At 58.9% G+C, this 53806-nt stretch carries 64 protein-coding genes and 2 pseudogenes (2 of these 66 cut by a window edge); 28 read left to right on the forward strand and 38 right to left on the reverse strand.

Annotated features, from left to right (window positions below; all coding sequences use genetic code 11):
• Positions 1-245, reverse strand: the 5' end (the start) of a protein-coding gene (locus tag AC1DMK_RS12225) for a LysR family transcriptional regulator (RefSeq protein ID WP_477859250.1). It extends 661 nt beyond the left edge of the window; 245 of the gene's 906 nt are visible here — the first part of the coding sequence; the start codon lies at positions 243-245; its stop codon lies beyond the left edge, outside the window.
• Between the two features lie 111 nt (positions 246-356).
• On the opposite strand from AC1DMK_RS12225, the gene AC1DMK_RS12230 reads away from it, so the two are divergent.
• A complete protein-coding gene (locus AC1DMK_RS12230; RefSeq protein ID WP_477859252.1) occupies positions 357-950 on the forward strand; it encodes an isochorismatase family protein in 594 nt (197 codons plus the stop codon).
• A 27-nt stretch (positions 951-977) separates the two neighbouring features.
• On the forward strand, positions 978-1742 hold the full coding sequence (locus tag AC1DMK_RS12235; protein ID WP_477859254.1) for a pirin family protein: 765 nt from the start codon (positions 978-980) through the stop codon (positions 1740-1742).
• A gap of 106 nt (positions 1743-1848) precedes the next feature.
• Here the strand turns inward: AC1DMK_RS12235 and AC1DMK_RS12240 are convergent, their stop codons facing one another.
• Complete coding sequence (locus tag AC1DMK_RS12240; RefSeq protein ID WP_477859256.1) at positions 1849-3237, reverse strand: enoyl ACP reductase FabMG family protein; 1389 nt, start codon at positions 3235-3237, stop codon at positions 1849-1851.
• 492 nt (positions 3238-3729) lie between these two features.
• Positions 3730-4494: pseudogene (locus AC1DMK_RS12245) on the reverse strand (ATP-binding cassette domain-containing protein); the annotation flags it as partial.
• A 206-nt stretch (positions 4495-4700) separates the two neighbouring features.
• On the opposite strand from AC1DMK_RS12245, the gene AC1DMK_RS12250 reads away from it, so the two are divergent.
• From AC1DMK_RS12250 to AC1DMK_RS12265, 4 genes are all read left to right on the forward strand, one after another.
• Positions 4701-5915, forward strand: coding sequence for an adenylate/guanylate cyclase domain-containing protein (locus AC1DMK_RS12250; RefSeq protein WP_477859258.1), 1215 nt, complete (start codon positions 4701-4703; stop codon positions 5913-5915).
• A gap of 145 nt (positions 5916-6060) precedes the next feature.
• Entirely contained in the window at positions 6061-6501 is a 441-nt protein-coding gene (locus tag AC1DMK_RS12255; RefSeq protein WP_477859261.1) for a SyrB-like regulator, read from the forward strand.
• A gap of 126 nt (positions 6502-6627) precedes the next feature.
• Positions 6628-7107: a hypothetical protein gene (locus AC1DMK_RS12260; RefSeq protein WP_477859262.1), complete on the forward strand. Its 480-nt coding sequence runs from the start codon at positions 6628-6630 to the stop codon at positions 7105-7107.
• A gap of 505 nt (positions 7108-7612) precedes the next feature.
• Positions 7613-8116 (forward strand): hypothetical protein, encoded by a 504-nt coding sequence (locus AC1DMK_RS12265; protein ID WP_477859264.1) that lies wholly within the window; start codon positions 7613-7615, stop codon positions 8114-8116.
• A gap of 328 nt (positions 8117-8444) precedes the next feature.
• On the opposite strand, the gene tnpC is transcribed toward AC1DMK_RS12265, so the two are convergent.
• The 6 genes from tnpC to AC1DMK_RS12295 all read right to left on the reverse strand — a co-directional run bounded on the left by tnpC (position 8445) and on the right by AC1DMK_RS12295 (position 12590).
• The gene (tnpC, locus tag AC1DMK_RS12270) at positions 8445-10040 is read right to left on the reverse strand and encodes an IS66 family transposase (RefSeq protein WP_477859266.1); all 1596 of its coding nucleotides are present in this window, start codon (positions 10038-10040) and stop codon (positions 8445-8447) included.
• 74 nt (positions 10041-10114) lie between these two features.
• Positions 10115-10459, reverse strand: coding sequence for an IS66 family insertion sequence element accessory protein TnpB (gene tnpB / locus AC1DMK_RS12275; protein WP_477859268.1), 345 nt, complete (start codon positions 10457-10459; stop codon positions 10115-10117).
• Positions 10456-10806: a transposase gene (locus tag AC1DMK_RS12280; RefSeq protein WP_477859270.1), complete on the reverse strand. Its 351-nt coding sequence runs from the start codon at positions 10804-10806 to the stop codon at positions 10456-10458. The genes tnpB and AC1DMK_RS12280 overlap by 4 nt, the downstream gene beginning before the upstream one ends.
• 92 nt (positions 10807-10898) lie before the next feature.
• Positions 10899-11204 (reverse strand): transposase, encoded by a 306-nt coding sequence (locus AC1DMK_RS12285; protein WP_477859272.1) that lies wholly within the window; start codon positions 11202-11204, stop codon positions 10899-10901.
• Positions 11205-11519: 315 nt separating this feature from the next.
• Positions 11520-11888: a hypothetical protein gene (locus AC1DMK_RS12290; RefSeq protein ID WP_477859273.1), complete on the reverse strand. Its 369-nt coding sequence runs from the start codon at positions 11886-11888 to the stop codon at positions 11520-11522.
• 408 nt (positions 11889-12296) lie between these two features.
• Complete coding sequence (locus AC1DMK_RS12295; RefSeq protein WP_477859274.1) at positions 12297-12590, reverse strand: hypothetical protein; 294 nt, start codon at positions 12588-12590, stop codon at positions 12297-12299.
• 91 nt (positions 12591-12681) lie between these two features.
• Here AC1DMK_RS12295 and AC1DMK_RS12300 point away from each other — a divergent pair, with 91 nt between their 5' ends.
• Entirely contained in the window at positions 12682-13515 is an 834-nt protein-coding gene (locus AC1DMK_RS12300) for an IS5 family transposase (RefSeq protein ID WP_477859276.1), read from the forward strand.
• Positions 13516-13638: 123 nt separating this feature from the next.
• Here the strand turns inward: AC1DMK_RS12300 and AC1DMK_RS12305 are convergent, their stop codons facing one another.
• The 4 genes from AC1DMK_RS12305 to AC1DMK_RS12320 all read right to left on the reverse strand — a co-directional run bounded on the left by AC1DMK_RS12305 (position 13639) and on the right by AC1DMK_RS12320 (position 15637).
• Positions 13639-13893 carry a hypothetical protein gene (locus AC1DMK_RS12305; RefSeq protein ID WP_037068989.1) on the reverse strand — a complete coding sequence of 85 codons (255 nt, stop codon included), beginning with the start codon at positions 13891-13893 and terminating at the stop codon, positions 13639-13641.
• Positions 13894-14424: 531 nt separating this feature from the next.
• Positions 14425-14586, reverse strand: coding sequence for a CBS domain-containing protein (locus tag AC1DMK_RS12310; RefSeq protein WP_477859278.1), 162 nt, complete (start codon positions 14584-14586; stop codon positions 14425-14427).
• Positions 14587-14665: 79 nt separating this feature from the next.
• Positions 14666-15034 (reverse strand): ArsR/SmtB family transcription factor, encoded by a 369-nt coding sequence (locus tag AC1DMK_RS12315; protein WP_477859280.1) that lies wholly within the window; start codon positions 15032-15034, stop codon positions 14666-14668.
• Between the two features lie 45 nt (positions 15035-15079).
• Positions 15080-15637, reverse strand: a complete 558-nt coding sequence (locus AC1DMK_RS12320) for a threonine transporter RhtB (protein WP_477859282.1) — start codon at positions 15635-15637, stop codon at positions 15080-15082.
• 129 nt (positions 15638-15766) lie between these two features.
• Between AC1DMK_RS12320 and AC1DMK_RS12325 the strand changes: the two genes are divergently transcribed.
• The gene (locus AC1DMK_RS12325; protein WP_477859284.1) at positions 15767-15988 is read left to right on the forward strand and encodes a hypothetical protein; all 222 of its coding nucleotides are present in this window, start codon (positions 15767-15769) and stop codon (positions 15986-15988) included.
• A 289-nt stretch (positions 15989-16277) separates the two neighbouring features.
• Positions 16278-16508, forward strand: a complete 231-nt coding sequence (locus AC1DMK_RS12330) for a hypothetical protein (protein ID WP_477859286.1) — start codon at positions 16278-16280, stop codon at positions 16506-16508.
• 634 nt (positions 16509-17142) lie between these two features.
• Here AC1DMK_RS12330 and AC1DMK_RS12335 read toward each other — a convergent pair.
• From AC1DMK_RS12335 to ubiT, 4 genes are read right to left on the reverse strand one after another with little or no spacing between them, the layout of a single operon-like run.
• Positions 17143-17562: a hypothetical protein gene (locus AC1DMK_RS12335; RefSeq protein WP_477859288.1), complete on the reverse strand. Its 420-nt coding sequence runs from the start codon at positions 17560-17562 to the stop codon at positions 17143-17145.
• Entirely contained in the window at positions 17559-18488 is a 930-nt protein-coding gene (ubiV, locus tag AC1DMK_RS12340; protein ID WP_477859415.1) for a ubiquinone anaerobic biosynthesis protein UbiV, read from the reverse strand. The genes AC1DMK_RS12335 and ubiV overlap by 4 nt, the downstream gene beginning before the upstream one ends.
• 4 nt (positions 18489-18492) lie before the next feature.
• Positions 18493-19470: a ubiquinone anaerobic biosynthesis protein UbiU gene (gene ubiU / locus AC1DMK_RS12345; protein WP_477859290.1), complete on the reverse strand. Its 978-nt coding sequence runs from the start codon at positions 19468-19470 to the stop codon at positions 18493-18495.
• Complete coding sequence (ubiT, locus tag AC1DMK_RS12350; RefSeq protein WP_477859292.1) at positions 19461-19967, reverse strand: ubiquinone anaerobic biosynthesis accessory factor UbiT; 507 nt, start codon at positions 19965-19967, stop codon at positions 19461-19463. Before ubiT ends, ubiU begins: the two co-directional genes overlap by 10 nt.
• A gap of 102 nt (positions 19968-20069) precedes the next feature.
• On the opposite strand from ubiT, the gene AC1DMK_RS12355 reads away from it, so the two are divergent.
• Together AC1DMK_RS12355 and AC1DMK_RS12360 are read left to right on the forward strand one after the other, a co-directional pair.
• Positions 20070-21578, forward strand: a complete 1509-nt coding sequence (locus AC1DMK_RS12355; RefSeq protein WP_477859294.1) for a UbiD family decarboxylase — start codon at positions 20070-20072, stop codon at positions 21576-21578.
• Positions 21562-22200 carry a UbiX family flavin prenyltransferase gene (locus tag AC1DMK_RS12360; RefSeq protein ID WP_477859296.1) on the forward strand — a complete coding sequence of 213 codons (639 nt, stop codon included), beginning with the start codon at positions 21562-21564 and terminating at the stop codon, positions 22198-22200. The genes AC1DMK_RS12355 and AC1DMK_RS12360 overlap by 17 nt, the downstream gene beginning before the upstream one ends.
• Here the strand turns inward: AC1DMK_RS12360 and AC1DMK_RS12365 are convergent.
• A complete protein-coding gene (locus tag AC1DMK_RS12365) occupies positions 22155-22835 on the reverse strand; it encodes an NnrU family protein (protein WP_477859417.1) in 681 nt (226 codons plus the stop codon). The two genes, AC1DMK_RS12360 and AC1DMK_RS12365, sit on opposite strands and share 46 nt — an antisense overlap.
• 223 nt (positions 22836-23058) lie before the next feature.
• Between AC1DMK_RS12365 and AC1DMK_RS12370 the strand changes: the two genes are divergently transcribed.
• The 4 genes from AC1DMK_RS12370 (at position 23059) to AC1DMK_RS12385 (ending at position 26184) form a co-directional block, all read left to right on the forward strand.
• Complete coding sequence (locus AC1DMK_RS12370; RefSeq protein ID WP_477859419.1) at positions 23059-23610, forward strand: iron transporter; 552 nt, start codon at positions 23059-23061, stop codon at positions 23608-23610.
• A complete protein-coding gene (locus tag AC1DMK_RS12375; protein WP_477859298.1) occupies positions 23610-23957 on the forward strand; it encodes a cupredoxin domain-containing protein in 348 nt (115 codons plus the stop codon). Before AC1DMK_RS12370 ends, AC1DMK_RS12375 begins: the two co-directional genes overlap by 1 nt.
• On the forward strand, positions 23954-24808 hold the full coding sequence (locus AC1DMK_RS12380) for an FTR1 family iron permease (RefSeq protein WP_477859300.1): 855 nt from the start codon (positions 23954-23956) through the stop codon (positions 24806-24808). The genes AC1DMK_RS12375 and AC1DMK_RS12380 overlap by 4 nt, the downstream gene beginning before the upstream one ends.
• A gap of 89 nt (positions 24809-24897) precedes the next feature.
• Positions 24898-26184 carry a 4Fe-4S binding protein gene (locus tag AC1DMK_RS12385; RefSeq protein ID WP_477859302.1) on the forward strand — a complete coding sequence of 429 codons (1287 nt, stop codon included), beginning with the start codon at positions 24898-24900 and terminating at the stop codon, positions 26182-26184.
• A gap of 54 nt (positions 26185-26238) precedes the next feature.
• Here AC1DMK_RS12385 and AC1DMK_RS12390 read toward each other — a convergent pair whose 3' ends face one another.
• The 6 genes from AC1DMK_RS12390 to nirK form a co-directional block, all read right to left on the reverse strand.
• Complete coding sequence (locus tag AC1DMK_RS12390; RefSeq protein WP_477859421.1) at positions 26239-26439, reverse strand: HD domain-containing phosphohydrolase; 201 nt, start codon at positions 26437-26439, stop codon at positions 26239-26241.
• 33 nt (positions 26440-26472) lie between these two features.
• Complete coding sequence (locus AC1DMK_RS12395) at positions 26473-26826, reverse strand: YbaN family protein (protein WP_477859304.1); 354 nt, start codon at positions 26824-26826, stop codon at positions 26473-26475.
• A 479-nt stretch (positions 26827-27305) separates the two neighbouring features.
• Positions 27306-27692: an RrF2 family transcriptional regulator gene (locus AC1DMK_RS12400; RefSeq protein WP_477859306.1), complete on the reverse strand. Its 387-nt coding sequence runs from the start codon at positions 27690-27692 to the stop codon at positions 27306-27308.
• Between the two features lie 6 nt (positions 27693-27698).
• Entirely contained in the window at positions 27699-28394 is a 696-nt protein-coding gene (locus tag AC1DMK_RS12405; RefSeq protein WP_477859308.1) for a Crp/Fnr family transcriptional regulator, read from the reverse strand.
• Complete coding sequence (locus AC1DMK_RS12410) at positions 28384-29346, reverse strand: SUMF1/EgtB/PvdO family nonheme iron enzyme (RefSeq protein WP_477859310.1); 963 nt, start codon at positions 29344-29346, stop codon at positions 28384-28386. Before AC1DMK_RS12410 ends, AC1DMK_RS12405 begins: the two co-directional genes overlap by 11 nt.
• Before the next feature lie 77 nt (positions 29347-29423).
• Positions 29424-30575, reverse strand: a complete 1152-nt coding sequence (nirK, locus tag AC1DMK_RS12415; RefSeq protein ID WP_477859312.1) for a copper-containing nitrite reductase — start codon at positions 30573-30575, stop codon at positions 29424-29426.
• Positions 30576-30776: 201 nt separating this feature from the next.
• Between nirK and AC1DMK_RS12420 the strand changes: the two genes are divergently transcribed.
• On the forward strand, positions 30777-31991 hold the full coding sequence (locus AC1DMK_RS12420) for an NnrS family protein (RefSeq protein WP_477859314.1): 1215 nt from the start codon (positions 30777-30779) through the stop codon (positions 31989-31991).
• Positions 31992-32299: 308 nt separating this feature from the next.
• Here the strand turns inward: AC1DMK_RS12420 and AC1DMK_RS12425 are convergent, their stop codons facing one another.
• The 6 genes from AC1DMK_RS12425 to AC1DMK_RS12450 all read right to left on the reverse strand — a co-directional run bounded on the left by AC1DMK_RS12425 (position 32300) and on the right by AC1DMK_RS12450 (position 36099).
• Positions 32300-32755, reverse strand: a complete 456-nt coding sequence (locus tag AC1DMK_RS12425; protein ID WP_477859315.1) for a universal stress protein — start codon at positions 32753-32755, stop codon at positions 32300-32302.
• Between the two features lie 548 nt (positions 32756-33303).
• Positions 33304-33579, reverse strand: a complete 276-nt coding sequence (locus AC1DMK_RS12430; protein ID WP_477859317.1) for a DUF6522 family protein — start codon at positions 33577-33579, stop codon at positions 33304-33306.
• 39 nt (positions 33580-33618) lie between these two features.
• The gene (locus AC1DMK_RS12435; RefSeq protein ID WP_477859319.1) at positions 33619-33924 is read right to left on the reverse strand and encodes a metal-sulfur cluster assembly factor; all 306 of its coding nucleotides are present in this window, start codon (positions 33922-33924) and stop codon (positions 33619-33621) included.
• Positions 33924-34439 (reverse strand): DUF2249 domain-containing protein, encoded by a 516-nt coding sequence (locus AC1DMK_RS12440; RefSeq protein ID WP_477859321.1) that lies wholly within the window; start codon positions 34437-34439, stop codon positions 33924-33926. Before AC1DMK_RS12440 ends, AC1DMK_RS12435 begins: the two co-directional genes overlap by 1 nt.
• Positions 34423-35451, reverse strand: coding sequence for a hypothetical protein (locus AC1DMK_RS12445; RefSeq protein WP_477859323.1), 1029 nt, complete (start codon positions 35449-35451; stop codon positions 34423-34425). Before AC1DMK_RS12445 ends, AC1DMK_RS12440 begins: the two co-directional genes overlap by 17 nt.
• 360 nt (positions 35452-35811) lie before the next feature.
• Complete coding sequence (locus tag AC1DMK_RS12450; protein WP_037066146.1) at positions 35812-36099, reverse strand: DUF2249 domain-containing protein; 288 nt, start codon at positions 36097-36099, stop codon at positions 35812-35814.
• A 212-nt stretch (positions 36100-36311) separates the two neighbouring features.
• Between AC1DMK_RS12450 and hemN the strand changes: the two genes are divergently transcribed.
• The 5 genes from hemN to AC1DMK_RS12475 all read left to right on the forward strand — a co-directional run bounded on the left by hemN (position 36312) and on the right by AC1DMK_RS12475 (position 39205).
• Positions 36312-37661: an oxygen-independent coproporphyrinogen III oxidase gene (hemN, locus tag AC1DMK_RS12455; RefSeq protein WP_477859325.1), complete on the forward strand. Its 1350-nt coding sequence runs from the start codon at positions 36312-36314 to the stop codon at positions 37659-37661.
• Positions 37662-37748: 87 nt separating this feature from the next.
• Complete coding sequence (locus AC1DMK_RS12460) at positions 37749-38027, forward strand: type II toxin-antitoxin system Phd/YefM family antitoxin (protein ID WP_477859326.1); 279 nt, start codon at positions 37749-37751, stop codon at positions 38025-38027.
• Positions 38014-38445, forward strand: a complete 432-nt coding sequence (locus AC1DMK_RS12465; protein ID WP_477859327.1) for a plasmid maintenance toxin (PemK-like) — start codon at positions 38014-38016, stop codon at positions 38443-38445. Before AC1DMK_RS12460 ends, AC1DMK_RS12465 begins: the two co-directional genes overlap by 14 nt.
• A gap of 166 nt (positions 38446-38611) precedes the next feature.
• Positions 38612-38968 (forward strand): hypothetical protein, encoded by a 357-nt coding sequence (locus AC1DMK_RS12470; protein WP_477859329.1) that lies wholly within the window; start codon positions 38612-38614, stop codon positions 38966-38968.
• A 36-nt stretch (positions 38969-39004) separates the two neighbouring features.
• Entirely contained in the window at positions 39005-39205 is a 201-nt protein-coding gene (locus AC1DMK_RS12475; RefSeq protein ID WP_037066109.1) for a hypothetical protein, read from the forward strand.
• A 53-nt stretch (positions 39206-39258) separates the two neighbouring features.
• Here the strand turns inward: AC1DMK_RS12475 and AC1DMK_RS12480 are convergent.
• Positions 39259-39366: pseudogene (locus AC1DMK_RS12480) on the reverse strand (cold-shock protein); the annotation flags it as partial.
• Between the two features lie 366 nt (positions 39367-39732).
• Between AC1DMK_RS12480 and AC1DMK_RS12485 the strand changes: the two are divergent.
• From AC1DMK_RS12485 to AC1DMK_RS12505, 5 genes are all read left to right on the forward strand, one after another.
• Entirely contained in the window at positions 39733-41319 is a 1587-nt protein-coding gene (locus tag AC1DMK_RS12485; protein ID WP_477859331.1) for an ABC transporter substrate-binding protein, read from the forward strand.
• A gap of 66 nt (positions 41320-41385) precedes the next feature.
• Positions 41386-42324 (forward strand): ABC transporter permease, encoded by a 939-nt coding sequence (locus tag AC1DMK_RS12490; protein ID WP_477859333.1) that lies wholly within the window; start codon positions 41386-41388, stop codon positions 42322-42324.
• Positions 42324-43172 carry an ABC transporter permease gene (locus tag AC1DMK_RS12495; protein WP_477859335.1) on the forward strand — a complete coding sequence of 283 codons (849 nt, stop codon included), beginning with the start codon at positions 42324-42326 and terminating at the stop codon, positions 43170-43172. The genes AC1DMK_RS12490 and AC1DMK_RS12495 overlap by 1 nt, the downstream gene beginning before the upstream one ends.
• Complete coding sequence (locus tag AC1DMK_RS12500; protein WP_477859337.1) at positions 43169-44167, forward strand: ABC transporter ATP-binding protein; 999 nt, start codon at positions 43169-43171, stop codon at positions 44165-44167. Before AC1DMK_RS12495 ends, AC1DMK_RS12500 begins: the two co-directional genes overlap by 4 nt.
• The gene (locus tag AC1DMK_RS12505; protein ID WP_477859338.1) at positions 44164-45159 is read left to right on the forward strand and encodes an ABC transporter ATP-binding protein; all 996 of its coding nucleotides are present in this window, start codon (positions 44164-44166) and stop codon (positions 45157-45159) included. Before AC1DMK_RS12500 ends, AC1DMK_RS12505 begins: the two co-directional genes overlap by 4 nt.
• A 119-nt stretch (positions 45160-45278) precedes the next feature.
• On the opposite strand, the gene AC1DMK_RS12510 is transcribed toward AC1DMK_RS12505, so the two are convergent.
• From AC1DMK_RS12510 to AC1DMK_RS12525, 4 genes are read right to left on the reverse strand one after another with little or no spacing between them, the layout of a single operon-like run.
• Positions 45279-45758, reverse strand: a complete 480-nt coding sequence (locus AC1DMK_RS12510; RefSeq protein ID WP_477859339.1) for a GNAT family N-acetyltransferase — start codon at positions 45756-45758, stop codon at positions 45279-45281.
• Positions 45755-46888, reverse strand: a complete 1134-nt coding sequence (locus AC1DMK_RS12515; protein ID WP_477859341.1) for an NAD(P)/FAD-dependent oxidoreductase — start codon at positions 46886-46888, stop codon at positions 45755-45757. The genes AC1DMK_RS12510 and AC1DMK_RS12515 overlap by 4 nt, the downstream gene beginning before the upstream one ends.
• Positions 46878-48278 carry an FAD/NAD(P)-dependent oxidoreductase gene (locus AC1DMK_RS12520; protein WP_477859343.1) on the reverse strand — a complete coding sequence of 467 codons (1401 nt, stop codon included), beginning with the start codon at positions 48276-48278 and terminating at the stop codon, positions 46878-46880. The genes AC1DMK_RS12515 and AC1DMK_RS12520 overlap by 11 nt, the downstream gene beginning before the upstream one ends.
• Positions 48257-48568: a (2Fe-2S)-binding protein gene (locus tag AC1DMK_RS12525; protein WP_477859344.1), complete on the reverse strand. Its 312-nt coding sequence runs from the start codon at positions 48566-48568 to the stop codon at positions 48257-48259. The genes AC1DMK_RS12520 and AC1DMK_RS12525 overlap by 22 nt, the downstream gene beginning before the upstream one ends.
• A gap of 145 nt (positions 48569-48713) precedes the next feature.
• On the opposite strand from AC1DMK_RS12525, the gene AC1DMK_RS12530 reads away from it, so the two are divergent.
• Positions 48714-49598: a LysR family transcriptional regulator gene (locus AC1DMK_RS12530; RefSeq protein WP_477859346.1), complete on the forward strand. Its 885-nt coding sequence runs from the start codon at positions 48714-48716 to the stop codon at positions 49596-49598.
• A 28-nt stretch (positions 49599-49626) separates the two neighbouring features.
• Here AC1DMK_RS12530 and AC1DMK_RS12535 read toward each other — a convergent pair whose 3' ends face one another.
• On the reverse strand, positions 49627-50952 hold the full coding sequence (locus AC1DMK_RS12535) for an NAD(P)/FAD-dependent oxidoreductase (RefSeq protein WP_477859347.1): 1326 nt from the start codon (positions 50950-50952) through the stop codon (positions 49627-49629).
• A gap of 235 nt (positions 50953-51187) precedes the next feature.
• Between AC1DMK_RS12535 and AC1DMK_RS12540 the strand changes: the two genes are divergently transcribed.
• On the forward strand, positions 51188-51664 hold the full coding sequence (locus AC1DMK_RS12540; RefSeq protein WP_037066140.1) for an Lrp/AsnC family transcriptional regulator: 477 nt from the start codon (positions 51188-51190) through the stop codon (positions 51662-51664).
• A gap of 56 nt (positions 51665-51720) precedes the next feature.
• Here AC1DMK_RS12540 and AC1DMK_RS12545 read toward each other — a convergent pair whose 3' ends face one another.
• Together AC1DMK_RS12545 and AC1DMK_RS12550 are read right to left on the reverse strand one after the other, a co-directional pair.
• Positions 51721-53376 (reverse strand): ABC transporter ATP-binding protein, encoded by a 1656-nt coding sequence (locus AC1DMK_RS12545; protein WP_477859350.1) that lies wholly within the window; start codon positions 53374-53376, stop codon positions 51721-51723.
• Positions 53376-53806: the 3' portion of an ABC transporter permease gene (locus AC1DMK_RS12550; RefSeq protein ID WP_477859352.1), read on the reverse strand. The gene runs 421 nt beyond the window's last position; the window shows 431 of its 852 coding nt (coding positions 422-852); its start codon lies off the right edge, out of view; its stop codon occupies positions 53376-53378. The genes AC1DMK_RS12545 and AC1DMK_RS12550 overlap by 1 nt, the downstream gene beginning before the upstream one ends.

The raw sequence follows: 53806 nt of genomic DNA on the forward strand, positions 1-53806 counted from the left end.
GCTTCCTCGGCTATCAGGAACGCCTCCCGGCTTCCGTCAAAGAGCTGCTGGCCGTGATCGGTCAGAACGATCCCCTTCTTCGTCCGCCGCATGAGGCGGACGTTCAAAGCATCCTCCAATGCCGTCAGCCGGCGCGAGAGCGTGGCCTTGGAAATGCCGGTCGAGCGTTCGGCGGCAGCCAGGCCTCCGGCTTCCGCTATTCGAATGAACAGCGCGAGGCCGTCGAAGTCTCCGAATGTCTTCATGTTTCATAAATGGAACATAGCCTCGGCATTTTTCAAGTCTCCCCAGCCTATCGTTCCAAGATTATCTTCACCGTCGAGCGATGACGCTCTTTTACTGAAGGAGATCACATCATGTCCAAGCTGTTCACACCCGAGAACTCCGCACTGCTCCTGATCGACCATCAGGTCGGCACCATGCAGTTGATCAAGAACATCGACGTCGAGCAGGCCAAGCGCATGTCGCTGGCGCTTGCCAAAGCGGCCAGCATCCTCGGCATTCCGACCGTGCTCACCTCCAGCCAGGAGGAACGCCTACAGGGTCCGCTTCTGCCCGAGCTGCAGGAAATCCTGCCTGACGCATTCGAAAAGCGCGTCAAGCGCGAAGGCATCGTCAACGCCTGGACCGACGCCAATTTCAAGAAGGCCGTTGAAGCGACGGGCCGCAAGAACCTGATCATGGCCGGCGTCACCACCGACGTATGCCTTGTGTTTCCTGCGATCGACGCCGTCGGCGAAGGCTACAACGTCCAGGCCGTGATGGATGCCTCCGGTTCTCCGTACGAACTGTCCGAAGACATGTCCCGCCGCCGGATGCAGGACGCGGGCGTCGTTCTTACCGCGACCAACACCATGATCGCCGAACTCGCCCAGAACTGGGGCACGGAGAACGGCCAGAAGCTCATCCAGTTGCTGTTCACCGACGTGCTGCCGCCGATCTCGGCCTGAGGAAACGCGCAAGAAAGGAATAGACAAATGTCCGCTGAAGTCAGACGCATCGAAGAAAACGTCGCGGTGCCGACCAGCACCCACCTGCTCAGAACGCGTGGCCCGTTCCAGGTGCGCCGCATCCGTCCAGGCGTGGCGCTGGGCCAGCCCGACGATCCCGGCTTTGGCGGACTTGGAACCATCGACCACGCGACGCTACAGCCCGGCGTCGTCGTCCGGATGCACGAGCATCGCAACGACGAGATCATCAGCTACATGCGGGCAGGCAACATGAAGCATACCGACTCCGCAGGACGGAGCGAGGTCATCTCCTCCGACCGGCTGATGGTGATGAACGCGGGGCATGGCTTCTCGCACGAGGAGGAGACGGTCGCAGACGAGCAGATCGAAATGCTGCAGATCTTCGTTCGACCTGATGTCGCCGAGCTTGATCCCGACGTCCAGTTCGTCGAACTGGACGCCAAGGAACGAGACGGCCGGTGGCGCCTGCTCACCGGGCCCGTTGGATCTGGGGCGCCTACATCCGTCCGCCAGGCGATTTACCTCTACGACGCGCACCTTTCGACGGGTTCGAGCATCGACCTCCCGCTCAAAGAGGGCTTCGACCGCTGGTTCTACGTGTTTGCCGGAGAGGTCGCAGTGGGCGGGCAGACGCTTGGGAAGTACGACGCCCTGATGGTCGGGGAGGGTCAGACCGTCACCGGCGTCACGGCCGTCAAGCAGTCGGACGTCGTCGTCTTTCTCGTCGACCGCAGCAACAAGTTTTCCCGCTCGGGGACAATGAGCGGCTGACCTCGACTGCTCCAAAAATGGAGCAGCGGTGTTCGGCGAGCTCTTCCCCGCCAATCCGGACCTTGCCTGTAAAGAAAGCCCGGCTCCTAATGAGCCAGGGAAACCGTCAAGCTAATTCTCTTTGGGATGACGGATCATTTGATGCCCGCCCCGTGACCGATCGCGCGGCAGTCTCTGGTTCCGCGTGAGAAGCGTTGAGGCGGCGTGCTACGATATCATGGTTGAGCCATTGAACAGGACCTGAAGGCGATGACGATTCGCCAAAAATCAGCTGCCCCGTCGCCTCCACCACGAGAGCGCTCAGATGGTCGCTGATAAGTGCCTTGCCGTCCCGATGCATCTGTGTGATCTCTTGGGAAGTGCCGATGGTCAGGTCCGACTGGGCTTGGCTGTTTGGCATCGGCCATGCCAAGAAATCATAAAACGGGATCATCACTTCGCTTGCCTGCAGGTCGGCAATCTTGCGGATGACATCGTCCACCGTGAATCCGTCAGCCAGAAGCTCCTCGCAAGCGCGCCACTGTTCGGCCGCCCACTCACTTCCGCCTTCTTTCCTCAATGCAAGCAGAAGGGGGATCAGCGGCAGCTCGATGCCCGTAAACACGTCTGAGGAATTGGTGCGGATTTCAGGGCAGTTGTAGACGGTCGCTTTGACGCCCACGGCCCATGCCTCTTCGGCGATGCCCTCGAGCCGCATCTTGGCGTAGCCCTGTGTGTAGTTGGTGTAGGTCTGCCAGCGGTAGTCCCCGTCGACAAGGATTCCCGTTCCGTGGTACCCATAGGCCGTATACCGGACCTGGCCGCCCGACGCCTCTATGCGCTCGCGGATCGCTGAGCTGAACTCGATCAGATGCCGGAAGGTGTTCGCTGAGACCTCGTCGAAATTCCGAAGGACCAGCTTACCCAAGTCGCTGTTGAGTAAAGCCCGCGACGACATATGGCGGGCCCCCGTTCCCTTGTAGATGCGGTTGGCGAGAACCAGGAATACCTTCGCCTTCGGGATGCCTCCCGCCATGGTGTGGGCGAAAAATACATTCCGACCGGACGGTACCATCCCGTCGAGAACGTCCATGACGTGCGCCATCGCTTCCGTGAACCGTTTGGTTCCGGCTTCCTGGCATTCCTCGATGTAGGCCCAGTCCAGTTTGTCGGCCTCCCAGCTTTCCAGCGTCATTTTCGTGAGGAGATCGGACGGGGTGGGGCCTCCCACAGGCGCATCGAGATCGAAGCCGGCCATGAGCGGAACATTGATGATCTTGCCACCCAGCCGTGCCTCGGCTGCCGAAAGCTCGTCGGCGTTCAACGGTCGCAGTAAATTGTTCTCATCGCGGCGCCCCACCGTGATTCCAACAATGTCCATGCCGGCCTTTCGGGCCTCTTCCAGCAATCCGGTCGCATAGCCGCGCCCGAACAGTTCGCCGAAGAGGACGAAGACGTCACCTTTCCGAAAAACGTTGTTTTCAGAAATTCGTTCTAAAGCGATCGGGTTCTTCATGTTGCATGTTCTTTTGATTGGGCCGTCACTGGCTCAGGTAGTCTCTGGTAGTCACTTGAACCAATCGGGTCGGAATAAGAAGTAATTTTGAGTGACAGACCATTTCACAAAGTGAAGCGCTGCGAGGTTGTTAGCTTTCAGCAAACGCATCTTCGGGCGGCACTGCGGTCTAACGACAATTGCGGAAGGATGAGAGCAGGCGACGGTCAGCAACGCTGTCTGTCTTTCGAGGCCTGCGGCTTGTCGGAAGCAGCTGTCTGCGCGAACCTCGTCTCACCGGCCTTCGACCTTGCGACCGTCCCGCAGGCTATTCTTAAGGCACGAGCCGATCGAACTGAGTGCCGCGCCCGACCTGAACGGAATGAGCAGTATCATCGCCGCTTCCGCCACCACCGTCCTCACGGGAGAGCGCTCGTTCCGCAGCACGGTGAAGAGAATTTCAGGAGCCGCCTATCGGGCGAGGGAAACCAGATGTCCGGAGCTGACTGAACGCTACCCTATGATCGGAGGCTGATAGTCTAAGGGACGAATGGGGCTATTTATCTCCTCATCTACAGTCTTTCGTTTTTCTGCGCGGCGATCAGGATCGGGAACCGGCACGGCCGCAATTAGGCGCTTGGTGTATGGGTGTTGGGGATTCTCGAAGATAGCCGATCTCGGGCCGATCTCTACGATTTCGCCGAGATACATCACCGCCACCCGATCACTGACCCGCTCGACTACAGCCATGTCGTGCGAAAGCAGCATCAGATTGATGACCTGCGCCTTGATGGAGACGTCCAGCGCCGAGACGCTCTCATCCGCAACGATTACCTTCGGCTCTAGCGCCAAGGCGTGGACGATGCATATACGCTGACGCTGGCCGCCGGAAAATTCATGCGGATAGCCCGTGACCGTTTCTGGTGAAAGACCAACCTTTGTCAGCAGGTCTGCCACAACATCCTTAGCCTGACGCGCCGTGCCCATCGAATGTTCCAGAAAGGGTTCGGCAATGGTGGCGTCTACCGTCATGCGCTGGCTGAGACTCGCGTAGGGGTCCTGGAAGATCATCTGCACGGATTTGCGCATTTCCCGCATGCTTCGTCTATCGAGCGACAATACGCACTTGCCTTCAACGACTACCGAGCCCTGGTTGGGTTCGATGAGGCGCATGATCGCTCGACCCGTGGTTGATTTTCCGCAACCTGATTCCCCGACAAGGGACAGCGTCTCACCGGCATGAAGGTCGAAGGAGACATTTTCCACGGCATGGACCCGACCGTTGGACTGACGCGGTGTTTGGCAAGACCATGCTGACGCGATCCGTGCGCTGTTGGTTGGGCGAAATGTTACTTTGTCGTTCGGCAAAACGTTAGTTAGACTAGCGGAAGAACGAGAATTGCAGCCATGGGCCTCTGTCCTTCGAATTCTCTTTCGGACGAGACATCAAGATCATAAAGTGCGATCCCGATAGGGGGATTCTCATGCATACAATTCCGCGTATTCCGCCGCTTGCAGGCGCGGGGGTTTGGCCAATTCAGCGAAGAGCGGTCCTTGATTGGTTGATGAATGAGACGAGTTCGCAGCGCTTCTTGGACAACTTATTGTTGGACCTATGCGAGCGGTTAATTGCCGACGAAGTCCCTGTTGCGAGATCGTCGCTCCACCTCAGAATTCAGCATCCGCAGTGGCAAGGCGCTCGAATACTCTGGCGCTCACGCATGGCTGAAGCTCACATCGATACCTTTGACTACGACGTCGACACTACAGAGCTTTTTCTGCGAAGGCCTGCCACTGAGATTTACAATGGCGCGTCCGAGATACGGCAAAATCTCGAAGCGGATGATCCCAACAACACCAAGTACCCGCTCTTCCGCGAACTCCGAGAAGAGGGGTTCACGGATTACGTGGCATGGCCGATTCAGCACACATGGGGGAGGCGCCATGTCGTGACCTTCGCAACGGAGCAGGTTGGCGGCTTCGACGAAGACGACATTGAGTATCTGAAGGATCTGCTGCCCGCGCTCGCGCTCACAACTGAAATCCGAATGAAGAACGCGATGGCGCGTACGCTCCTTGAAACCTATGTTGGTCCCCATGCGAGCGCGGAAATCCTGGCTGGTGCGACAACCCGTGGCAGCGGAAAGACGGTGAGCGCGGCTATAATGATCTGCGATCTCCGCGATTTTACAGCCCTGTCGGATCTATGGCCCCGCGACGATATCATCGAGCTCCTCAACGGCTACTTCGACGCGCTGTGTGATCCTGTGGAGGCCCGTGGCGGTGAGATCTTGAAGTTCATGGGCGACGGCCTCTTGGCTATTTTTCCCCTGAGTAAGGCTGGCGCATGCAGTGATTTGCTTAACGCAATCGAGGACGGTCGTAAACGAATTGACGCTTTGAATCTCCAGATTGCGGAGCAAGGCAAACCTGCGTTGCGCTACGGCGTCGGCGTTCACGTCGGTGATGTAATGTATGGCAATATAGGATCACGCAAACGTCTCGACTTCACGGCGATTGGACCGGCCGTCAATGTTGCTTCACGCTTGGAGGAACTCACCAAGGAAACAAAGCGACCGGTGCTTTTCTCCTCGGACTTCGTGGAAATTTCGGGAGGTCCGTTCGAGTTTGTCGATCTTGGTTCGCACGCACTACGGGGCCTTGAAAAGCCGGTGAATGTATTCGGACTCGTCGATTGACGCTTGGCATGCGCGATCAAAAAATCGCATACGTCCTGAAACGTAGGCAATAATATTAAAGAACGTCAGAAATACTGGTAATCCGAACGACTTGCTCACACCTCAAGCATTCGTTCGAAACGAATTTCCTACAAGGAGACCATTGATGGCTGACGAGAACACGAAGCACGCCCTTGCCACTGACGCGGGCGCCGAGACACCTGCAACGACGCCGAAACCGAGGAAGGTGCGCGGCCCTGGTCGAAAAAAGGTTGCCGTAGAAAGTGTTGCCGCGGCGGCGGAATCGACCGCAGCCAAGTCAACCCCAGTGAAGCGCGGAAAGCAAAGCAGGACGATGGCGGAAACCCTGTCTAAGGCATTGCCCCCCACTTCAAAGACGAACAAGGCCAAGGATGACTCCAAGACGACCGGCCGAAAGGTCACGGGTCGTTCCGTTCAGGAGAAGGCGCCCACAGCTTCCCCCGCAATTGCCGAAATGGCGGACCTCCTGCAGCTGGAAGAAGAGAACAAGGGCCTGCGCAAGGCCTTGGCTGATAAATTGCGCTCGGAAAATGCCGACCTGCGGAAGCGGCTCGGACAGAACTGAGTGCTCAGTTCGGGGGGCACCCGATACTGTCCTCGAAGGCACAAAAGTAACGTGTCGGGCTTTAATTAAGCCCGACCGCGACGACTCATGGTACCCTCCAGTAGTTGGTTGTGAGGGTAGATTACTATGAGCATTCCGTGGAAATTTCTGACAGGACTCACGTCACGTCGACGGCCAGAGAGAGATGATACCGCAAAAGAGAGTACCGCTCGTACCCACAGCATCGAAGAGATATCGCCTGCGTCCACCGTTGTAGACCCGGCGGTTGAGCGTCAAATCTTCCATGAGCAGCATCCTGATGAGCCCGGTGTGGCGGAGGGTGTTACCGAAACCCCTGTCGCCAAACCAACAGAGCTTTCATACAAACGGTCAATCCAAGAGCCGAAGGTTCAGCGTATACCTCGCCCCAAGCCGATCCGTGGTGTTCGACCCCTCGACGATCCAGCGAAAATCGATATTGGCCTTCGTCAACCGACTTTTGATGAGCAAGCCAGCGCCAAGACACTCGATGCAGAGATCCTTCAATTGAGAGATCAACTAGCGAAGAAGTTGCGGGTTCAGAACGCGCAGCTACGGCAGATGCTTGAGCGTTTTGAGGTCCAGTAGGAAAGCCGATCGCAATTCCAGCCAAGGTATGCACAAAGTTAGCGGCTTATTTCAGGCTGTTACGCTCAACATAGCCGACGGATTGGCCGTTTGGAGCTCGTCTGCGTCGCGCAAGGAAATCGCGACTTGAAACAGTGCTCCTTTCTCCACCGATTAAAGTTCGATCCGGCCGATACTCCAATTCGCACGTTGTCGTTGGGCGATCGCAGACGCCTCAGTCGACATGATTACTTACGACGCCATATTGTAAGCTCGTAGGTCACCCCACTTATCATTCGGGCTGCTGACGGGCGATCCAGAAAGATGAACGCCTCGGCAGAAGAGAAATACTACCATGACCACCAGTTGATCCTGCCGCGATCGGTCGACTGGCTTTTCAGAGCAAGTGAGGCGATCACAAGCGCCATCCGCCCGCTGGTCTGCGTCACCTGTCAATCGACCTTGACAAGCGCGTCCAAGTCGAGAGGCTATTGGCCTCGCAACGTCGTAGAAAAACGAGGATAGGATGAGGTTCAGCAGACCGGCAGTCGCAGGCGTGGCAGCGTGTGTGTTTGGTGCGTGCCTTGCGGCATCGCCTGCGCTCGCACAGGAAGTCGAGCCGCCCGCTCCATGGGTTAAGCTTACCGGTTCGCATGCCGGAGCGGTCGGTACATGCTCTATCGTTGATGCGAGCGACATCGAGGCTTGTTACATGGTCCGGTGCGACGCCAAGAACGGTCTCATCTTCGAGATTGGCGATGCCACTGTTGGTGAGAACGGCCTGCGATTGGCGCGCTTCGAGATTGGGAGGTACAGAGAGACGATCCGCCTCGACGGGAACAGTCCCGATCGGCGAACGATTGTTCTCTCAAAGCATCCGAAGCTGCTTGCCGCCCTCACATCTGGCGCTGATTTCGCCACTATGTTCGCCATCAAGGCCGGTGAGATAGATTATAGCACCGGCTTTGAACTCACGGGCGCGCGAGACCAGATATCTCGCCTGGCAAAGGGCTGCCCAACAAAGCCGTGACGACGGGCAAGGGTCCTGACCGACCATAACGCCCGATTGCCCAAATCTGCGTTTTGCGGTCGCGCATCCGATGATGCCGCAGGACTGTAATTGGCGTTGCGATCGCTTCGAGAAACACGACGCTCTTCGCCCGGACCCTGGCCGTAGAAACCGCATCTGAGATCGGCTGGTCCGGGTCTGCCGCGGTAGTCGTTGCTGCCCAAGCGTCCCGTGTTCGGCGATCACTGACTGTCGATTTATGTTGTCGCGCTGCCCAATGATGCAGCGGGTGCTTACCGTTTCAACGCGCGCGAACTTGATCTCCTTGGTAAGCGATGAACTGAGGCCGTTACTTCTGGAATTTCCAGGGCATGAGTGCATCGAGATCGCTGGCCGGCCAACCGGCCGCGATACGTTCAAGGGTCTGCGTTAGCCAAGCGAGCGGATCAACATCGTTCATTTTGGCGGACTGAATGAGGGTCGAGATAGTCGCCCAAGTCCGGCCACCGCCGGCGTTACCCGCGAATAGGCTATTTTTCCGAACGATTGCCTGGGGCCTGATTGCGCGCTCGACGATATTGGAGTCGATCTCGATGCGACCGTCGTGAAGGAACTGTTCGAAAGCTCCACGACGGTTGAGGGCATAGCGAATGGCCTCGGCGAGCTTGGACTTGCCGGAGATTCGAGGCAGGGTGTCCTGCCAGAGCTTGTAGAGATCGGCAACGATGGCAGCGGATGCCTGCTGGCGGGCGGCAACGCGGACATCCGGGCTTCGCCCACGCACCTTTTCCTCGATCGCCCAGAGGGTAGCCATCTTCTCGATCGTTGCAGTAGCTATCTTCGAACTGCCACTGGCGTGCAGCTCGTAGAACCGACGTCGACTGTGTGCCCAGCACCCCGCCAAAAGTGACCCCTCGTTTCCACCTTTGGAACGCGCAACGCGATTGTGGGCCGAATAGCCATCGATCTGCAGGATGCCGAGGTAGCCTTCGAGATGGCGAGCAACGCAATCACCGGACCGATTGTCTTCAAACCGATAAGCCACCATCGGCGGGCCACTGCCACCGAACGGYCGATCGTCCTTGGCATACGCCCACAGATACGCCGTCTTGGCAGACCCCAAGCCAGGGACAAGCGTCGGCAATGTCGTCTCATCGGCAAATATTCGTTCGCCTTCTTTGATCCGATCAAAGATGTAGTCCGCAAGGATCTGAAGTTCGAACCCGAGCTTGCCCATCCATCGCGCCATAAGACCGCGGTCGACTTCGACATCGTCGCGTAGAAAGATCGCCTCCTGCCGATAGAGCGGTAGGCCGTCGCCGTATTTGGATACCGCGATATAGGCGAGCAGCGCTTCCGTCGGGATGCCGCTTTCAACGATATGTGCCGGCGCCACGGCCTGAATGACACCGTCTTCGTTTTTGAAGGCATACTTCGGACGATGGGTGACGATCACCCTGAACTTCGGTGGAATGATATCGAGACGCTCGGAAGTATCTTCGCCAATCAGGATCTTCTGCTTGCCGGCATGCTCGGGAAGCTCGTCCGGTTCAATGACCACATGAATGCGTTCCAGATGCGGTGGGAAGCCCTTGCGCGGACGTGCACGTTTTGTAGCGTCTGGATTTCGGCCCTTTTCGACCAGCGCCTTGATGGCGGCAATGCCGGTCTCGATTTCCTCGAAGACAAACGCACCCTGCTCGTCGAGATCCGCGTCGATGTTTTTGCTCTGCTTTTCCGAGCGTCTGCCATATCGATATCGGTCGAAGGCTTTGAGGACCTGCTTCAACTTCGCGATCTGCTCGTCTGCGTCCGCATTGCGGGCCTTCAGATCCGCGACTTCGTTCTCCAGTGCGTCGGCGCGCGCAGCCTTCTCAGCCATCGCCAGGATCATGGCTTTCAGCGCATCAACGTCATCAGGGAGCTGCAAATCGGCTGGTATCATGCCCTCAAGTAGAGCATATTCGGCAAGGAATTTCCTGCAGTTTCAGCCGTCTGATTCACTCTGCCGCAGGGCTTTTACCCAACAAATTCCGGCCGTTTCACCGCAACCGAGCGGACACGCTTCCAGTCCATGCCGTCAACGAGAGCAAGGAGCTGCGCGTGATTGAGCTGTACACGGGCAGCTCCAATCTTCGGCCAAACGAACTGATTTTTTTCCAGCCGCTTCGAATAAAGGCAAACGCCTGAACCATCCCACCAGGCGATTTTAATTCTGTCTGCTCTTTTGGCGCGGAAGACATAAAGCGAGCCACTGAACGGATCATTCCCAGCGTCACGCACCAGCGACAGGAGGCTATCCGGACCCTTGCGGAAGTCTACGGGATGACTTGCCAAAAACACTTTCACACCCGACGGGATCATGCAGACCTCACCGCACGGATCACCCGAGCAAGATGAGCCTCATCGACCTCAGCTCGGGCGCGGATCACCGCATCGCCAATGACGATGTCAACTGTGGGATATTTGCGGGTCGTCTCCGCAGCCAGGGGAACCTCGCTGGCCGACGCCGGCACAGCCGCAGCTTTCAGCCGCGCATTGCGGCGCCACGTGAACAACTGCGACGGATCAACCCCAATGCTGCGCGCAATTGCCGAAACGCTTGCTCCCGGCTGCATGGCATCGGCCACCGCCTGCGCCTTGAATTCCTCCGACCAACGCCGAACCTGGCGCGGCGCACCCTCCAAAGGACGGGCGGTAGCCTCGATCATATGGAAGGTTCTATGTTCAGACATAGGTGTAGACATAGCACTTCACACCAGAGCTCATTCATTGCTCAGGCACGAATAGATCCTCGGCATAGTCATCGCCAGATGGGGTCCATGCATCGCTTACTCTCCTTGCCCGTTCCCTCCGTCAGGGGCGCAACAACGCCCGACGCCAGTGCCTTGCGACGCCACCCATATAGCCGAGAGGGATCCAAGCCTTCAGACCGGGCAACCGCCGAGACATTGGCCCCAGGCTGTAACGTCGCGGCGATGATCCGCGCGTTTTCGTCATCCGACCAGTCCCGCGGCTTGCGTCGTCTTCGCACGGGCTCCGCGGTCAAAATCTCAAAGGTTCGAGGCTGATTCACACTATCACTCATAGGACTCTCCGCATGACTCATGCAGAAAATCGCCGATCAGCAGTCCGAAAGATACGTGGGGTGGCCTTCGCGCCTACGCCATATTGCGTTGTTTCTGCTGCACAATTCAACTTGAATTGCTATTTTGATGAATATCGCAGGTTGCATTCAGGGTCATCATGCTCATAGACGTGGCAAAACTCGACCGTGCCCTTGACCGCACCTGGAGGCCGGTTGACCACACTTTTTGGCCCGAGATCCTCCAAGTCGATTTGTGAGGCCAGCAATGCGTTTGGCGCAAACATCTTTGCCCTGAAGGGCATCTCTCCAGGAGGATTCATCGGGTATCGACCCGTTTCATAAAAAGCCGGTGTGTTCTCCAAAAGGAACGTCTTCGTCAAGATTGCCGCTTCCGATCCGATCGCTTTCTCCCGAGAGCTTTTCTTCAGCAGACAATTCGCTCATTGGGGGTTCGGAAGAGCGCAAATGATGATCGGGGTGCCGATCGGACATGTCGCCTTCGTTGTCCTTCGCATCGTGGGGGTCGGGCTTGCCGGGCGTCACTCCCAAACGTTCATTCTCTCTGGCAAACAGGTTCGCGGTGATTTCTGACTGCCGTTCTGCGACCCAGGCGTTGTCGGGCTCAGATGTGATCGATGTGCTACGGTCCACGCGAGTAGGGCTAGGGTGAGCAGTGGCGGATACCGGGTCCACTTTATCGACCATTGGGAACGTTCCTTTTTTACGGCTTAGGTGGCAAAGACCACCGAAAGCGGCTTACACATCTGAATAGAAACTAATTTGTGTCCAAGTTTCCGCTATTAGTCCATGCCACCAATCAGCTCGCCTAACGTTTGATTTGCCGACGCAAATTCGATCTGACCATGTCTGCAAGACAGTTTGCGAACGTCATCGAAGAATTCCTTTGGAACAGCGCTACCTGCGGTGGGCGAGGCGGTTCCGCATTAACGGCAGCCCTGCCGAAAAGGCCGATGGCCATTGTCACTTCTGAGAGATTGATACAATCTGAACGCGACATCGGGAGCGCGCGCGGCGGCGCGGAGTCGGCGGGAATGCATCTTGGACCGAAATGGGCGCGCAACCGTTAAATAGGAGGTGGCGAGCTCGTCTGGATCAATCTACTTTCAGGGTCTTCATCTTGTTCGCTTTGACTTTTTCCGCGAGCTTCTGCCGCATTTCAAGAAAGAAGCCCTCTGGAACCATACCGTAGTCGCAACGGGTGTTGTCGTGAGGCAGCGGCACCAACCGATCTGACGGCCACTCAAACCGATTGACTTCAGATACGCGGACGTAATTGGCTTCTTGATCCAATCCGATGGCCTTACAGATGTCATCTGCGATTAGAATAGAATCGTCTTCCTCCCCGACTTCAGGGTATGAGTGGGTTATCGGAGCCACAGTAACCATGCCAGACTCCTTAGAGGCTGCTTCAAAAAGAGGTGGGTGATTTCAACAGGTTATGATTCCTTCGGATTTGCGAGATTCGATGGAGAACACAATGGCCTGGACCAAAATCACCCGCCGGCAATATGACCGGCGAACGGCACGCTACGCAAGCGATATGACGGATCGGGAATGGGGTCTCGTTCAGCCTTTCCTGCCGATGCCGCGCCGCTTGGGCCGTCCCCGGACCACGGATTTGCGCGAGGTCGTAAACGCCCTGCTTTACATCGCCACAACTGGTTGCCAATGGCGGATGCTGCCGAAGGATTTTCCACCCTGTTCAACCGTCCAGCGCTATTTCTATGAATGGAGGGCGATGGGACTTTGGCCACGCATCAACCATCATCTAGTTTTGGAAACGCGCGAGTTGGAGGGCAAGGACGCAAGCCCGACAGCCGGTGTGATCGATAGCCAGAGCGTCAAAACCACGGAAAGCGGCGGCATCCGGGGCTATGATGCAGGCAAGAAGACCAAAGGCCGCAAGCGCCATATCATCGTCGATACGCTCGGCCTGATGGTCGGTCTCATGGTGCACAGCGCCGACATCCAGGATCGCGACGGTGCTCCTGATCTCCTGAAATCCATCCGCCACAGGTGGCCATGGTTGCTGCATGTCTTTGCCGATGGTGGTTATGCGGGCGACAAGTTGAAGCGGCGACTGAAGAAGGTAGGGCGCTGGACGGTGGAGATCATCAAGCGCTCAGACAAGGCGAAAGGCTTCCAGGTTCTGCCGCGTCGATGGGTGGTCGAACGGACCTTCGCCTGGCTTGGCAGATGCCGCAGATTGGCCAAAGACGTCGAACGCACCGTTGCATCAGCCGAAGCGTGGATCATGATCGCCCACATCCGTCTCATTACCCGACGGCTAGCAAGGTATGGATATCGTTGAACGCTTTTCGAATCCGACTCTTAGAAGTCAGCACAATCGCGCAGGGCCGATCCTTCCTGAAACGATCTTTATGCCAAGTGTAGCCAAAACGGATCACGAGACCCGGAACAGGGTCCGGGAGCTTCACTTAGAGATCACGCCATACTGTGCGTTTTCGATCTCAGCCAAGAGATCATCATCAATCTCGCCAGCATGCAGAACCTGAACTTCCCGACTCTTCAATCTATTGAAGTGCTCGAGCTCCTTTGGGCTGATGTAGGCACCAACCACACGGTCATGCGACGTGACCTCAATTACACCGGCTTCGTAAACCTCTTCGCGAATTTTTCCAAATTGGCGGGAAAACGCACTGGCGGGAACTTGAAGTGCATTTGCCATAGCTAGTCTCCTTTAGTACGTAAAATACGTAATTTGCGCGAAATGTCAATAGGAGGTCGGCTCAGCGCTTTGGTTCCTCAACGAGCCGCAACTCGGTCGTTGACCTCTTCATATTGGTCTATCGCCTCCCGAGGAGCCTGCGATACGCCCATCCTGTTCGGCGACCTCACAGCAAAGGCCTCCTTTAGTTCGCGATCGACTTTCAGATTGGTGAGCACCGATTCAGACATCCGCTCTCGCATCTTTACCGGGTATGGTATGTACTCGGCAATTACCAAAATTTATTCTTGGCTACGACTCATGGCATCAGTCCTAGAAAGAATTTTCGAAAAGGAAAGGGAGTCGTAATGTAGTCCATGTCATAAAAGCAAAAAAGTCTTGGGTTTGCCGAAACCACTCGACGCTATCAAGTCTGTCCAGGGTTGCGATAGTTTCAAACGCTCATTTGAGGTGCGCGCGGCCCGATGGTTCTGGCGTTCTATCGCGACCCAGGCTGCCATGCGTCTGCGGAGACGATCCGTCAAGCGCTCGTCAGAGCACATCTTTGCTCTCGCTTTTCACGCCTACAGGTGCGCCGCCTCGATCAACGACCGGCAGTCCGCTTACTCGATGCATTCGCATCAGCTCGGCGGCGTCGACGACGGTCGCCGCTTCATCGATGGTGATGACCTCGTTTGTCATGACGTTGCTCACGCGCATTTTCCGATACCTCCAGAGGCGTCGAACGCGGTGAGATAGGCCTTGGGATTGTCACACTTGGCGCACGTTTAGTTCACGCGGCGTCCGATTCCAGTTCAGCAAATCCGAACATCGACATTTGAACGCCGTGCGGGAAAAGGATTCCATTGACGATCGACAACGCCTTTTCGCTCCTATGATTGGAAAGCGAATAAAAGATTGTCCGCGACTGACGCCGTGTCTTAACAAACTGATGGCGTCTGAGTACGGTTAGGTGTTGCGACAATGCGGATTGACCTAGGCCGATCTTGGCGGCGAGTTCTTTGACGCAGATCTCGCCATAGGCAAGCGTCCGAAGCACTGCGAGGCGGTTCACATTGGCCAGGGCGGAAAAGTAATTCGCCAATTCGCCGTCATCTGCGTTCATTGCGTCCCCCTGTTTAAACGCGATGAATTTAGCCATTTTTACGAATCGCTCATTGACGTAGCGCAAAGAAATTTCAGCGGATTAGAACGTGCTGACTGTGAACATTGCGGCAAACGCCATCAAGGCCGCCGACCCGCATCTTCTTGCGAGAACCGGCATCTGTGGTTGGCCTCCGAGAATAAGCCGACCCAGCGCCAGCCACGCGGACGACGTAGCAGCGGCCGCAATCAGAAACGCAACGATTGCGTCAGGCGCGAAAGCGCCTCGAGACGGAAGCATGGTAAGCCCGACAATGAGCCCTTTTGGATTGAGAAGGGTTGTAAGAAACAGTTGCCCGAAGCCCGGCCCGGACGCCTGTGCGGGGCCAATCAAGCCCCAAAGCTTCAGCGCCAGATACAGTACCCATGTCGCCGAAATCAATTTAACGCCTTGGAATACCGCCGGGTTATCGTGAAGGTAGGGCACCGCAAACGCAGAAACAGGCACGATGACAGACAGGTAGGCCGCGAGAACGGCAGCCAGAAGGGCGCCCATTCGAGCCGGTGCCAGACCTTGCGACGCCATCACCAACATTGCGTTCGTGGGGCCAGGCAAGATCAGAAGCGCAAAAGCGCTGATTGCGAACGCGACAAGGTCCATCTTAAATTCCCTCAAACCTAGGCCCGCTATTTGCATAGCTTGAGACGGTCGTATTTGACTTAGCTCATTTTGGCTCAGGAACGTTTTGCTCGGTGGCCCGTTTCGTTGCATTGAACCGGAGGTGCCACAATGCCTCGCTTGATCTGGTTTATCCTCACCCGTTTCAGCACGGGTTTTGCACTTGGTTGCATCACAGGCATGCTAGTCTGGCAGATTCAGATCAGCGGCGTGGGTTCGGGGATGGCTTTTCCGGATTCGTTGGTAGCGCAGGGCTTGTTCATGCATCTTTTCGCCAGCACCATCGGCATCGGTTACTTGGCAACCGCTCTGTGGATCGAAAACTCCGAATGAGCTGCGCTTGCCGCGACAAACTCCCGCGAGGTTGAGCTTCCTCAAAGAGCAACGCTCCGGAACAAGTCAGTAAGGATCTGCTCGGTGACGTTCCCTTTTTGCTTGCCATGGCATACCGAGCCTTGACCCGCCCTTGCCGCAGAGGACGGGCCAAGCCTCCCAAATCAAGCGCTCGAATATTGGCTACGAGGGATTCGTGACAACTTGGGCATGATCGGATTAGGCAGGGGCGGCAAAGTCGCTCGTTACCGAACTGATTTTGCTTTCACGACAACCAAGGGCGCGATAGATGATCGAACGCCAGCACCACGAAGCAGCACTTGTCCATCAAGTCTACAGCGCGATCGTCGGAGCATCGTGGTTCAACAGGAATACGGTGACGGAGCGCGAGCTGTTGAAGCTCGTTCTTCGGCGCCTTGGCTGCGAGAACGACGAGACGGAGCCTTCCACGAAATGTGAGAGCGAAGCGCGCGAACGATTCGCACGTCGAGAACGGCACGCGCGTCAGTCCAAGCCGTAGGTATCTCGCCGCGCTTCTGGTGGACGCAGTTTAGAGCAAGGCTCCTTGGGAGACGATCGCCGCATGCGGGGTGGCGCTTTGGTGAACGCTCACAAAATCTGGTACTGCGTACCTAACGACTCGACACGAGGATCAAATCGTCCTTGTCGTTCGAAACGGCAATACCGTGGCGCCGCCTCCAGCGCCTCACGTCCTCCGCGGTTACTTCCAGTGGACCGATTGAATCCTTCTTGGAAAGCTTCTCGCGCGCAATCGCACGGAAGACTTCGATGCTTTCAAGAAATCGGCTAGCCGTTGCGCGAGGCGGAGAGGCAACGTTCAGGATACCTCTCCGTGTCACCGTAACGGCGCACGGCGATCGGTCACCCGAGTGCACGAGGAACGATCCCGTTCTACCACGCGGGTCGAACTCGATCATGCCAGCGCCTTCTGTTGCAGATTCACTCATCGGCGAAGCGGTGGCCGTGCCGCGGCGCCGTGTGTCCAGTGGATCGGTTCTTGACAGGCGAGACGGTCCATGGATTTGCGTGGAGGAGAAATGCCTCCAATGTCGCCTGCGGTTCCCCGCCCATCGATCCGCCCGTGCTTATGAATTCGAGGACGTCGAGGCGCCTGCTCTGGTTTCTTTCCTCCATCACGAACTCGCACCCGTTGCAGGCAATTCGGGTCCTCTGGCAGCCTGGCGCAAGTTGGATCGATTGAACGAGAAAGCTCTCAAAAGCTGGGAACCAAGCCGCGCCTGCTCGGCCAAGTCGTCGAATATCATCGCAGCCTCCTCGATTTCGCCCCGGTCCGTCGCTGGGCCGAACTGGTCGAGCTCCATCAGAAGTTCCATCAGCGTGGTGACCTTGGTGCGCTGTCGCAGTGCGGACAGGAAGAGCTCGCCGACAACCGCCGCGCGTTCTTTTGGGGCGAGGTTCAACAACACCTCGCCGACGACGGACGAGCAGCCGCAGTCGAGGTCCGGTCTCTTGACGAAGGCCTTGATCTGGCGGAGCGCTGAACGCGCACGCGCACCGGCCGCCGGGCCGACTGATTCATGTCCTGTATTCATCGACCCAATCCTTCTGAGTTTCTGAGCCTTGCAATCCACTCTGCGCCAACCTGCCCATGGTGAAAGCCGTTGGAGAGCGGCACGTCCGGATAGACATTCCTGAGGAGCGACGCCGCTTCGGTGGGACAGATCGATCCATCCAATAGCTCGCGATACAATTTGGAAACGGCGGTCATGTCGCAGGTCTGGGGAGAAAGCCTCAGCGAGCTCACTCCCATCGACCGCGTTTCGTCAGGATCGTCGAGAAGCGCCTGGCAGGTGTGCGAGACCGTCTGCACGCCGTTGAGCGCAAGAAATGGCTGCCCCGACAGCGTATTTACTGGAAGTCCGTCAGGGTCCTCCTGGCAAATGAACTGGCAGTTGTCCTTGGTCCGTCCCTTCGAGCGAGCGTGCGCGCACCGAGCAGAGATCGCGAGGGGAATTCGGCCGAAAGCAAACAACTCGAATTTCACCTCCGGGCATGCCCTTGCGATGTCGGTGACAGACGTCGACGGCAGTTCCGGTGGTAGGCAGATCGCGGCAGCACCGTTTCGTGCCAAGACCTTGGCCGTCGCGCCGTTGTACACGTTCACGAACGGCCCTACGGCGTGAGGACGGTTCTTCAGCACTTGGAGCGCGGAAAGGTCGTTTGCTTCAATAAGACGGGCGTCATCGTCCGCGAGCGTTCGCTGGTAGTTCGCCTCTCGGTCCAGCGTCACCAGGGCTAAGGTAGAAAGCCTGACCTCCTTGCCAGCAGCTTCTAGCCGATCGATGGCGGCAGCTAGCTCCGGCTCCATGAAATGCAGCCGCTTCGAGCAGACGGTTTCCCCAATGACGACCACGTCGACCGGCGCCTCGTCTGCGATCCGAAAGTAGAAATCGCGCCAGCGGTCGGTTGGCCAGAGGTAGAGCAAGGGTCCAAGCGTGAGTTTTAAGGAAGACTTTATCACATTATCTCCAGCGTTTTTCATAGGCGCCGTGGGTCGTCTGCTGGCCCTCGCTCAGCGATTTTAGGCGCGCCATGAGGGCGGCGCGCTCGGAGGGCGCTGCGTTCAACGTTGCGCGTAAAGTGGACACGACTTCGGAGATGTACGCCTTGCCACGCTGACGGCCCTCGACCTTGAGGGCTTTGACGCCGGCAGCACGAAGCTCGTCGAGCTGATCCATGACGTCGAGCGAAACGGGATCTTCAAACGCGTAGGTCTTACTGTCGGCGATTTCGAAGCGTCCCTTGCACAGCGTCGGGTAGCCGGCAGGCTCGTTCGCCGAGAACCTGTTGATCGTGAAGCTGCCAAGGTCCGACATCATCTCTGTGCCGACCTCGCGGTACCTGACGTGGCTGGCGGGCGAACACACGCCGTTCATGTTGGGTGATTTCCCCGTCGCGTAGGAGGATAGCGAGCATCGCCCTTCGGCCATGACGCAGAGACCACCAAACACGAACACCTCGAGTTCGCAGCTTACCCGTCGGGAGATTCGCCCGATATCTGCGATCGTCAGCGTGCGCGGCAGCACGACACGTGCTGCGCCGAAATTCTCCACCAGGTACGAGAGGGCGTCTGGATTGGAAGCGGAGGCCTGGACGGAGATGTGGAGCCGCTGCTGCGGGTGATGCTCGGCGACATGCGCCATCAGTCCAAAGTCTGCAACGATCAACGCATCGGCGCCCGCTTCCGTCGCTTCTTGCGCTCTGCGATACCAGAGGTCCTCTTTCCCAGCCGTCATAAACGTGTTGAGCGCGACGAACGTCTTTACGCTGCGAGCATGCGCATAGGACACGGCTTGCCGAAGTTCAGACGGATCGAAGTTCAGTCCCGGAAAGTTGCGCGCGTTCGTTTCGTCGCGGAACCCGCAATAGACGGCGTCGGCGCCTGCATCGACAGCTTCACGGAAGGAGGAAGGGGTCCCCGCAGGGCAGATCAATTCCATGCGACACCATGCGATTCCAGCGCGCGACGTCGTATCGACGAGAGCACGCCAACCATTGAGCGGTTCAAGGGACCGGACAACGTGCCGATGGTCTTCACCATATCGATCTCACAGTCGTCGAGAGCGTTACGCAAAGCGAGCACGGCCTCCATATCCCCGCTAACGGCGAGCTTGCGCGCGAAGAAGATCGCATCGCCATCGACTCGTCCCTCCGCCAGCGCAAGCATTAGAAGCAGTGGGCCAGCGATACTCGCATCGGCTGCGATTACATCCCCTTTTCGAAAGGTACGAATGGTCCGTTCGCTGGGTTGAATGGAGAATGCAAAAGGGAGATCGGACGGAATGAAGCCGAAACGGGCTTTTCCATATTCTCCGAGACGGTCGAATAGCTTGGGATGGCTCTTGAGAACCTGCTGGAAAAGCAGAGATGCGACGCACGCAGCGACCGGCAACGGTACGATACGTGCTGTGGCCATCAGACGATGTGGGGCAAGCATTGAGGCCTCTCAGATTGAACGAGGCATCCTAGGTCTTATTGAGCCGCCGCTGTTTGATCTGCAACAAAGACATCGACTGTTTCCTCATTGATTGCATCGTCAATGCGAAACGATGATATTCGAACCCAACGACACACTGACCTTCAGGCTTTCTTGCGGGAGCTCGAACAGCGCCGCCTGCTGGTGACTGTTGACGAGCCGGTCTCTCTCGTTCACGAAATGACGGCCTTGCATCAGAGGGTTCTTAACGAGAACGGTCCGGCACTTCTCTTTAAATCGCCAATCGACGCGAAGGGCAGGCGCTCGCCTATCCCAGTCGTGGTCAACCTCTTCGGCACAAAGGAGCGCATTGAACTCGGCTTCGGTCTCGGCGAGGGCGGGCTACAACGTCTTGCGGGCGAGCTCGCGGAAATGCAGCACCCGGTTCCGCCAAAGTCGCTTGCCGACGCCTGGAGCAAACTGCCGCTGCTCAAGGCTGCGATCAGCATGCGGCCACGACATCGTCGGACGGCGCCCTGCCAGGAGGTCGTCTATAGAGGAACTGAAATCGATCTCGCACGTCTGCCCGTCCAATGGTGCTGGCCGGGCGAGCCTGCTCCCCTGGTTACTTGGCCGCTGGTGATCACACGCAGTCCTGATGATCCGAATGACGTGAATGTTGGAATCTACCGGATGCAAGTCCGAGACCCGACGTCGCTGATTGTCAGGTGGCTCGCCCACAGAGGCGGTGCAAAGCACTTCCAGGAGTGGCAACGCAAGGGATTGGACATGCCTATCGCCATTGCGATCGGAGCTGATCCTGCAACCTTGCTTGCGGGCGTCATTCCGCTTCCGGAGGGCATGAGTGAATTGAATTTCGCCGGCCTTCTCCGTGGATCACGAACGGACGTCAGCAAGGCGTTGACGGTTCCGCTTCATGTGCCATCAAACGCCGAGATCGTCCTGGAGGGCGTCGTGTCCGCTGACGAGACGGAGCCGGAGGGACCGTACGGCGATCACACCGGCTACTACAACTCGGTCGAATCCTTTCCCGTCGTACGGCTGTCAGCGATTACCACCCGGCGTTCAGCGGTCTATCTCTCGACCTACACCGGCCGCCCGCCCGACGAACCCTCGCGCCTTGGTGAGGCAATGACGGAGTTGTTCGTTCCAATTGCCAGGCGGCAATTTCCGGAGATACGCGATCTTTGGCTTCCGCCGGAGGCCTGTTCTTACCGCGCCGCGGTCGTTTCGATCGACAAACGATATCCTGGGCAGGCTCGTCGCATCATGATGGGCCTCTGGGCGATGCTTCCTCAGTTCAACTACACGAAACTGATAATCGTCGTCGACGCCGACATTTCCGTGAGGAACTGGGAAGACGTCATCTGGGCCGTTTCCACGCGGTTCGATGCGTCGAGAGATCTGGTCGTCATGGAAAACACCCCGATCGACTATTTGGACTTTGCGTCTCCCAAGGCGGGCCTTGGAACGAAGATGGGCATCGACGCCACCAACAAGATTGGGACGGAGACCGACAGGGAATGGGGTCGCGAGCTCCAAATGCCGGGTGAACTGACTGCACGAGCCGAACAACTTTGGGAAAGGATTCGAGATGACGCCGCCAAGTGAACAACTGAACGTGGTGCTGGCCGTAACGGGCGCGTCGGGTGCAGCGCTTGGCGTGGCCGTGTTGGACCAACTTGCCGCGCTTGATGTGCATGTGCACCTCGTCGTTTCAGACAGCGGAAAGCGAACTCTCGCACATGAGGTTGGGACTGAAGCTCACGGTAGAATGCTGATCAAGGCTCATCGTCATTACGACAACAGGAACATAGGCGCCGCAATTGCAAGCGGTTCCTTTCCGGTCGCCGGAATGATCGTTGCACCATGCTCGATGAAGAGTCTCGCAGCCATATCGACAGGCTTGTCAGACAGCTTGGTATCACGCGCTGCCGACGTTCAACTCAAGGAGCGGCGTCGCCTCGTTCTCATGACCCGTGAGACGCCGTTGCATCTGGGACACCTACGAAACATGACGGCCGTGACGGAAATGGGAGCAATCGTAATGCCGCCCGTCCCGGCATTCTACAACCGACCCCAGTCCGTCGGCGATATTGTTGATCATCTTGCACGTCGGGCGATCGATCTCCTGGGGCTTCCACTTCCGCATCTGTCGCGGGCATGGCTGGGCGAGTCCGGCTGGAATCATCCGAAAATCGCAATCGGGTCCGCCCCAAAGAGCAGGGCATGACCCCCGCCAAAGAGCAACCAGACACTTAATCCGGCCGCGACTGCAATGGAAATCGCCATCGGGATGTCCATCGCCAGCCCCTGACCTTTGAGGAGCGTTGCGAGCGGCAGCATGGAGGTCTTGGCAGACAAGGTTTGCCAGCGATCGCCTAAACGCCGCTTCGCGCGCTTCTCGATCATGGGAATGGCCGAGAGCGAGAAGATGGCAAACCCGCCGAAAAGAAGGACGGAACGAAGGTCTCCGTTTGCCGCGATGTGTCCTAACGCCCAGAACGCAAAGCCCCAAAGGACCGGATGTCTACAAATTCCGACGACGGCGCCGGGTTGGTCGGACGACTTGATGGCCACCGAGAGGGGGTTCGCGCTCGCGAGGCCGGCCAATACAAGGAATCCCCCGAATGGTGCGAGGACGAACGTAACAACGGCGTGCCAAGGCTTAAGATCCCACAGCGGAACGTAGTCGAGGGAAAGCGCGGCGGAAAAGAGCCACGCGAGGGCGACAATTGAGGCTGCGGAATAAGTCATGAAATATGTCGGCCTGCCTATGCGCGCAATGATCCCTGAGCGAACTGATGGGACCGCTGGAATCGAGTGAAGGATCAGGAAAACTGCAAAGGCGGCGAAGAATGGGATCATGGCGACCTCCCCTTTGGGAGGCATTGGTAACAGATCTGTGCCTTTCCATTTTTGATCAAAATCAAACAGCTTCGAAGTGTTCCCGCGTGGACGGAGCTGGTCGGCCACCTAAGACAGCGATTGCCAGCGTCCCACCTCGCGCCCCATTACCCGTCTTTGCGCCAGCGCAAAGATCCAACCCTTTCTCGTGATTAAAGGTGATGATATTAGTCATCTTTAAGGGATCGCCGTCATGTTTCGTGCCACCAGCCTTTGCTTGCTCCCAGGCCTTTTTGCGGCGATGCCGCTCGACCTGCACGCCGCCGAGTTCCCGATTGGAGCGCCTCAGGTCGCGGGAGGTATGGAGGTTGCGGCGGTCTATCTTCAGCCGATCGAAATGGACCCACCAGGCATGATGCTTCCGGCAGCTGAATCCGATGTCCATCTGGAGGCGGATATCCATGCGACCGAAGACAATTCCAACGGCTTCGCCGAAGGGGACTGGATGCCGAACCTGCATGTCGAATACAAGGCGAAGAACCTCGACACCGGCGTTGAGCAAAGCGGCGCCCTGGAGGCGATGGTGGCGAGCGACGGTCCGCACTATGGCGACAACGTGAAGCTATCGGGCGCCGGCCGGTATGCGCTCGAGCTAACCGTTCACCCAGGTGGACATGGAATGATGTCGTTCGGCCGACACGTCGACAAAGAGACCGGCGTTGCCGCATGGCCGGAAGCCTTCACACTGAACTACGAGTTCGTGTTTGCGGGCGTCGGGAAAAAAGGTGGCTACTGATGCACGCCTGCCGCAGGTCCATCTGCTTGTCGATCCTCGCCGCCGCATCCATTGCGGCGGAGCCTGCATATGCGGAGGAGGGGGATCCAGTTTTCCAGGTGCGCTTCAGCAACGGGGTGGTCTCCCCCTCGGTTATCGAGGTGCCAGCGAACAAGCGCTTCAAGCTCGAACTGCACAACGATGGGACGACTCCAATTGAATTTGAGAGCATTCCACTTCGCAAGGAAAAGGTTTTGGCCCCAGGCGCGTCGAGCTTCCTCGTGTTCCGCTCCCTTGACGCGGGCAACTACGCATTCTTCGATGACTTCCACCTCGATATGCCACCGGCGAAGCTGGTGGCACAATGAACGCCAGCCTCTTTCTCCAGTCTTTCGAGATTGCCGCAGTCGTCTGGCGCGAGTCGTTCGAGGCGCTGCTGATCGTCGGGACGCTTCTCGCATGGTCGATGCGGGAGCGAGCGGCTTCTCGGCGTACGGCAATCCAATGGATCGCCGGTGGCACGGCGGCGGGGCTAGGGCTTGCCATCGCGCTGGCGGCGCTGATGATGAGTGCTGGGGACTATCTGGATGGTGACGGCGCCGACATTCTCCAGCTTGTTTTAGCGGGCATTGCAGCGATCCTCATGGTCCGGATGGTCTTCTGGATGCGAGGCATCGACCGACGGCCCTCTGGAGAGCTTGGCGGCAGGGCGGCAACGCACGCAAGAGCGGGCAACTGGATGGGACTTGCGACGCTTTCGGCGATCGCGGTTGCCAGGGAAGGCGCAGAGACAGTCGTCTTCCTCTTCGGCCTGCTGTCCTCCTCGACAGGTTGGCACGCCGGCATGGTGGCTGCCTCGGGTGCTTTTGGACTTGGCCTTGCCGCCATGTGCTTCTGGGCGTTCAAGGCCGGCACGGCCGTGGCGTCTAAGAAGGTTCTGTCGCGCGTTAGTCAGATCCTGTTGTTGATCCTCGGGAGCGGTCTAATGATGATGGTCGTCGACAAGACGATATCGCTCGGGATTCTTTCACCAATGACAGGGCAGTTGTGGGATACGAGCTGGCTGCTCGACGACGCCAGCGGCGTTGGCGCGTTTATCGCTGGACTGGCTGGTTACAGATCGCATCCGGAGCTCCTACCGCTCATCGGTCTCGGCTCATATTGGCTGATCGCATCGCTGGCCTATGTGCCGCTTAGGGACAACAAGGTGCACGCGTGACGACAATGCAGTTGGTGCCCCGAGGATCCGTCGCAGCCTTTGGCGATATGTTGCTGCGACGGCAAACGCTTATTCGCCGCGCACAATGGGTGATAATCAGCGCGTATGTCTTCCTTCTGGCAGTGCCGCTGCTCCTACCGTTGCCGCGCAGCAGCGACTTCATATGGAACAACGTGTCGCGGTTCGCCCAGTTCGCCTTTTGGGGCGTGTGGTGGCCTTTCGTCGTGTTGGCGACCGCGCTCGTCGGGCGTTTCTGGTGCGGACTCCTCTGTCCCGAAGGCGCATTGTCCGAGTTCGCCAGCGAGAGGGGCGCCGGAAGGGCCATCCCGAGCTGGATGAAGTGGTCTGGATGGCCGGTTGTATCCTTCATCGCCACCACTGTTTATGGTCAGCTTACCAGCATTTACCAGTATCCAAAGCCCGCGGCGCTGCTGCTCGGCGGTTCGACCTTCGCCGCAATGATCGTCGGCGCACGCTACGGAAAGTCGAAGCGCGTCTGGTGCAGGTTTCTTTGCCCGGTAAGCGGAGTGTTCGGTCTCGTTTCAAAGATCGCACCACTTCATTTTCGGGTGGAACCGGAAGCGTGGCGCCGCTCTACAACGGCCGGCGCGGCTGCAGTGAACTGCGCGCCCCTGGTGCCCATCAAGACGATGCAGGCAGCGTCGGCATGCCACATGTGTGGCCGGTGCAGCGGCCATCGTGGTGCAATACGATTGGCATGGCGTAGGCCCGCGATGGACATCGTCTATGGCTCCGGGCGGATGGCGACCGCCTGGGAGACGATCTTGATCGTGCCGGTGCTCCTTGGCGTGGTGCCGGCCGCCCTTCACTGGTCGAGCAGCGCGATCTTCGGGGCTCTCAGGCAGTGGCTCGTCGAACTCTGTGTCGGCGCCCACTGGATCTGGCCGCTTTCGCTGCGGCTTCCCTGGTGGATGCTCACGAACTACCCCTCGGTAAACGACGTCATGACCGTAATCGACGGTCTTTGCCTCCTGGCGCTGATCTTGCTCGGATGCTTGTCTGCAACCGTTCTTTTCATTTGCCCGCTCGCAGCTAGCAGTCTCTTACTTCGGCGGCCCCTTACTATCCTCCACCACCTGGCTCAGGCTTTGATCCCCTTGGCGGCCGCGTCGCTGTTTGCCGGACTACTTTCACTCACGATAACGCAACTTCACGCAGATGGGGTCGTATTGCCACATGCGGACCAGACGAGGGCAGCGGCAATCCTAATGTCCGCTCTGTGGTCGCTCAGGATGTTCTTCAGCATCACCGGGATCTACAACAAGGCGATCTGGCGGAGGATAGCGGCGACGGCGATGGTATGCATCCCCATCACCCTGTTCTGTATAGCTTGGATCATAGCCTTCTTGTCGTAAGCTCATTGAGCGGCCCCCTGGCGATTCACTGGCACTGGGTGCGGAGATTTATCGTTAGCCCGCCATGCCCGCGTCAATACTTGAGGCGAATGCGACAAGACGCTTGCGATCGAAATGGCCCTCTCGCTCGAACATCCAACCAATCGCGTCGCGTAGCGCCCAGGACCTCTTGTATGGACGTATCGAAGTCAACGCGTCGAAAACGTCGCATATTGCTGCGATACGAGCAAAGACGCTCCGTGCGCTTCCACCGATCCGGTCTGGATAGCGCTTAAGGCCTTCCTGCCATTAGGCTGATGGCCGCGTGACTATGAAGGCTGCGCATAGACTCATGAGGGCGGCGACAATCGTGAGCGTCACCGCGCCAGGAGCGAGCCAAAACAGGAAGAGGAAGCTTGACGCCATCGCGGTGATCGCAGCGAGCTTCGCCCTGCGCGGGACCGCTTGCCGTTCCCGCCACGATCTGATCGGACCGCCCAGGGTGGGGTGTGACACCAGCCACCTCTCGAAGCGTGGCGACGTGCGCGCAAAGATGGCAGCAGACAGAATAAAAAATGGGGTGGTCGGCAGTAGGGGGAGGACGACGCCAACTATCCCAAGGGCAATGGAAGCCCAAGCCAAAGCGATCATCAAGCTGCGCATCAGTGTCCTCCAAGGTTCTTATCGTCTTTATGACCGATTAAGGTCATCCTCTTTGACATCCGTCAATGAAGCTGATGTCGGCTGTCAAACAACGAGACGGAGGAGAGCGCTCATGCTTCCCAGGTGTACGGCCTTTTTGAAATCGTCCGCGGAAACGGGCGTCGTTTGTGATGGAGCATGAAGGCGTGCATCGCGTGGTCGTTGTGGATCGAGAAGCACTGTGCAGTATGTACAGCCCGCCACCCGTGGTTGAAAGCCGTCGTCAGCAAAGTCTTGGAGCGATCTGCGAAATCGCCGCACTGAAGATCCTTCTCGACGGCGGCACTCCGTCGTCGTCGGTCCGGGTGTCAGGCGACATCGTCGCTTGGAAAAAAACGCCGAGACGGCTCAACGTCTACGTCAAGTCGATAGCCGCACTGCTAGGCGCCAGACAAGTTGGGCCTCCTGAACGCCCTTCTGGATGATCGGGGGCCCGAGCGTCAGCCTTCCATAACTGAATCTGATAAAAGATCGGCGAGAGTCCGCTTCTCCAAGTGGCGGACGTAGGAGCGCATGGCGTCCTTTTGGATTCTCCGCCACGTTACTAGCAGTTCGTCCCGTCGCTTGCCCGCGCGCCCCAAGCCCCTCATTGCGTCGGCGACATCCGCCAAACAGATCGCTTCGGGACATCTTGCCAACTGCAGACCTCCGAACCGCCCTCTCGTGCTTGTTAGAAATCCGCCTCGAACGAGCCGGTTGGCGGCTTTGGCGACATGGGCGTGCGATGCGTTGCAAGCATCGGCGGTCTGAGCAATAGTGATCAGTGACGGTGACTTGGTGGCCGCCAAAACGAGGAGCCGGAGGCCGTTATCGAGCAACACCGGCACGTCCCGCTACTCCCGATTGCCGTCGGCTAGCTTTAGAAGTCGTGCGGTGTCCGTCACCGTGAGCTTCTGCCGTCCGCCTTCCACGATGCCCTTTGATTCCCAGGCGCTCAGGATACGCGACACCGTGTGAAGCGTCGTCCCTGTCATTTCGGCGATGTCCTGCCTTGAAATCGGAAAGTCGATGCGGATTCCCTCCTTGACGGCGCGTCCTGCCTGTTTTGACAGGCGCAGTACCGCATGAGCCACTCGCTTCTCGACCTCCTCGGTGGACATCTCGCGGATCCTAGTATGCGCCTCCTCTAGTCGCTGCCCGATCGTCTGCATCGCCGTCATAGCGAGACGCGGGTTCTGCTCGACGAAGCGAGACCACATCTCTGTCGGCCAGCCGATGATAAGGCTCTCGGCCGCAGCTCGCGCCGTACCCGGATAATCCGACCGCCGGAGAGCCATGGCAAAACCGAACAGATCTCCCGGATGCACCATCCGAACGATAATTTGTTGTCCATCCTGGGTGACCTGGGTGACCTTTAGCCTCCCATGAAGCAACAGGAAAAATGATTTCGCCTGAGCGCCTTGCTCGAAGACGGCATCGCCCTGAGCGACGCGGCGCGGCACGGCATGCTCTAGCATCGAATCCAGGTCAGCATCCGTCATTCGCTCGAAGAGCGGCAACGACTTCAAAATTGTTCGATCAACCTTCATCGTTACTCCGATCCTTTGGGCCACTTGCAAATGTGCCAAAGATGCCTGCTGCTGCTTTGCGCGCGAAAAATTCGGCACTCTCAAGGATAGAGTGTCTTCGGACCAAGCGAAAGCCGAGATTATCGGGAGGGCTCCCGACCGAACAGCCGCCGCCCTTCGGATTTCGGACAAAGCTGCTCATGGGGGCGCGATGCTTGCCGGCCGCGATCATGATGCCGCAGTCCTTGGGATCAGGTTCCGCGGCCCTCGATGGGCTTCCAACGTCGATGCGCTTGTTGCAGGTCGTCGTCCACTCCCAGACATTGCCGGCGAAATCGACGAGGCCCGTTTCACTGATTCCAAACGACCCTCTCGCCTGTGGTCTCGGGTCGGTCGCCGCTGCTCGGCGCGCCTCGCGCTCGTAGTCCGCCAACCATCGCGTGGCGGGGTTCTTGTCGTCAATGTCGATGCCAAGTGCGTCGTCGGGAAAGCGGTCGGCCGCAGCATAGGCGAGTTCGAAATCGGTCGGCAGGTGCCACTCCTGTCCCGTATGCTTCGACAACCACGCAGCATACTGCACGGCGTCGTCGTAACTGACGCCTGTGACAGGAACGTCTTCCTGCGACAGGCTGTCTCTTCCCTCCGCGGCCGAGCAGACACCATCCGCTACGCAGCGGTTGTATTCGGCGAGCGTGGTTTGGAACTTCATGATCACGAGTGGCGTCCTTATCGCGACATCGCGTTTGGGGGCGTCGATTGCAAGGCCGTTTCGAAAATATTCGGCCGCTTCCCGATAAGCGAAGGCGCGAGGCGCTACGGTCACGAGCTCGGGCGAGGCGACTGTCGGTATCGGCTTGCCCACGGCAACGAACCCGGATTCCACCGCAACTGCTCCCGAAAATATTGCAAGAAGAGCAAAAGGGATCACGATGGATATGCCTGAAACTGCATCAGTTGCAGCGTTGCGAGCCATGGTTCTTAACGCACGTGGCGCCTTTCTAAAAAATGGTGCGCGGGCCACCCCAGCCCGCGCACCTCCCCGCCGCCTGATCAACTTGCCGATGGGGCTCTGACCGACGTCATGAGGTCGTCGTTCCACTCGCCGGTGACCTTGAAGTGGGCCGCGGCCCCCAGTTCGAACGCCTCGATGAGGTTGTGGTTCACGTAGGCGTATATGCCCGGCTGAGCGAAGGTGTAGACCGCCGCGCCTGCCGTACCGCCCGGTATGAACCAGGTTTCCTGATCGATGTCCGGCACGTTCTGGAACTTGCCGGTCGCCCATACGTATTCGCCGTGGCCGCCGATAAGGTGCGGGCGTGTGTCGCGGTTAGCCTGCGAATGGATGATCAGGACAGTTTCGCCGACCTTGGCGGTCATTGCATTCTCGCCGGTCAGCGCCCCGACAGCGCCATTGAAGACGATGTGCGTCGGGGTCAGCGTCTTCATCACGGCGACGGTATCCTCGTAGGCTTCGCCGGGGCTCTCGTACTTCTTGAATTTGCCGGTTTCGTCCCGCGGAATGTAGAAGTCCTGCTCGCCGACGTAGTAGACCTTGTCGTAGACAATCGGCTTCCCATGGCCATCGGCGAGTCCCTCGCGCGGCAGCACCATGATCGCGCCGTTCATGCCCGAGGTGACGTGCCACGGCACCATTCCGGGAGGTGCGCAGTGGTAGACGAAAACGCCTGCCTTGGTCGCCTTGAAGCGAAGAACGGTGCTCTCACCTGGGTTGACGACGGTCAGGGCGCCGCCGCCAAGTCCGCCGGTCGCAGCATGGAAGTCGATGTTGTGCTGCATGGTATTGGTTTCGGGATTCACGAGCGTAAGCTCCACGTAGTCGTCCTGGTGTACGACCATCAGCGGGCCTGGCACCGAACCGTCGAACGTCATCGCGTTAACTTCGGTCCCTTCCTTGTCGAGCACCATCTTTTTCTCTTGGATGGTGAGCGTGAATTCCTTGATTTTGGGACCGCCCTTGGCTATCTGATCGTGCGCGTGCACGAAAGGCGGCTTCACAAGCTCAACCTTCTCGCGCGGGAGATTCGTAACGTCGACGGCGGTCTTACGAGCCTTGAGGGCTTCCATCGAATGCGCGTCGTCAGCCTTCGCTGCATTGGTTGCTACGATGATTGGCGTTAGTGCTCCGGCGACAGCAGCGCCGGTCAGCATCGTGCGCCGGGTCATTTGCATGTTGTTGGTCATTTCCACTCTCCTGAAGTCGAAGACGGAGCGAACGCCGCCCGGTCGAAGTGAAAATTAGTAGAACCCCGGCGGAACTCTTTGATTTGGCGCAAACTGACAATTTGTGGCAGCGCAAAGTTCAAAGGTGTTTCTTTGCGTAATCTCAACGACTGTTGTCTTGAAACCAGGCATTGCCGTGTGATCAAATTGGAGACACTGATCATGCAGAAGACAATGGGAAAGGACGAACGCGTTCCGCGAGGAATGTCRCGCTCCGGGCTTGTCCTCTTTTCCTACGGGTTCCGTCCTTTCTTTCTGGCGTCGGCATTGTGGGCGATCGTCAGCATCGATTTATGGGCCGCCTTCCTTAGATTTGGGATTCCGCTCGCAACCGAATACGGGACGCTTTACTGGCATGCCCATGAGATGATCTTCGGCTTTGCCCCTGCGATCCTGGCCGGCTTCCTGCTCACGGCAATTCCAAACTGGACCGGCAGGCTGCCGATTTCGGGACGCCCACTTGCGGTTCTCTTTTCTATATGGTGCGCGGGCAGAGTAGCGATGCTGGCAAGCACGTCGATCGGGGTAATCCCGGCTGTCGCAATCGACTGCCTCTTTCTGCCGGCGATGCTCGTCCTGTGTACACGGGAGGTCGTCGCTGGCAAGAAATGGAAAGACTTGAAAGTGATCGCGGGGCTCGTGGTTCTATCGAGCGCAAACGTGATCTTTCATATCGAGGTGATCGCGGGGCAGAACCCCGAACTGCCCATCCGTCTCGGTCTCGGTGCTTATGTGCTCCTGGTGACGATCGTGGGGGGACGAATCCTTCCAAGTTTCACGCGGAACTGGCTGAACCAGTTCGGCCGAACAGAATTTCCGGTTCCCTACAACCACTACGATGCCGCTACAATCATCGTCGGCGCCATTGCGTTAGCCGCATGGGCCATCGCCCCGGAAGCGGTTCTGACCGGTCTTTGCGCAGCTATTGCAGCGGTGATGAACGGGATCAGACTCTATCGTTGGCGCGGGTGGAACGTCTGGCAAGAACCGATCCTTTTCGTGCTCCATGCCGCCTTCGCTTTCGTGCCTCTCGGATTCGTCGCCGTGAGCCTGGGCACAATAGGAATGCCCCAGGTGGCCGTTCTTCACGTATTTGCCATCGGAGCAATCTCCCTCATGATGCTAGCCGTCATGACGAGGGCCACGCGCGGACATACAGGCCGGAAAGTAAAGTCGAGCCGATTCACTAACTCTTCCTATATCGTGTTGGGCGCAGTCGCACTACTCCGGCCGACCGCCGAGCTGTTGCCGTCGCTCAGCACCGAGATACTGATGGCATCGGCGATCGGCTGGACAGTGGCATTCTGTGTGTTCGCGCATGAGCACGCGCCGTTCCTATGCCGGGAACGGAAACCACTAGGTCCCAAGGGACATTGAATTCCGAGCAGGTCTGGAGTTCTTCGCGATCTCTTGCTTGAAGGTGGCATCTTCGACGTAGGCGGACGACCGCATGCCCGCAGGGCGTCGCCGTCCCGTGGACACCGGAGCCCCGAGCGACCTGCCGAATTTCGGGGTGCGGGCAGCGGCGGCGTACGGGGTCTGTGGGAAGGTCAAAGCGCCACCTTTTTCAACGGATTCTTAGCTTGGGAGCCATCTCGATCCGCTACTTGGTCCGGTTGCGGTTTTCGAAGTCTGTGTCGTTGGCCGAGAACAGCGGGGCGAGCCTCGGCAGGGCCCCTTTCCCGTCAACGGACCACAAGGACTGGCACGGAGCTAGTCGTGAGTACCTCTGAGGTCTGGCTCCCTAGCAGAAGCCTTCCAAGGCCACGACGGCCATTCGATGCCATCACGATTAGATCGCACTCGTAGGTCTTCGCTGCTTGGACAATGGCCTCGGCCGGTTCCGCTTCGGAGATATGAACGGTTTTGACCTCGGTTCCGAGATTTGCGGCCGATTCTTTCACTTTTGCCAATATCCTCTCGGCCGCTTCCGTCTGGGCTGCAGCAAAAGCCTCGAATTCACTTGGTCCAATGGCCGTCCATCCTCCTGTCAGGCCGGGCGAGGGGTAAATCGGATAGCGCTCTGTCACAAAAACGGCCGTCGCTCTCGTCCCCAAACATTTTGAAAGTGCAAGACCATGATCGACTCCCTTTTGTGAAAGTTCAGAGCCATCCGTGCAAATCAAGATATGAGAATACATGGCGATTCCTTGTCACATGAGTCACGACAATTCAGTTCCAACGGTCGCCCGCGCTTCAGCAGCGCTACCATCTCGGCTCGCTGTCGCTTGAGATTGGCAGAGATTGGCAGACATCGCAAATCCAAGAGAATAGGGACGGCATCCTCGCTCCCTTAGTAGAGGGCGTCGCGAGCGCTGCCCCCATGGACAGTCTGTCGATGTACGATCAAGTCTCGACGGCCGCGGCCTCTTTTTCATGAAATCGAGAGCATGGCGGGCGAGTTCGCAAATCAGTGAATTTACCTCTTCTACGATTTCCTTTTCGAACACTTTTTATACGAGCTTCGATGCAAAATCTGACACGACTGTAGATGTCTGATGTCAGAAAGGTGCGCCAGTTAGAGGATTATAGGAGGCCGGTGACTATGCTGCAGGTCTGCGACCACGTCGGCGCCACAGGATCGTCGAGAGATTCACCTGGCGCTGTCTCTGGTCGCCTTCCACCGGGTAGACAGCGCCACTTCCGTCCTACGATGGCTCTGCGCCAAGCCTTCACGGTCGGGCGTGTTTCAGTCTGTTCTGGACGAGCTGGCGAGTGCCGGCGAGGCGACGAACCTAGTCTCCTCACTCAAAACATTGCCATCAGCGCCCACGATGGCGATCCACATTCGGTTGCCGATCCGGACAGTCAGGCGGGATCTTCCGCTATCTTCGCCGTTGCCGACTTCGACTCTGCTTCGGACAAGGCCTTGCGTCATGAACTTGCGTAACGTTTCAGCGGGGAGGTCGAAACGCGTGGCCAGGTACGCCGCATCGACGGTCGGGGCTTTGAGATCTATTCTCACGATTTATCCTTCCAACAGACCGTTGGTCGATCCAAGTTATCACGAGGGTTCCATGGTGAATAGCGCCGCCATATCCGGAGACCACGGAGGATCATACACGAGGTCAACGGCTACGTGACTGACGGAGTCCATCTGTTCGATCCGTGTTCTGACGGCGTCCACAATGAATGCAGAGACCGGACAGAACCGCGTCGTAGTCGTCATCTGTACTTTGACAAACCCGGTCTCATCGATGTCGATTCCGTACACCAGGCCGAGGTCGACGATCCCCGTCCCGACCTCGGGGTCCTCGATTTCACGGAGTGCGTCAAGGACGGCGTCGCGGGTCAGCTTAAGCTCGCACATCAGCTAACCTCCGACGGTGTAGCCCTGATCATGATCCGGTACACCTTTCCCGTTTCATCAAAATTCCCAACCCATTCGTGCCCGCGTTCCTTCAATTCGTTAAACAGAAAAACAGGCTCCCTGTTCAGGAGAGCAAAGAGGACTTCGCCGCTCTTCATGCTCTCCAGCCTGGAAAGAATTCGTTCCATCGGTTCCGGTGGGGCGAGATCGGTAAGGTCAAGGTTCCAGGTTGGATCTGGCCATATTGCCTCCGACTGCGTCACGGCGTCGGGGGTCTTCTGCGGCAGCTCATGTGGAACGAAATCGATTTCCCAGTCGTCGGCGGCAAGGCGTCTGGAAACGTGCGCAAAGCCACGTTGTTCGAGCTGTTTGATCAGAGGAACTGGCTCGAATATCACGTGCAGCCGCAGGCCTTCACCCGGATCAAGACTTGAGAAGGTATCCATAATCAATTGAAAGGGCATCCCGCCGTCACGCAGGATCTGTCGAACATCAAGTTCACGAAGCTGAACCATTGGCGTTACCTCTATGGTTGGCGGCGACGAATAGCGCCGGCTGTTGAAATGGTGCTCTCTTGGTGGCTGCCTCCACATTTACAAGAGAGCGTGCTAGCACGAGTTCGACGGCGAGGGCAGCCGTGGCAAACGTCTGAACAATGGCCGCGACTTGAAATCCGAAATCGGATTTGAAGGCGATCGCAGCCGACGCGGCGATGACCGCGAAGTAGAAGGCGCCGAGCCAGACGGCCGCACGGCGCCCTTTTATCAAGTCGCCTAGCCGAGGCGTCGGCCTGCGGCCCAGAAGAGGGCCAAACGCTTCGATCCAGGTCAAGAACGGAACGATTTTGAGGAGCTGAGCCAGGCCCAGGCCAGTTAACCAGCCGAAGACAAACAGATACGTTATAGCCGTCACGACTTCAGTTCCGGCATGAACAAGGAGGGCGATCGCAAACATCGGAACGGAGACGGCCAAGTAGGCGAAGGCCGGCAGGGATCCAGACGTGTTCAGCTCCAGCCCTTTACGGCGCCGGGAACGATAGGTCTTGGATAGCTCTACCAGATATGTGGCGACCGTGAACTGGAACGCCAGTGCGCCCAACAAAAGAACCTTATGACCTATCGTTGGCTCGAACGTGGTGCAGACGGCCGCGACCGCCAGCATCGAAACCCCGATCCATCCTGTTTGACGGATAAGCGGCGAATTGTTCATGTCGTTAGACAGCAGGAACATTGGCAGCAATTTGTAGCTCACTCCAATTGCCGCGAACGTCATCCATCCAAAGAGGCCAAAGCTGGCATGATAGGGGACGGCATTGGCTACGAATTCAACGACGCTGGACGCCTCAACCAGACCGGAGATCGTAATTGCAAAGAGCGTTCCGAAGGCAGCGGTAATGAAGAGGCACGCAATTCCGATCAGGACGAGTGGCGAGGCCGCGTGAATCGCTCTCCCACGCCAAAGGACTGAAAAGAGCACAAGACCGATCGACAAGATTGAAGCTGCCAAGGTCACCGATGCCGCGATCATCGTCGGACCGGCTGCGCCGGATCCGGCGTCGATCGATCGGAAGCCGAAGAGAAGTAGCCCTATTCCGGCGACGAGCCCTGCGAGGCTGGGCATATCGAGCCGACTGGTCGGCAGGCTCAGGCCCGTTAAAACCGGCGCGAACTGGAGGAGCGCGCCGATCATTAGAAGAGCGAGCCAGCCAAGGGTTATCGAATGCACGATGATGAGTGCATAGGGCTCGGCCACGTTCGACGATGGCACCCATGTTCCTGCCGAAAGCAAGCTTTCAGCGAAGAGCAGAAAGAAGAGCGCCGCGCCGAAATACGACATTGTCCAACGCGACAAAGTTGTGCCCACGGGCATCATCGCGCTTCTCCGAGGTTAGTTGCTGCCGCAGCAGCAGTCGCAGCCGGAGTCCAGCCGGGTAATTTCCACGCGCCAGACCTCAGGACCCTGTTCGAGATACTCCCAGGCAAACTTCCCAGGGAACGCCGTCTCAAGCTGGTAATGCAGCGGGCGGGGCTCGTGGTCGCTTGTAATAAAGAGAGCGCCGCCCGGCGTCAGGGTGCCGAGGGTTCCAAAGATGCGGGCGTGACGTTCGGCGTGAGGGAGAATCCGGACATCGATATGTGGGGCTTCGGCGGGGGTCGTCGTTGGCGCGTCAGTCATGTTGAGTTGGTTCCTTTTGCCGCGAGCTTGAAAACTGACAGGACCGCGGCTCGTCCACATGTCAATGAGCCTACGATAGGCGGCATCGATTGGCCCGACTTTGACGACGAGCAAATATCAATGAATTCGCGCGGGCCCGTAATTGATTTAGGACAAGGAACCTCGATCGGATCACGCCCATAAGACATCATGACTTTATAAAGGATGCCAAGATGTCAGATTTGGTTGCCAAGTACGGCGACGCGCGCCTTCCGCGCTACACTAGCTACCCAACTGCACCTGCCTTCGCAGCGACGGTCGGACCTGACGACTACGCCAACGGCCTTGCGACTGCGGCTCAATCCGGGCCTGTCTCCCTCTATCTTCACGTTCCCTTCTGCCGCTCCATGTGCTGGTACTGCGGCTGTCACACCACCATCACCCGGCAGGATGCGCCTGTACTGGACTACCTGGAGGTAATGAACCAGGAGATAGAGCTTGTGTCGTTCGCCGCGGGAAACACCCTGCCGGTGAAGAACGTCCATTTCGGGGGTGGCACGCCCACCATCATGAAGCCAGAGGAATTCTCTGCGCTGATGCGAAAGCTCCGGAGCGCGTTTCAGTTCGAGGACGACGCGAGTGTGGCCGTCGAAATCGATCCGCGAACACTGTTGCCCGCAATGATCGAGGCGCTAGGAGAAAATGGTGTCGATCGCGCGAGCCTCGGCGTGCAGAGCTTCGATCCAGTCGTCCAGCGGGCGATCAACCGGATACAAACCTTCGAGCAAACCAAGGCGGCGGTCGCCGGGCTGCGGGCCTACGGCGCGTCGAGCATCAACTTTGATCTGATCTACGGGCTTCCGCACCAGACCGTCGAATCCTGCATATCGACCGTCAGGCTCGCCACGGAACTGAGACCTGAACGATTTGCGGTGTTTGGATATGCGCACATCCCGGCCTTCAAGAAACACCAACGCCTGATCGACGAGTCCGCGCTTCCGGACGCCCGCGAGCGCAACGAGCAAGCAGAGGCTATCGCCGAAGAGCTCGTAGCAGCGGGCTACGTCCGAATTGGCCTCGATCACTTCGCTCTTCCTGGCGATCAGCTCGCGGTCGCTTCCCACTCCGGCATACTTCGCAGAAACTTCCAAGGCTATACGACTGACGAGTGCGATACGTTGATCGGCCTCGGCGCCTCGGCGATCGGTCGTTTGCCCTCCGGATACTACCAGAACCATGTGGCCATCGGTCGGTATGCAGAGATGGTTACGTCGGGAGTTCTTCCCACCGCGAAGGGATACGCTCTCACCGACGAAGACAAGCTTCGGGCCAAGGTCATCGAACGTCTCATGTGCGATTTCGAGGTTAACCTGTCAAAACTAAGCGAAGAGGCAGGCCATGACGTCCGCTACCTGCTGGAAAGGAACGAGCGGCTTAAGGAACTGGTCGCCGACGGCGTTGCAACCATCGTCGAGGGTCGGGTAACTGTGTCCCAGGACTCCCGGTTCATGGTTCGTGCAGTTGCCGCTGCGTTCGACGCCTACCTCGGTTCCTCAGGTAGAACTCACAGCAAGGCCGCGTAAACGGACGATACCGGGGAGCACCATTTCCGACGTGCGTTTGCAAATGTTACGGAAATCCCGTATATTCCGGAATAAAGGAGTCCTACCATGACATCGACTGTTACCGCTGCGGCAGTTTCGAAGAATTTCGGGGCCTATCAAGATGCGGCCATTCGAGAGCCGGTGATTATCACCAAGAACGGCCGGCCGCGTACGGTTTTGATCGCTTATGAGGATTATCTCCGTCTGGCGAAACGGGATCGTCGGGTGGAACTGTCGGTGGCGCTCGGCGATGAGGAACTTGCCACCATCGAAGCGTCGAACATGGAGCCTGGCCTTGACCATCTCGATGCCGAACTGCTGAAGGGCAAGCATGCTGCCGACTGAACCGAAGGTCGGTTGGGTCTTCCGATATTCCTATCTTTGGCATTGGCAGCATCTCGAAGGCCGGGTGGAGGGTGATAAGGATCGCCCGGCACTCGTGTTGGCGATCGTAGCAACGTTGGAAGATGGGACGCCTGCCGTGCGGGTTCTGCCGGTCACCCATTCGCCACCCTCTGACCCAGGAGACGCGATCGAGATCCCTCCAGCAACGAAACGGCGTCTCGGACTGGACGACGAGCGGTCGTGGATTGTTTTGACGGAAAGCAACCGATTTGTCTGGCTAGGGCCGGATGTACGGCCCATCGACACCGAGAGCGGCTACCTCGGTCCCTTGCCACCGGCGCTGTTCGAGGAGATCAAACGCCGCTTTGTCGAGCTGGCGCGAGGACAACGTCATCGAGTGACGTCACGCAGTGAATAGGTGCGATGATGCCTATTTCGACGGTCGGGGGAGGGCCGGGAGTTCGTGCCGCCAGCGCAAGATCCCATTGGCAGACCGCGCTTGACTCCGATCAGGGCTGGAACATAATAAGAACATGCGGCGAGATTGTCTCGCAAATTCACTTTGAAGCAAAAGGACGACGGCCATGTACGCTGCGCCGGTCGATAACCTGTGGGAGGATGACCCGTCGGGGACATGCTGGACACCGCACCAGCGCGTGAACGTGGCGGAGATTAGCCCGATCCTCTTGGCAAAGGTGCTATTGGTCGCTGATCGCCAGCGCGTTTCGATCTACAGCGCCACTGCCTTCGACATGGAGAGCGGTGGTCCGATCGGCCAGTTCGAAGTGGCAGTCGACCAGCAAACAAACCGGGCGTTTGGCGTGTTCGACCACTGCAGTCACGATACGCAAGCGCCGAAGGTGTTTGCATTTTGTAGAGATGGCGATGCTGCGATCGGGGCCTTCTACGCGAATGCACAGACTGAAGGCTACGTCTTGTAGCGCTGTTCATCGCTGGTTCGATCTTGGAAAATTCAGATGAGTGATATTGATAGACCATCTCTCCAGCGTGCACCGAAACTGGTCGCCAGAAAGTGCGACTGCGGCGATTGGGCCGGGTTTGGTTTCGGGAAGGGCGCTGCCGTGAATTGGTGGTACTGGAAGCACTATCCCTACAAGACATCGGCGCGTCTGGAGGCTGCGCAAATTGCGGAGAGCCTGGCGATCAAGGTCGCATAGTATGTCGAACCCGCGTGAGTTTATGCGCGGACCCGACCTGTCTGTGTTCCGGATCAGAGAACGGAGACGTTTTCTGCCTTGGACTTTCCGGTCTTTCGATCCTGGCCAACCTCAAAGCTGACCTTGTCGCCTTCTCTCAGCGAGCCACCACGCTCGAGCGCTATCCCAGCACCCACCTAACTTAGCGCTACCTTGCTATCGCCGCGCGGGAAGCGGTCGATGCGTGTCTGTGAATCATGGTTCCTGACGTCTGCAGAACATCCACAGTCAAGTCTGGTTTAGCCAAAGGCGTGCAAACCTCTGATCCCTTTCTGAAGAAAAGGAACATAACCTTCAGTTATGTCCAATGCGTATATTGGAATTGTTGCATCGCGAAAACCTGTGGCTAGTTTGTAAAAAAAGGGAACGAGAAATAGCTGGGATCAAAGCCTACCGGCCGCTCTGACGCGCTGGAAGCCTCCTTTTCTCGCACATGCAAAAGCAGTTTTGCCAGCTCACAACCAGCGCGCGCAACAGGAGAATGACGAATGAACAGCAGAAGATGGATAATCGGCGTAGCATTTTCGGCGCTTCTGGCCGCCGGAATGGGGCAGGGAGCGCATGCGGCCGAAAAGGGCGGTGTCCTCAATTACGGTCGTTATGCCGATAGCCAGTTCCTGGATCCGGTCCAGACCGAACAGAACGTTGATATTTGGATCCTTACCAATCTCTACGATACGCTCTTGCAACCGGCGGCGGACGGAAAGAGCGTCGATTTCGGTCTCGCTTCCGCAAAGTCCTGGTCGGATGACCATCTGGCCCTGACGCTGACGCTTCGTGCGGGACTCAAGTTCTCGGATGGCTCGCCGATCACGGTCGATGACGTCAAGTGGTCGCTGGAGCGCGCCAGCAAGCAAGACAATGGCACATGGTCTTTCCTACTGGCCTCGATCGCCAAGGTTGAGGTCGACGGTGCCGACAAGGTCAAGATCACGCTGAAGAACTACGATCCTGCCTTTGAGGCGGCGCTTGCCACTTTCAATGCGGCGATCCTGCCGATGAAAGCCTTCGAGGCGTCGCCAGGTGCGACCGAGGTCGAAAAGGCTCGCGCCTTCTCTGAGCACCCGATCACCTCCGGCCCGTTCACGCTTGCGAGCTGGAAGCGCGGTTCCGACATGGTGTTGAAGGCCAACCCCTATTACTGGGGCAAGGACGAAACCGGTATTCAGCTTCCCTATCTCGACGAGATTCATTTTCAGGTCATTCCCGATGACGCGACGCGCATTCTGAAGCTCACCTCGGGCGAACTCGACGGCGCAGAGCAGATTCCCTATTCGCGTGTGAACGAACTGAAGAGCAAAGATGCCGTCAACATGGAATTGTTTCCTTCGACTAAGGTGACGTTCATGACGATGAACACGCGCCCAGAGGCCAGTGGCAAGCCCAATCCGTTGAATGACGTCAAGGTGCGCCAAGCGTTGAACTACGCACTCAACAAGGCTGCGATCACAAAGATCGTCACCCATGGCGTTGCCAAACCAATGCAGTCCTATCTGTCCAGCACGACGCCGCTCTTTGCCGGCAAGGCGCAGCCTTACCCCTATGACATCGCCAAGGCCAAGCAGCTGGTTGCCGATGCCGGCATCGCTGCTGGCACCGAGATCAGCATCCTGACACTGGGCGGCAGCCAGGACGAGATGCAGATCGCCACGGCTGCCCAGCAGATGTGGTCCGCTGTCGGCGTCAAGCTGAAGATCGAGCAGGTGGACAAGGCGACGCGCGCGGCACGCCAGAAGGCCAATGACTTCCAGATGGTGGTCTCCACCTGGACCAACGACATCGCCGATCCGAATGAGGCGACGTCCTACTTTGCCTATTTCCCGCTGATCCAGTCCTATCGCAGCGGCTGGCAGAACTCGGAAGTCGACAAGCTCTACGAGGCGAGCCAGCTCGAGGCCGACACGGCCAAGCGCGCTGAGCAATATGCCAGGATTCAGGATCTCTACAAGGACGGTGCGCCGATCGTCTACATGTACGAAAGCCCTTATCCGGTGGCGCTTGGCAAGAAGGTCGAAGGTTTCATCCAGATCCCGCTCGGTAACAACGTCTTCACCAAGACCTCGCTGAGTAAATAATTCATCGTAATATCGGCCGGGCGCCCTGTCCGGCCGAATAGCCTCGAACCGTGAAGGAGTTGGCCAGTGCGCAGAGGTAACGTGATCGCCGGTCGCATTTTGCAACTGGTGCCGACCCTGTTCATTGCCCTCGTGGTGCTGTTCGTCCTGGTGCGCACATTGCCGGGCGGACCCGGGATTGCAGCCCTCGGCGATCGCGCGACAGATCGGGCGGCGGCCCGCATCGAAGCAGCCTACGGTACGGACCAGACGCTCGTTCACCAGTTCGGCGTCTTCATCGGTCAGTTGGCCCACGGCGATCTTGGGATTTCCTATGCACTCAAGGTTCCAGTCTTGCAACTCGTCGGCGAGCGCCTCCCGGTGACGCTAATGCTGTCACTAATGGGCGCCTTTCTGGCTGTGGTGATTGCCGTTCCGCTTTCTCTGCTGGCCGCGCTCCGGCGCGATCGGCCCACGGATCTTGTGCTGCGCGGTCTGTTCCAGGTCGGCTTGTCCATGCCAACCTTCTATATCGGCATCATCATGCTGACGTTTATCGCGGCGCAATTGCGGTGGTTTCCGGTCGGCGGCTTCGGCAAGGGGCTGGTCGACAATCTCTACCATCTGTTCCTGCCAGCCTTGGCGCTTTCCTATAACTTCGCGGCCGTCCTCTTCCGCAACCTGCGCTCCTCGATCATTCAGGTGACGTCGAGCGACTTCGTTGCCTTTGCCACGGCACGTGGCCTGCCTCGCGCCGTGGTGCTCTGTCATCACGTGCTGCGCAACGCGCTGATTTCCACCGTCACGCTGTTCGGTCTCAACGTCGGCACGCTGATTGGGGGCGCTGTTGTGACCGAGACCGTGTTCGCCATTCCGGGTGTCGGACGCCTGATGATCGACAGCATTTTCGCCCGCGACTATCCGGTCATCCAGGGCTTGATGTTGGTGCTGACACTGGTCGTGTCGCTGGTTTTCCTGATGACGGACATCGTCCAGGGCATGCTTGACCCGAGGATTGAGAATTGATGAGTGCTGTGATCTCGTTCCGTCGCCGGCTGGCGCGCTTGCCGCTGGCGCCATCGCTCGTGATCGGCGGCACGATCGTGTTGTTGTCGATCCTGGTGGCTATCGCACCGCAATGGTTCGCCACTCACGACCCCGAAGCGTTCGACTATGAGGCGCTGCTGGTCGGGCCGAGCGCCGCGCACTGGTTCGGCACGGACAGCTTCGGCCGCGATATCTACAGCCGCGTCATGTGGGCGTTCCGCGTCGATCTGCAGATCGCTTTCTTTGCCACCATAGTATCCGTGGTGTTCGGCACAGTCGTCGGCGCAGTCGTCGGCTATTTCGGCGGCATCCTCGACACCATTGTCGGGCGGGTGATCGACGTGATCGTGATCTTTCCCTTTCTCGTGCTGATCATCGCCGTGGTGGCGCTGCTGGGACCTGGGCTCATCAACATGTACATTGCGATGACGGCGGTCGGCTGGGTGTTTTACTGCCGGCTGATGCGGGCGGAAATCCTCGTCCAGAAGAACCTCGACTATGCGGCCGCAGCCAAGGGACTGGGTTACACCCACATGCGCATCATCCTGCGCCACCTTTTGCCGAATGCCATTACCCCGGTGATGATCTACTGGATGACCGACATGGCGCTTGCCGTTCTGCTCGGCTCCAGCCTCGGCTATCTTGGGCTCGGCGCCCAGCCGCCAGAAGCGGAGTGGGGCGTGCTGATCGCCGATGGCAAGAACTACATCGAGACCGCCTGGTGGATGTCGATTTTCCCGGGCCTCGCGATCCTGTTGCTGGGGCTGGGGCTGAGCCTGCTCAGTGACGGCCTTGCAGAACTCTTTCATCGGCAGGAGCGCTCATGAACATCGAGCAGGAAACCATCCTATCGGTGCGCGGACTGACGGTGTCGCTGCGGCGGGACGAGGAAACCATCCCGATCGTGCAATCGACAAGCTTCGACGTGCGCAAGGGGGAGATCTTCGGGCTGGTCGGCGAATCCGGATCAGGCAAGAGCCTCAGTCTCCGGTCCATCATGCGGCTTCTTCCGAGCCAGATGAAGGTCGGCGGCGAAATCCTGTGGCATGGCCGCGACGTCAACCGCATGAGCGGCAGAGATCTTCGCCGGGTGCGCGGAGGCGAAATCTCGATGATTTTCCAGGAGCCGATGACTGCGCTCAACCCGGTCCTGACCATCGGCCGGCAGATTTTGGAAAGCCTCAAGGCGCATGGCAACCGCGATCGGCCCGGCCGCAAGGCGCGGGCGATCGAACTGCTGGACCTTGTCGGCATTCCATCGGCCGAGCGCCGGCTGGAGGACTATCCGCACCAGTTCTCCGGTGGCATGCGCCAGCGCGCAATGATCGCCATTGCCCTGGCTAGCAATCCGTCGCTGATCCTCGCCGATGAGCCGACGACAGCGCTTGACGTGACCATCCAGGACCAGATCCTGGCCCTGCTTCTGAGGTTGCGCGACGATCTCGGCGTCAGCGTTGCTCTGGTCACGCATGATCTCGGTGTCGTTTCGGCGGTCTGTGATCGCGTGTCGATCATGTATGCCGGCGAGATCCTGGAAAAAGGTCCCGCGGAAGACCTTCTGGTGCGTCCACGTCATCCCTATACGCTGGGATTGATAGACAGCATTCCGCAGGCGGGCGCCAGCCGTGAACCGCTGCGACCTATTTCCGGCTCGCCGCCGTCCCCGCGGGCGCGGCCGGCCGGCTGTCTTTTCTCACCACGCTGTCGGTTCGTTCAGCCCCTTTGCGAAACATCCCGCCCGGCCTTGAAGAAACTTGCCGGGCAGCGGGAAAGCGCATGCATGCGAATGGACACGCTGATCGAGGAGCATGTATTCCAATGACCATCACGGTCCCACCCGTCATCGCCGTCCAGAATGTCGACAAGTATTTCGATGTGAACCGCAGCCTGATGGAGCGGCTGACCGGGGCTCGCGAGCAGCGAGTAGCGGCGCTGCGTGATGTTTCCCTGACGATTGCCAAGGGCGAGACTGTGGCGGTCGTCGGCGAATCCGGTTGCGGCAAGTCGACGCTTGCACGCTGTCTGGTTCGTCTGCACGAGGTCAGCGAGGGCAAGATCCTGTTTCACGGCCAGGACATCTCTCATCTTCGCGGCCGTGCGCAGCGCGCTTACAACCGCCGCGTCCAGATGATCTTTCAGGATCCGTACTCCTCGCTCAACCCGCGGATGACGGTCGGTCAGACGATAGGCGAAGCGCTTGCAGTCAACAGGATCTGTCCTCGTAGCAAGGTCGCGGCGCGAGTCCGCGAACTGCTCGATTTGGTCAATCTTCCGGCCGATGCGGCCGATCGCTATCCGCGCGAGTTCAGTGGTGGTCAGCGCCAGCGGATCGGCATCGCCCGGGCGCTTGCCGTCGAGCCGGAATGCATCATCGCCGACGAAATTCTCTCGGCGCTCGACGTATCCGTGCAAGCGCAGATCATCAATCTGCTGCTTGAGTTGCAGCAGAAGCTGGAGCTGTCGCTGGTCTTCGTATCGCATGATCTACGGGTCGTCAGACATGTCTCCCAACGTATCGTCGTCATGTATCTCGGCTCGGTGGTGGAGACAGGCGATACCGAAAAGATATTCACCGATCCGCAGCATCCCTATACGCGGGCACTGCTGGGAGCTGCGCCTGAAGTCGGTGTTAGAAGGAGTTCAAGCCAGCAGACATTGACTGGCGAATTGCCGAGCCCGCTCTCGCCACCGGCCGGCTGCGCCTTTCATCCGCGCTGCGCCCAGGCCTTCGGCCGTTGCAGCGAGGAACGCCCGCTGCTGCTGGCGACACGGGGCGCAGACCGGGTTGCCTGTCATCTCCAGACCGTCATTTGACGGTTCGACATCACGGCCGTAGCCATTCACGGCCATACAGAAGAAGCGCATAGCCGGTCACGGCATGCGCTTCTTCTGTATTAATGGTTATCGATCGATGTGCGACTGCAAGTCGCTGCTTAGGTTTCCTGCCAAATGATCTTGTCGGTGCGACGGATCATGAACGTGTCGGCATCGGGCAGGGCAGTGAAGCCGAATTTGGCATAGACGCCGTGTGCGTCGTCGGTGCGCAGCAGCCAGTAGTTCACATAGGCCAGGTCGGGGTGCTCGATGGCATGCTGTGACAGCGCCTTGCCAAGGCCCTTGCCGCGATGGGCTTCCAGCACTAGCACGTCGCGCAGATAGGCAAACATCGCGCCATCGGTCACCACCCGGCAGAAACCGGCAAGCGAACCGTCGGCGGCGTACACGCCGATCGGCAGCGAGTTGCGGATGGCGGTGTCGAAGCGGGCGAACTCGAGATCTTCCGCCCAATAGGCCTCGGCGTGAAAATGGCCGAGCAATGCGCGAGTATCCAGCCGGCTTCGCTCGGTGCTGACGGTGTAATCCCCGAACGGCCAGCTGTACTCCCGGCTCTCGAAATGTTGCAGTCCCATCATGATCCCTTTGCCGCAAATCGCTGAATGTTGAAATCCCCGATCGGCGTGCTTGTCGACCCGGTGTCGATCAGCTCCGCCATCACATCGCCGACGCCCGGCCCGAGCTGAAAGCCGTGCCCGCAGAAGCCGAAGGCATAGTAGAGGCCACTCACCCTCCTTGACGGCCCCATAATCGGCAGGTCATCGCTCATATAGCCCTCGACACCCGACCATGTCCTGATGATCTTCAGATGCTTGAGCGCCGGTACAAGCCGCGTCAACTGGGCAAATTGCGGCAGCAAGCTTGCCGGATCATATTTGGCTCGACGTTCGTCGAGGGCGGCCGGCCTGCGGCTGACGCCGCCGAAAATTACGTTGCCGCGCGGGATCTGGCGCAGATACATCACCTCTTCCGGGCGCTTGGTCGACACGCCGACGACCGGCTTGATGAAGTAGGGCGCCGGTTCGGTGACGCCCATTTGCGGCCCGCCCGGCGTGATCGGCACGGTTTCGCCGAAGGTTTCGGACAGCCGCCCGCCCCAGGCGCCGCTAGCGACGAGCACGTTTGGCGCGCGAAATTCGCCCTGCGGCGTCTGTGCGACGAAGTCATTGCCGATCTTCTCGAGGCTGAGGACCTCGCAATTCTCGATAACGGTGGCGCCGTCACATCGGGCGGCTCGCGCGAAGGCTGGTGCCGCAAGCCTTGGATTGGCATGCCCGTCCAGCGGCGAAAACGAGCCGGCGACAGCCTCGTCGCCGGAAAACGGAAAACGCTCGCGCAGCGCCGCCTTCCCGATGATCTCCAGGTCGAGCCCGAACTCCCGCGCGTTGCGGGCGTAGTCCTCGATGACGGCGATCTGCTCGTCGCGCCAGGCAAACCGGATGTGGCCAACCTGCAGAAACTCGACGTCGCTGCCGGTCAGTGCCGGGATCCTCTGCCAGATCTCGCGCGATCGGTTGGCGAGCGGCAGTTGTCGGAGATAGCGGCCTTGGCGCCGGACGTTGCCGAAATTCGTGCCGCTGGCCTGCTGACCGACCAGAAAGCGCTCCAGCAGGATCACCGAACGGCCGCGTTGACGCAGGAAGAATGCGGCGGCGGAGCCGACCAGGCCGCCACCGACGATCAGCACATCGGCCTGTCTATTCTGCATCTGCGCCATCCAATGCCATGGTCGAAATTGCGAGCGGCTTGACCGGCGCCTGTCCACGCAGCCGGCCAGCAGTCTCGACCGGTACCTGCCTGGCTGCCGCGACGACCTCCTGGCTAGCCTGACCGCAATAGCGCCCCTGACACCGGCCCATGCCGACGCGCGAAAAAGCCTTGGCGCGGTTAACTTCCGGTGCGTCGAACGGGCCGGCGGCCACGCGCAATTCACCTGCCGTGATCGCTTCGCAGCGGCAGACCAGCGTCTCGTCCGGAATGCCGGCGGCCAGTCGTTGCGGCCAGGGAAATGCCTTCTGGATGCCATCGGCAAAGCGCCGATGCTTTCTGCTGAGCCGCAGCAGCGCCTGCACATCACGGCTTGATACATGGTGCTTTCGATCGGAGAGCAGTGCCAGGGCCGCAAGCTGGCCGCTCACTTCCGCGCCATCCGCGCCGAGCAGACGGACGCCATCACCGGCAAGGTAGACATGCTCGACGGAACTGCGGCCCATGGCGTCTGCCTGCGGAAACCACTGTCGCGACAGCGGATCAAAGACGAATCGGCAGCCAGCGAGGTCGGCAAGCTGGCTTTCGCTGCGCAGATGATAGCCCATGCCGACGGCATTGCATTGCCGTTCCTCAACCTTGCCCCTGCTTTCGAAGCGGATGCTGCTGACGCCGGAAGCAGGTTTTCCGAGAATCGATAGAGGCGTTATGCCCGAGTGGATCTCAACGCCCGCAGCTTTCAGTGCGCGGATGTAGCGGATACCCTTGATCATCTGTTCCGGTCGCGCCGCCATGCCTGAAAAGCCCGCGATATGATCGCGAAGTGACGATGTGTCCAGCACGGCCACCGGCGGGTTGCCAGCTTTCAGATACTGATAGGCGACGAGATAGAGCAGGGGTCCGGTGCCCATGAACACGACATGCTCGCCGATGGCGCAGCCCTGCGCCTTCAACGCGATCTGCGATGCACCGAGCGAATAGACGCCCGGCAGCGTCCAGCCGGGAAGCGGCAATATGCGGTCGGTCGCACCGGTCGCCAGAATGAGTGCATCAAAGGAGATCGCCGTGGTGGAGCCGCCGGCCGTTGTGTGCAACTCGCCATCAAGCATGCCCCAGGCAAGAGCGTTCGGCCGGTAGTCGATATCGGGTCGAATGCGGTCGAATGTTTGGTGCAGGTCCTCTGCCTTGCTGGCTTCGCTACCGTATAGTGTTTCATAGGCACGGCGGAAATGGGCGGGCTGCCGGCGGTAGATCTGGCCACCGCTGCGCTCGGCCTCGTCGATCACGATCGGGCGAACGTCTGCATTCAGCAATGTCTCTGCTGCGCGCACGCCGGCCGGTCCTGCGCCGACGATGACAATGCGGGGCGTCATGCGCGGATCGGCGACCATAGCCCCTCCGGCTGGCTGGTGGTGAGGCGAAGGCCGGGCGCCACTGTGGTGGAACAGGCCCGCAGACGATCGCCGTCCTCGGTCCAGACCCAGCAATCCTGGCAGGCGCCCATCATGCAGAAGCCAGCTCGCTCGCCATCGCCGAAGTCCGAGAAACGGGTGTGGCCTACCGACAGCATCAGTGCCACGAGCAGCGAGTCGCCTTCCAGCGCCTCGACGGATTGCCGGTCGATAGTCAGCGTTATGGTCTTGCGGTCAGTCTCGGCAAGACGTCTGAAACGGGCGGTCATGCAATTCGTCTCCGTTGCGGTCCGAAATGTCGAAAGACCGCATCCTGGAGTGTGCTGGTGAAGCCACGATTGGACCAATTGCAAACGTTGCCCAATCTCTAACCCAAGGTTATACCATCCTCGAGTTACGAAAGGCGATAACGATATGAATGCGCGGCAGCTTGAGGTTTTCAGGGCGATCATGCGGGACGGTTCGCTGACGGCGGCCGCCAATTCGCTTGCTGTCTCTCAGCCGGCGGTCAGCAAGGTACTGCAGCATCTGGAAAGCCAGCTCGGGTACAAGCTGTTCGAGCGGATCGGCGGCCGCCTGTCGCCGACAGCAGAAGCCCATCTGCTCTATAGCGATGCCGATCGGGTCTTTCGCGAAATTGAAGTGCTCAAGGAACTGACCCGGACGATCGGCGAGCGCAAGATCGGTCTGCTGCGCGTCGGCGCCAGCCTGCCGGTGACGTTTTCGGTGTTGCCGAAGGCGCTTGCTGCATTCCGCGCCAAGCATCCGACCGTCAAGGTACAGTTGCACAGCTTGCCGAAGCGCGAAATCACCGAACAGTTGCTGATCGGTGATATCGACCTCGGCCTGACCATGTCGACCATTCAGGCACCAACGGTCAAAAGCGAGATTTTGACCACGGTTGGCATTGTCGCGGTCATGCCGGCCGATGATCCGCTGGCCGAGCGCGGCGAGATCACCGCTGCCGATCTCGCCGGTCGCCCGCTGATATCCTATGGATCGCATGCGGCTGACGTTGGCGGTCCGCTGGATGATGCGTTTACGGCAGTCGGCGCGCGCCGGCAGATCACCATTCAGGTCTCGTCCTCGATCACGGTTGCGCCGCTAGTTCAGGCCGGTCTCGGCATCGCGCTGGTGGACGGGATTGTCCCGTGGGAGCGTTTCGAGGGTCTGGTCGCGCGGCCGTTCGTGCCGTCGCTCATGATGAATTTTGCCATATCGACCAATTCCGCGCGCCCTCTGTCGCGCTTCTACCGGCCGTTGCTGCAGGATATTCGCGATGCTCTGAAGCTGCGCTAGCGCGGTGTTCACAGGCTCCGGTGTCGCCTCAGAATTCTGCGACGTTGCCCCAGGCGGATTTTTCGAAACGGTCCGGATGGTAGGGCTTCGGATCGACGATCGGATCGTCAGCGGTGACCAGATCGGCGATCAGGTGGCCCGCGCCCGGGCCGATGCCGAAGCCATGACCGCTGAATCCGGCGGCCAGGATGAAGCCGGGCACGCTGGCGATCTCACCGATCCCCGGTACGCCATCCGGGGTGCTGTCGACATAGCCGGCCCAGCTTGCGGTGATCCTGGTGCTGCGGAGCGCCGGCAACAGCTCGAGGGCGCGGCCGTGGGTGAGGCGGATTGTTGCCTGATCAGTCGCCGGGTCCAAGATGCGCATCCGCTCCATCGGCGTCGGCTGGTCGAGGTGCCAGCGTGCCAGGCTCTCGTGACCCGATCGGATGCCTTCCAGGCCGCCGGGCGCAAGGCTGCGCCAGCGGCGCAGGAACATGGGCAGGAATTGCGGGGCAAAGCGGAACTGCTGCACTGTCGGATCGACGCGACCGCGGCCGCTGATCGCCAGCGTATAGCCGCCATCGCCACGCCGGGTGGCCGAGATGGCAGCGGTATGAAGTGCATCGGGCAGGCTCTCGGTCGGCGCCGAGACCGACAAGATCGACGAGCGGATAGCGGCCTGCGGAAAGCGAATGCCGAGCTGCCGGCAGAAGGACGACGCCCAGGCACCGCCCGCCATGACGGCGCTCCGGGTCCGGATCGTCCCCTTTTCGGTGACCACGGCACTGAGATGCCCGGCCTCCGTCTCGATGCCGCGGGCGGCACACATCTGATGGACGCTGCCACCGAGCTTGATCAAAGCGCGTGCCACGGCAGGTGCGGCGTTGGCGGGATCGGCGGTGCCGTCGGAGGGCGAGAAGACGCCGCCCTTCCATTGCTTTCCCGTGGCGCGAGCACGTTCGCTTGCTTCGGCACCGGACAACATATGTGTGGTGACGTCGACCGTGCTTGCGAAGTCGCGCCAGCGCGCCCAGCCCGCCAGTTCCGCCTCGTCATTGCTCAGATAAAGCAGGCCGCAGCGCCTGAACCCGGCATCTTCGCCGCTCTCGGCGGCGAAGCGTTCCCAGAGGTCGAGGCTCTTGGTCGCCATCGGCAATTCGCGGGCGTCGCGGTTCTGCTGGCGGCACCATCCCCAGTTCCGGCTCGATTGCTCGGCGCCGATCCTGCCTTTTTCGATCAATGCCACCTTGATGCCGCGTCGGGCGAGATAATATGCGGTGAAAACGCCGACGATGCCGCCGCCGATCACCACGACGTCAGCCGAGCTTGGAAGGGCCTGATTGGTCTCGATATGGGTCAGCGGTGCGGGCATTGTCCATCTCTCCGGAATGAACCGACATTCTAGCCGCTCCCGTCCGGAAGCGTCACCGCAATTTCGGATAGCCCAGCATTTCGTTCTGTCATCATGTCGTTTTGCAAATCATTATGCTTCATGGAGTATTTCGCCTGCGGATAGACACGCAAGACCTATGTGCTAAGCTGCAATCTGGAAACATCAGCATTTTATGCTGCTGTTATACCGGCAGATCAAACGCGGCAGGCCGACCATGAAACTCGACCGGATCGACATCAAGATCCTCTACGAATTGCAGAAGAACGGCCGCATCACCAATGTGGAACTGGCCGATCTCGTCAACCTGTCACCAAGCCCATGCCTCATGCGCGTCAAGAAGCTGCAGTCGGAAGGCTACATCGACGGCTATTCGGCGCAGATCAATGTCGGCAAGCTTGGCCAGACGCTGACGGTCTTCACCGAGATCACCCTCAAGAACCATCGACAGATCGACTTTGCGCGCTTTCTTGCCGCGGTCGAGAAGGTTGACCAGGTGATCGAGTGCCATCTCGTCTCGGGTGGTTACGACTATCTACTGAAGTTCGTCACTGCTGGGATCGGCGAATACCAGACGATCATGGAACGCCTGACCGACATGGAAATCGGCATCGACAAGTATTTCAGTTTCGTCGTGCTGAAATCGCCGATCGTCAAGGCACACATGCCGCTGACGAGCTTGTTTCCGCTCTAAATCCCGCTGATGTACGTTGCCATCAGGGGCCGTCTAGCGGCTGCCGGCGACATTGTTCAGTGCCGGCAATAGGCCCTGACCAGTTCCGGATCCTGCTGCAGGCTGTCCAGCCAGGTCGGGTCGAGCTTCGGCACGGACGAGAACAGCAGTTGCGAATAGGGGTGCTGTGGCGCCTGCAGTCGCGCCGGCGTGATCTGTTCGACTTTCCTGCCGCCATACATCACCACGATCTCGTCGCAGATGGCTTCCACGACCGACAGGTCGTGGCTGATGAAGATGTAGGAGAGGCCGAGCTCGCGCTGCAATTCCTTGAGCAGTTCGATCACCGCCGCAGCCACCACCGTATCGAGTGCCGAGGTGATTTCATCGCAGAGGATCAGCTTCGGATCGGCTGCCAGCGCGCGGGCGAAGTTGACGCGCTGCTTCTGGCCGCCGGAGAGCTCGCCCGGGCGGCGATGGCGCACAGACTGCGGCAGTTGCACCATGTCGAGCAGTTGATTGATCCGCGCAGATCGCGCCTTCGACGCCATGCCATGATAGAAGGCGAGGGGGCGGCCGAGGATATCCTCGATCGACTTTGACGGATTGAGTGCGGTATCGGCGTATTGAAAGACGATCTGCATCTCGCGCAGCTGGTCGCGCGTTCGTTCGCGCGCGCCGCGTGCCAGCTCCCCGCCATCGAGGATGACATTGCCGGAGACGGCAGGCAGGATGCCGGCAATCGTTCGGGCAAGCGTGGATTTTCCGCAGCCCGATTCACCGATGATACCGAGGTTGCGGCCCTTCTCAACTTTCAGGCTGACGCTATCGACAGCGGTCACCAGGGGAAGGCCGTTTGCCTGTATCGGCCCATACCCGGCAAACAGCGTCTCGATCTCGAGCAACGGCCGCAGTGCTGGCGCCCCGTCGGTTGCCGCGATTCGTGCCTGCGGTTCGAAAGCGGCAATGAGTTCGCGGGTGTAAGGGTGTTTCGCATCCGAGACGATCTCCGTGGTCGTGCCGACTTCCTGCACCTCTCCGCCCTTGAGAACGACAATGCGGTCGGCGATCTGCGCGACGACGGCAAGATCGTGCGAGACATAGACACCGGCGATGCCACCCTTGCGCATCACCGACTTGAAGGCGCGCAGCACCTCGATCTGGGTGGTGACGTCGAGGGCCGTCGTCGGTTCGTCGAAGATGACGAGTTTCGGATCGCCCATCAGTGCCATGGCGGCGGCCAGACGCTGCAACTGGCCACCGGATACCTGGTGTGGATATCGGTCGCCGATCGTGTCCGGATTGGGCAGAGACAACGCCCTGAACAGCTCCTTCGCGCGGATTCGCGAGTGTTCAGGCGAACTTAACTTGTGGATACGCGTCACCTCGATGACCTGGTCCATGATCGTCGCAGCCGGGTTGAACGCTGCTGCTGCGCTCTGCGGCACATAGGCAACATCGGTGCCGCGGACCGAGGCGCGCTGCTTTTCGGTGAGCGTCACCATGTCCTTGCCGTTCAGCATGACACTGCCGCCGCTGATGCGACATCCCGGTCTCGCATGACCCATCAGCGTCAACGCGATGGTGGTCTTGCCCGAGCCGCTTTCGCCGATCAACGCGACGATCTCGCCTTCGGCGATGTCTATGCTGACGCCCTTGATGATCTCGATCTTGCGGCCCGAGTCGGTGGTGGCTTCGACCTTCAGGTCACGAATTTCGACGAGGTTGACCATCATGCGTTCCTGTCTCTGATCTTCTTGGGCAGGTTGTCGATCAGCAGGTTGACGCTGATCGTCAGGCTGGCGATGGCCAGTGACGGGAAGATCACTGCGGGCGCACCGAAGGGCAGGCCGCCGATATTCTCGCGCACCAGGGCGCCCCAATCCGCGTAAGGCGGTTGCACGCCGAGCCCGAGAAACGACAGGCCGGAGAGCAGGAGGACGATGAAGACGAAACGCAATCCAAGGTCGGCCAGCACCGGGCCGAGGATACCCGGCAGGATCTCTGCACGGATCAGATAGAAGATGTTCTCGCCACGAACGCGCGCGACAGTGACGAAATCCATGGCATTGATGTTGACCGCAAGCGCCCGTGCGAAGCGGTAGGCGCCGGGAATGTAGATGACCGACAGCGTGATGATCAGCACCGGGATCGACGAGCCGA

It is taken from the genome of Rhizobium sp. 05L419 (assembly GCF_056397845.1).

Coding starts and splice junctions, on each gene's coding strand:
- AC1DMK_RS12290 (WP_477859273.1), bottom strand. CDS start 11,888: ATGGTCGATAAAGTGGACCCGGTATCCGCCACTGCTCACCCTAGCCCT.
- nirK (WP_477859312.1), bottom strand. CDS start 30,575: ATGACCAACAACATGCAAATGACCCGGCGCACGATGCTGACCGGCGCT.
- AC1DMK_RS12495 (WP_477859335.1), top strand. CDS start 42,324: ATGAGTGCTGTGATCTCGTTCCGTCGCCGGCTGGCGCGCTTGCCGCTG.
- AC1DMK_RS12485 (WP_477859331.1), top strand. CDS start 39,733: ATGAACAGCAGAAGATGGATAATCGGCGTAGCATTTTCGGCGCTTCTG.
- AC1DMK_RS12355 (WP_477859294.1), top strand. CDS start 20,070: ATGCGAAACGATGATATTCGAACCCAACGACACACTGACCTTCAGGCT.
- AC1DMK_RS12265 (WP_477859264.1), top strand. CDS start 7,613: ATGAGGTTCAGCAGACCGGCAGTCGCAGGCGTGGCAGCGTGTGTGTTT.
- hemN (WP_477859325.1), top strand. CDS start 36,312: ATGTCAGATTTGGTTGCCAAGTACGGCGACGCGCGCCTTCCGCGCTAC.
- AC1DMK_RS12280 (WP_477859270.1), bottom strand. CDS start 10,806: ATGATCGAGGCTACCGCCCGTCCTTTGGAGGGTGCGCCGCGCCAGGTT.
- AC1DMK_RS12525 (WP_477859344.1), bottom strand. CDS start 48,568: ATGACCGCCCGTTTCAGACGTCTTGCCGAGACTGACCGCAAGACCATA.
- AC1DMK_RS12520 (WP_477859343.1), bottom strand. CDS start 48,278: ATGGTCGCCGATCCGCGCATGACGCCCCGCATTGTCATCGTCGGCGCA.
- AC1DMK_RS12475 (WP_037066109.1), top strand. CDS start 39,005: ATGAGTGATATTGATAGACCATCTCTCCAGCGTGCACCGAAACTGGTC.
- AC1DMK_RS12445 (WP_477859323.1), bottom strand. CDS start 35,451: ATGATCGCGGCATCGGTGACCTTGGCAGCTTCAATCTTGTCGATCGGT.
- AC1DMK_RS12285 (WP_477859272.1), bottom strand. CDS start 11,204: ATGAGTCATGCGGAGAGTCCTATGAGTGATAGTGTGAATCAGCCTCGA.
- AC1DMK_RS12545 (WP_477859350.1), bottom strand. CDS start 53,376: ATGGTCAACCTCGTCGAAATTCGTGACCTGAAGGTCGAAGCCACCACC.
- AC1DMK_RS12465 (WP_477859327.1), top strand. CDS start 38,014: ATGCTGCCGACTGAACCGAAGGTCGGTTGGGTCTTCCGATATTCCTAT.
- AC1DMK_RS12380 (WP_477859300.1), top strand. CDS start 23,954: ATGAACGCCAGCCTCTTTCTCCAGTCTTTCGAGATTGCCGCAGTCGTC.
- AC1DMK_RS12235 (WP_477859254.1), top strand. CDS start 978: ATGTCCGCTGAAGTCAGACGCATCGAAGAAAACGTCGCGGTGCCGACC.
- AC1DMK_RS12250 (WP_477859258.1), top strand. CDS start 4,701: ATGCATACAATTCCGCGTATTCCGCCGCTTGCAGGCGCGGGGGTTTGG.
- AC1DMK_RS12365 (WP_477859417.1), bottom strand. CDS start 22,835: ATGATCCCATTCTTCGCCGCCTTTGCAGTTTTCCTGATCCTTCACTCG.
- ubiT (WP_477859292.1), bottom strand. CDS start 19,967: ATGCTTGCCCCACATCGTCTGATGGCCACAGCACGTATCGTACCGTTG.
- AC1DMK_RS12515 (WP_477859341.1), bottom strand. CDS start 46,888: ATGCAGAATAGACAGGCCGATGTGCTGATCGTCGGTGGCGGCCTGGTC.
- AC1DMK_RS12375 (WP_477859298.1), top strand. CDS start 23,610: ATGCACGCCTGCCGCAGGTCCATCTGCTTGTCGATCCTCGCCGCCGCA.
- AC1DMK_RS12305 (WP_037068989.1), bottom strand. CDS start 13,893: ATGGCAAATGCACTTCAAGTTCCCGCCAGTGCGTTTTCCCGCCAATTT.
- AC1DMK_RS12260 (WP_477859262.1), top strand. CDS start 6,628: ATGAGCATTCCGTGGAAATTTCTGACAGGACTCACGTCACGTCGACGG.
- AC1DMK_RS12410 (WP_477859310.1), bottom strand. CDS start 29,346: ATGGCTCGCAACGCTGCAACTGATGCAGTTTCAGGCATATCCATCGTG.
- AC1DMK_RS12295 (WP_477859274.1), bottom strand. CDS start 12,590: ATGGTTACTGTGGCTCCGATAACCCACTCATACCCTGAAGTCGGGGAG.
- AC1DMK_RS12240 (WP_477859256.1), bottom strand. CDS start 3,237: ATGAAGAACCCGATCGCTTTAGAACGAATTTCTGAAAACAACGTTTTT.
- AC1DMK_RS12540 (WP_037066140.1), top strand. CDS start 51,188: ATGAAACTCGACCGGATCGACATCAAGATCCTCTACGAATTGCAGAAG.
- AC1DMK_RS12320 (WP_477859282.1), bottom strand. CDS start 15,637: ATGGACCTTGTCGCGTTCGCAATCAGCGCTTTTGCGCTTCTGATCTTG.
- AC1DMK_RS12460 (WP_477859326.1), top strand. CDS start 37,749: ATGACATCGACTGTTACCGCTGCGGCAGTTTCGAAGAATTTCGGGGCC.
- AC1DMK_RS12335 (WP_477859288.1), bottom strand. CDS start 17,562: ATGAATACAGGACATGAATCAGTCGGCCCGGCGGCCGGTGCGCGTGCG.
- AC1DMK_RS12230 (WP_477859252.1), top strand. CDS start 357: ATGTCCAAGCTGTTCACACCCGAGAACTCCGCACTGCTCCTGATCGAC.
- tnpB (WP_477859268.1), bottom strand. CDS start 10,459: ATGATCCCGTCGGGTGTGAAAGTGTTTTTGGCAAGTCATCCCGTAGAC.
- AC1DMK_RS12470 (WP_477859329.1), top strand. CDS start 38,612: ATGTACGCTGCGCCGGTCGATAACCTGTGGGAGGATGACCCGTCGGGG.
- AC1DMK_RS12500 (WP_477859337.1), top strand. CDS start 43,169: ATGAACATCGAGCAGGAAACCATCCTATCGGTGCGCGGACTGACGGTG.
- AC1DMK_RS12535 (WP_477859347.1), bottom strand. CDS start 50,952: ATGCCCGCACCGCTGACCCATATCGAGACCAATCAGGCCCTTCCAAGC.
- AC1DMK_RS12450 (WP_037066146.1), bottom strand. CDS start 36,099: ATGACTGACGCGCCAACGACGACCCCCGCCGAAGCCCCACATATCGAT.
- AC1DMK_RS12530 (WP_477859346.1), top strand. CDS start 48,714: ATGAATGCGCGGCAGCTTGAGGTTTTCAGGGCGATCATGCGGGACGGT.
- AC1DMK_RS12325 (WP_477859284.1), top strand. CDS start 15,767: ATGCCTCGCTTGATCTGGTTTATCCTCACCCGTTTCAGCACGGGTTTT.
- AC1DMK_RS12360 (WP_477859296.1), top strand. CDS start 21,562: ATGACGCCGCCAAGTGAACAACTGAACGTGGTGCTGGCCGTAACGGGC.
- AC1DMK_RS12255 (WP_477859261.1), top strand. CDS start 6,061: ATGGCTGACGAGAACACGAAGCACGCCCTTGCCACTGACGCGGGCGCC.
- AC1DMK_RS12405 (WP_477859308.1), bottom strand. CDS start 28,394: ATGAAGGTTGATCGAACAATTTTGAAGTCGTTGCCGCTCTTCGAGCGA.
- AC1DMK_RS12330 (WP_477859286.1), top strand. CDS start 16,278: ATGATCGAACGCCAGCACCACGAAGCAGCACTTGTCCATCAAGTCTAC.
- AC1DMK_RS12435 (WP_477859319.1), bottom strand. CDS start 33,924: ATGTGCGAGCTTAAGCTGACCCGCGACGCCGTCCTTGACGCACTCCGT.
- AC1DMK_RS12440 (WP_477859321.1), bottom strand. CDS start 34,439: ATGGTTCAGCTTCGTGAACTTGATGTTCGACAGATCCTGCGTGACGGC.
- ubiU (WP_477859290.1), bottom strand. CDS start 19,470: ATGGAATTGATCTGCCCTGCGGGGACCCCTTCCTCCTTCCGTGAAGCT.
- AC1DMK_RS12510 (WP_477859339.1), bottom strand. CDS start 45,758: ATGATGGGACTGCAACATTTCGAGAGCCGGGAGTACAGCTGGCCGTTC.
- AC1DMK_RS12505 (WP_477859338.1), top strand. CDS start 44,164: ATGACCATCACGGTCCCACCCGTCATCGCCGTCCAGAATGTCGACAAG.
- AC1DMK_RS12425 (WP_477859315.1), bottom strand. CDS start 32,755: ATGTATTCTCATATCTTGATTTGCACGGATGGCTCTGAACTTTCACAA.
- AC1DMK_RS12300 (WP_477859276.1), top strand. CDS start 12,682: ATGGCCTGGACCAAAATCACCCGCCGGCAATATGACCGGCGAACGGCA.
- AC1DMK_RS12395 (WP_477859304.1), bottom strand. CDS start 26,826: ATGCGCAGCTTGATGATCGCTTTGGCTTGGGCTTCCATTGCCCTTGGG.
- AC1DMK_RS12315 (WP_477859280.1), bottom strand. CDS start 15,034: ATGGCTAAATTCATCGCGTTTAAACAGGGGGACGCAATGAACGCAGAT.